This window comes from Streptosporangium sp. NPDC049248 (genome assembly GCF_040678965.1).
Lineage (GTDB): Bacteria > Actinomycetota > Actinomycetes > Streptosporangiales > Streptosporangiaceae > Streptosporangium > Streptosporangium fukuiense.
Genome location: NZ_JBFAQY010000044.1, coordinates 1 through 46077, shown reverse-complemented (window position 1 = coordinate 46077; position 46077 = coordinate 1). Strand labels below are relative to the sequence as shown.

The 46077-nt window shown below is 72.2% G+C and carries 27 protein-coding genes and 1 pseudogene; 15 read left to right on the top strand and 13 right to left on the bottom strand.

All coding sequences use genetic code 11. From position 1 onward, the window contains the following. The 7 genes and pseudogenes from AB0K21_RS41960 to AB0K21_RS41930 all read right to left on the bottom strand — a co-directional run. Nucleotides 1-425, bottom strand: a pseudogene (locus AB0K21_RS41960) (glycosyl transferase); the annotation flags it as partial. Nucleotides 426-461: 36 nt separating this feature from the next. Then, on the bottom strand, nt 462-1457 hold the full coding sequence (locus AB0K21_RS41955; protein WP_364158311.1) for an NAD-dependent epimerase/dehydratase: 996 nt from the start codon (nt 1455-1457) through the stop codon (nt 462-464). A gap of 45 nt (nt 1458-1502) precedes the next feature. Beyond that, the gene (locus tag AB0K21_RS41950; protein WP_364158308.1) at nt 1503-2075 is read right to left on the bottom strand and encodes a GNAT family protein; all 573 of its coding nucleotides are present in this window, start codon (nt 2073-2075) and stop codon (nt 1503-1505) included. 63 nt (nt 2076-2138) lie between these two features. Then, entirely contained in the window at nt 2139-3131 is a 993-nt protein-coding gene (locus tag AB0K21_RS41945) for an aldo/keto reductase (RefSeq protein WP_364158305.1), read from the bottom strand. 35 nt (nt 3132-3166) lie between these two features. After that, nucleotides 3167-4834, bottom strand: a complete 1668-nt coding sequence (locus AB0K21_RS41940; protein ID WP_364158302.1) for a PH domain-containing protein — start codon at nt 4832-4834, stop codon at nt 3167-3169. After that, nucleotides 4831-5361 (bottom strand): PH domain-containing protein, encoded by a 531-nt coding sequence (locus tag AB0K21_RS41935; RefSeq protein WP_364158299.1) that lies wholly within the window; start codon nt 5359-5361, stop codon nt 4831-4833. Before AB0K21_RS41935 ends, AB0K21_RS41940 begins: the two co-directional genes overlap by 4 nt. Nucleotides 5362-5573: 212 nt before the next feature. After that, entirely contained in the window at nt 5574-5906 is a 333-nt protein-coding gene (locus AB0K21_RS41930) for a hypothetical protein (protein ID WP_364158296.1), read from the bottom strand. A 464-nt stretch (nt 5907-6370) separates the two neighbouring features. Here AB0K21_RS41930 and AB0K21_RS41925 point away from each other — a divergent pair, with 464 nt between their 5' ends. From AB0K21_RS41925 to AB0K21_RS41900, 6 genes are all read left to right on the top strand, one after another. Next, a complete protein-coding gene (locus AB0K21_RS41925) occupies nt 6371-6901 on the top strand; it encodes a GNAT family protein (RefSeq protein ID WP_364158293.1) in 531 nt (176 codons plus the stop codon). 53 nt (nt 6902-6954) lie between these two features. Beyond that, nucleotides 6955-8064, top strand: coding sequence for a DegT/DnrJ/EryC1/StrS family aminotransferase (locus AB0K21_RS41920; protein WP_364158290.1), 1110 nt, complete (start codon nt 6955-6957; stop codon nt 8062-8064). Nucleotides 8065-8126: 62 nt separating this feature from the next. Continuing rightward, nucleotides 8127-9530 (top strand): NDP-hexose 2,3-dehydratase family protein, encoded by a 1404-nt coding sequence (locus AB0K21_RS41915; RefSeq protein WP_364158287.1) that lies wholly within the window; start codon nt 8127-8129, stop codon nt 9528-9530. Between the two features lie 42 nt (nt 9531-9572). Further along, nucleotides 9573-10682, top strand: a complete 1110-nt coding sequence (locus AB0K21_RS41910; RefSeq protein ID WP_364158284.1) for a nucleotide disphospho-sugar-binding domain-containing protein — start codon at nt 9573-9575, stop codon at nt 10680-10682. Between the two features lie 31 nt (nt 10683-10713). After that, entirely contained in the window at nt 10714-11340 is a 627-nt protein-coding gene (locus tag AB0K21_RS41905; protein WP_355626149.1) for a dTDP-4-dehydrorhamnose 3,5-epimerase family protein, read from the top strand. Between the two features lie 123 nt (nt 11341-11463). Continuing rightward, nucleotides 11464-12456, top strand: a complete 993-nt coding sequence (locus AB0K21_RS41900) for a Gfo/Idh/MocA family oxidoreductase (protein WP_364158280.1) — start codon at nt 11464-11466, stop codon at nt 12454-12456. A gap of 54 nt (nt 12457-12510) precedes the next feature. Here AB0K21_RS41900 and AB0K21_RS41895 read toward each other — a convergent pair whose 3' ends face one another. Then, complete coding sequence (locus tag AB0K21_RS41895) at nt 12511-14076, bottom strand: glycosyltransferase family 39 protein (protein WP_364158277.1); 1566 nt, start codon at nt 14074-14076, stop codon at nt 12511-12513. Between the two features lie 42 nt (nt 14077-14118). Further along, nucleotides 14119-15624, bottom strand: a complete 1506-nt coding sequence (locus AB0K21_RS41890) for a 4-hydroxyphenylacetate 3-hydroxylase N-terminal domain-containing protein (RefSeq protein WP_364158274.1) — start codon at nt 15622-15624, stop codon at nt 14119-14121. 486 nt (nt 15625-16110) lie between these two features. Here AB0K21_RS41890 and sbnA point away from each other — a divergent pair, with 486 nt between their 5' ends. The 7 genes from sbnA to rfbB are packed head-to-tail and all read left to right on the top strand — an operon-like array spanning nt 16111 to nt 38885. Next, entirely contained in the window at nt 16111-17163 is a 1053-nt protein-coding gene (gene sbnA, locus AB0K21_RS41885; RefSeq protein WP_364158271.1) for a 2,3-diaminopropionate biosynthesis protein SbnA, read from the top strand. Continuing rightward, nucleotides 17157-18185, top strand: a complete 1029-nt coding sequence (sbnB, locus tag AB0K21_RS41880; RefSeq protein ID WP_364158268.1) for a 2,3-diaminopropionate biosynthesis protein SbnB — start codon at nt 17157-17159, stop codon at nt 18183-18185. Before sbnA ends, sbnB begins: the two co-directional genes overlap by 7 nt. A gap of 8 nt (nt 18186-18193) precedes the next feature. Next, nucleotides 18194-18397 (top strand): MbtH family NRPS accessory protein, encoded by a 204-nt coding sequence (locus tag AB0K21_RS41875; protein ID WP_326645853.1) that lies wholly within the window; start codon nt 18194-18196, stop codon nt 18395-18397. Nucleotides 18398-18431: 34 nt separating this feature from the next. Beyond that, complete coding sequence (locus AB0K21_RS41870) at nt 18432-29810, top strand: amino acid adenylation domain-containing protein (protein WP_364158263.1); 11379 nt, start codon at nt 18432-18434, stop codon at nt 29808-29810. Next, nucleotides 29800-36972, top strand: a complete 7173-nt coding sequence (locus AB0K21_RS41865) for an amino acid adenylation domain-containing protein (RefSeq protein WP_364158260.1) — start codon at nt 29800-29802, stop codon at nt 36970-36972. The genes AB0K21_RS41870 and AB0K21_RS41865 overlap by 11 nt, the downstream gene beginning before the upstream one ends. A gap of 3 nt (nt 36973-36975) precedes the next feature. Further along, on the top strand, nt 36976-37899 hold the full coding sequence (locus AB0K21_RS41860) for an ornithine carbamoyltransferase (protein WP_364158257.1): 924 nt from the start codon (nt 36976-36978) through the stop codon (nt 37897-37899). A gap of 47 nt (nt 37900-37946) precedes the next feature. Further along, entirely contained in the window at nt 37947-38885 is a 939-nt protein-coding gene (gene rfbB / locus AB0K21_RS41855) for a dTDP-glucose 4,6-dehydratase (RefSeq protein ID WP_343963192.1), read from the top strand. 1 nt (nt 38886) lies between these two features. On the opposite strand, the gene AB0K21_RS41850 is transcribed toward rfbB, so the two are convergent. The 4 genes from AB0K21_RS41850 to AB0K21_RS41835 form a co-directional block, all read right to left on the bottom strand. Next, entirely contained in the window at nt 38887-39570 is a 684-nt protein-coding gene (locus tag AB0K21_RS41850; protein ID WP_364158248.1) for a response regulator transcription factor, read from the bottom strand. After that, nucleotides 39567-40715, bottom strand: coding sequence for a histidine kinase (locus AB0K21_RS41845; RefSeq protein WP_364158245.1), 1149 nt, complete (start codon nt 40713-40715; stop codon nt 39567-39569). Before AB0K21_RS41845 ends, AB0K21_RS41850 begins: the two co-directional genes overlap by 4 nt. Nucleotides 40716-40795: 80 nt before the next feature. After that, the gene (locus tag AB0K21_RS41840; protein WP_364158242.1) at nt 40796-41761 is read right to left on the bottom strand and encodes a hypothetical protein; all 966 of its coding nucleotides are present in this window, start codon (nt 41759-41761) and stop codon (nt 40796-40798) included. Between the two features lie 13 nt (nt 41762-41774). Continuing rightward, entirely contained in the window at nt 41775-43463 is a 1689-nt protein-coding gene (locus AB0K21_RS41835) for a carbamoyltransferase N-terminal domain-containing protein (RefSeq protein ID WP_364158239.1), read from the bottom strand. A 393-nt stretch (nt 43464-43856) separates the two neighbouring features. Here AB0K21_RS41835 and AB0K21_RS41830 point away from each other — a divergent pair, with 393 nt between their 5' ends. Together AB0K21_RS41830 and AB0K21_RS41825 are read left to right on the top strand one after the other, a co-directional pair. Next, nucleotides 43857-45086: a class I SAM-dependent methyltransferase gene (locus AB0K21_RS41830; RefSeq protein WP_364158236.1), complete on the top strand. Its 1230-nt coding sequence runs from the start codon at nt 43857-43859 to the stop codon at nt 45084-45086. A 101-nt stretch (nt 45087-45187) separates the two neighbouring features. Continuing rightward, nucleotides 45188-46077: class I SAM-dependent methyltransferase (locus AB0K21_RS41825; protein ID WP_364158233.1), on the top strand; the 890-nt coding region annotated here is incomplete at its 3' end.

Here is a 46077-nt window from a genome sequence, read left to right as displayed (position 1 = left end):
GCGATCGGTGCGGCGAAGGTCAGTGGTTCCCAGATGACGAGGTCGGGTTGCCAGGATCGGGCGAACTCCACCAGGCCCCCGATGATCGGGAAGTTGCTCACCCGGTGCCAGCCCCGCACCGCCTTCGCCATTCCCGGCCTGAGGTAGTCCCAGGTGGCCTTGGCCGGATCCTCGAAGGCGTCGTACGGCGCCATGATGCCGACGCGCAGGGCGTCGAGCATGTCCTGCCTGTTCTGGGTGATCCGCCACGAGCTGCGGTCCTCGCCCACCGGGACGGCGGTCAGCCCGGCCTGGGTGATCACCTTGGCGAAGGAGGGCTGACCGGCGACGCGCACCTCGTGGCCGGCGGTGCGCAGTGCCCAGGCCAGTGGCACGAGGTACTGGAAGATGCTCTTCTCCGGGTTCACCGCGAACAGGACGCGCACGGGGCTCTCCCCTCCTTCGGTCAGGTGGTCAGGTGGTCAGGCGGACTCGTGCACGATGGCGGCCGCCGCGCTCTCCAGCCCTTCCAGCAGCGGCACGCGGGCGGTCCAGCCGGTGGCCTCCTGGAACGCCGACGGGTCGGCCACGAAGTCCAGCACGTCCGTGGGCATGGAGTGCTCCGCGGGCGCGACCGAGATGACCGGCACCGGCGGCCGCCCCGAACGGGTCGCGACGACCTTCGAAACCATCGAGAACAGGTCGGCGACGCTGGTCACCTGCCCCGTGCCGACCAGCCAGTGCCGCCCGGACAACGTCTCGGCCTGGTCCAGCGCGGTGACGAACGCGGTGGCCGCGTCGTCGACGCAGAGCAGGTCGCGCTTGGTGGAACCGTCGTGCCACATCGTCAGCGGCTGCTGGGCGAACGCGCGGCGCATCATCACCGAGACCACACCCCGGTCCAGCGCGGTCGGGTCCGTCCCCCGGCTGTAGAGAGTGGACAGCCGCAACGTGCTGCCCCGGATCAGCCCCTCGGCGTCGGCGGCCTCGATCGCGCGCTCCGCGGCCAGCTTGTGCCGGTCGTACGCGGTCAGCGGCTCGTCCGGTTCGCTGCCGTCGAGCCGGGCGGACGAGGAACGCCCCGCCTGCGAGACCGAGCCGGCGAAGACCACCACCGGCGGCCGCTCCGGGCGGTGTGTCCGGACCGCGTCGATGAGGTCGTGGACCAGGCCGAGGTTGACCCGCTCCGCGGCGGGGTCGGCCGCGGCCGCCCGCCATGTGCTCGCCTTTCCCATGTGCGCGACCAGGTGGATCACCGCGTCCGCGCCGCGGACCGCCTCGGTGACGGCGTCGCCTCCGGTCAGGTCGAGGGGGTGGACCTCCACCTCGGCGCGGGACCGCCGGGGGACGGTGGTGGGCCGGCGCCCGACGAGCCTGAGGCGGACCGGCCTGGCCGCCAGTTCGCGGGTGACGGCCGTCCCGAGGAGGCCCGAGGCGCCGAGCACGGTGATCAGTGGTTTCGCGGCTGTCGTCGCCACATCATCTCCTTCGTCGTCGTGGCCGGGGAGCCGTGACCGTCGTCGTCAGGACACGTCGAGTGGCCGGGCCGGGGCGGTCCGCCAGCTCAGCGACGGGTGAAGCATCCTGTCGGTGTTCTTGTCGACGTACTCCTCCCACCCGGCGCGCTCGATCTGGAAGTTGTGCAGATCCCAGTGGCGTCCGCGGAAGTACATGTGGTCGCGCAGCGCGCCGATCTCCTGGTCACCGGCCGTGATTCCGAAGGAGGCGAAGCTGGCCTCGGTGGTCTGCCCGATCACCCGGTCGATGTCCAGCGTGGCGAAGGCGTAGTTGACCAGCAGCAGGATGGCCTCGGAGCCCACACCCAGCCGGGCCCGCCGGGGGTCCAGGTAGACGGCGCACCTGATGTGCCCGGCCGGGTCGAGCGCGTGGAGCCCGCCGAAGCCCAGGCGTTCGCCGGTGTTCCTCGTGGTGACGTGGAAGATGGCGTGGGCCCTCATCGTTCCCCGGGCGGGCCGTACCGCCGGGCGGATGCTCTCCACGCCGGTGCGCACGAAGACCTGGGCGAAGTCCGCCTGGTCGGTGCTGCTCGCCGGATGGAGCACGATGCGGCGTGACGCCGTGTGCGGAAAGAGCAATTTCTCGTGTCCCGTCGTCTGATGTGGTGAGGGTCCGGTGGGCCGTCCGCCGCCGCTGCCCGGTCAGGCCCGGCGCGTCGGCCGGTCGGCGCCCGCGGCACGGATGTGGTCCCAGCTCATCTCGCCCACCGCCGGCGGCAGGTCGTCGATGTCGCGCAGGTCCTCGGGGGTGAGGTGCAGGTCGACCGCGGCCGCGTTGTCCCCGAGCCAGTGGAGCTTTCGCGTCCCGGGGATGGGCACCACGTTGTCCCCTTGGGCCAGCGTCCAGGCGATCGCCACCTGCGCGGGAGTGGCCCCGTGCCGGTCGCCCACCCTGCGCAGCCCTTCGACGATCGCGTGGTTGGCGTTCATCGCCTCGGGACGGAAGCGCGGGTCCCGGTTGCGGGAGTCCTCCGTGCCGATGGCCGAGTGGTCGATCCTGCCGGACAGGTATCCGCGGCCGAGGGGGGCGAAGGCGAGGAACCCCACGTTGTTCTTCTGGCTCCACGGCAGTACGTCCTCGCGGTTGGCCGTGGCCCACACCGACAGTTCGTACTGCACGGCGGTGATCGGGAACACCGAGTGGAGCAGTTCCAGTTCGTCACAGGTGGCGTGCGAGATGCCCAGAGCCCGGACCTTTCCCTCGGTGACCAGCTCGCCCAGGGCTCCCCAGGTCTCGACGAGGGGGACGGCGGGGTCGACGCGGTGCAACTGGTACAGGTCGATGACGTCCACCTGGAGCCGCTGAAGCGATCCCTCGCAGGCGGCTCGCAGGTGGTCGGGCCGGCCGTTGCGGTGGAACTTGCCGTCCGGCATGACCACCAGACCGCACTTGGTGGCGATCGTCACATCGTCCCGATGCGATCTGAGCGCCCGTCCGAGCAGCAGCTCGTTGGTGAACGGCCCGTAGACGTCGGCCGTGTCGAAGATGTCGATGCCGTAGGAGACGGCTCGGTGGATGACCCGGACGGACTCCTCGTCATCCCGTTCGGTCGGCCCGTAGCCGTGGGACATGGAGCTGCAGCCGAGGCCGATCGCGCTCACGGAGAAACCGTCCGTGAGATTGGTCGTGCGCATTTTCTACCCCCTGTCCACCAGGTAGGTGATCTAGGTCAGCTGGACGAGTTCTCGTGGCCCATGTCGGGGGGCGGGTCTCCGGCCGGCCGGTCCGCGAGAAACTCGGCCACCAGCTCCGGGGTTCCGCCATGGATGAACGTCACGGCCTCGTCGGCGGCGACGTCCGGTATCTCGTAGAAGCGAGCCCCGGCCGCGCTCGACACCCGGACGGTCTTCAGGCCCAGGGCGCGTTGGAGAAGCGACTGGCTCAGCGTCCAGCCGATCACTCCCCGGTGCTGGAGCACGACGGTCGCCCGCCGTATCAGTCCGGACCGCGCCACGAGGTACGGCCCCGCCATCGTGTGCCCGAGCGACCGGTAGGCGACGAAGGCGAGTACTCCGCCCACCGGCATCAATGAGACCGGGATCAGCCAGAGCCCGCGGACGAGGGCTCCCGTCGCTCCCAGCCAGGCCAGCAGGCCGGCGACGATCCCCAGCGTGAGGACGGTGCCCGCCAGCCTGCGGTACAGCGCGGCACGCGGGTGCGCGCGGAGTGGCGCCCGCAGCGGCCGGTGCTCGTCCCCGAGCACGAGAACCGCCACCCGGTGGGCCTCGCTGACGTGTGTCCGCGGCAGGATGGCGCTGGAGGCGTCGCTGCCGGGAATCCAGCGCATCCCGGTTGAGATGACCTCCGTCTCGGCGAGCCCCATCCATCGGGAGAGCAGCGGCTCGCTGATGTGGATCCCGCGCAGGCGCCGGTCGTCGCGGTAGACCTCGCGCGTCTGGAAGAGTCCCTGCCTGGTGAGCAGCGCCGTGCCGTCGTCGGTCCTGGTGCGGACCAGCTCGAAGTTCCATCTCTCCTTGACGAAGGAGATCGCGAGGCCGACGGTGCCGAGCAGGAAGCCGCCGCCGGCTCCGACGGCGATCGACCAGCCGACCCCGAGGGCGTCCCACCCGATCGCGTCACGGATGATCTCCATGAGGTCGACGTCGAACATCTGCAGCGTCAGGCTGGTGCTCCACAGGAACAGTGCCGCGGCGAGGAAGGCCCAGACGCTGAGCACGTTGTAGAAGAACCAGGACCACCGGAGCCGGGCGAGGAGGGTCTCCTCCACCGCCCGCTCCGGGACCTCGGGCTGGGCGGCGTCGTTCCGCTGGACGCCCAGGAGATCGTCGCGGATCCTCTCGGCCTGCTCCTTGGCGACCGCGTCGAGCTTGAACGACGTGCGCGCCTCGCCGGAGGCGATGGTCACCACGCGGAGCCCGGTGAGCCGGTGCCGGAGCTTCGCGCCGGTGTCCACCGTACGGATCCGGTCCCTGGGAACCGAGCGGTACTTGCGGACCAGCAGTCCCCTGCGGATCTCGACCCTGTCCTCGGTGATCCGGAACCGGGTGGTCAGCCAGCGTCGCAGGGCCATGACGCTGACGATGACCCCCAGCGCGCTGGCGATGAGGACCGGCCAGGCGTCGAAACCCCGCCCGAAGACGACGGTGACGAGCACGCTGGGAAGGATGGTGAGCACGAACCTGGTCGCGTCGACCAACGCCAACCGGCTGTTCAGGCGTTGCCACGGAACCTCCTCGCCGTCCGGCGCCCGAGCCTCCGTCCGCACCCCCGCCGCGGGCACGCCCGCCGACACCTGTGTCGGTGGAGGCGGTGGCGCGGCGGGCGGAGGTGTCAGAACCTCGGAGAGAGGTTCGTCCACCGACTTCCCGGCGCTCACGTGGCATCTCCCGGCGTGGCCTGAGTGATCTCGGTGAGCCGGTGCGAGTGCTCCTCCGCCACCGTGGCGTTCAGCCCAGCGATGCTGATCGCGCCCTCCCTGGACGCGGTGGTCACCTTGAGCGTGGCCAGCCCCAGCATGGTCTGCAGGGGGCCTCTCCTGGTGTCGATGGACTGGATGCGCGAGATGGGGGTGATCCGCCATTCGCGGGTTATCCAGCCGTTCAGCGCGTAGACGGCCTGGTCGGTGATCTCCCAGCGGTGTACCAGATAACGCCAGGTGGGCATGACCGCGATGTTCACCGCGTAAATCACCGCGAAAATCACCAGTACCGGACCCAGCCACGGCCGGGTGTCGGGCAGCAGCGCGTAGGCGATGCCGAGGCCACTGACAACGAGTATTCCCCAGATCAGTGCGTTGAGCGTCCACATGAGGATCGCCCGGCGTTCGATCCGGTGCCTCGGAGGGCGTAGCACAAGCGGTTCTCGGGTCTGTTCCGGGGAGGCCGCATACGATGTGTCAGGCATGTCGTGATCCTGTGTCAGTGGGGTCTCCGGGCATAATGAACGGCCTGTCGTCTGAAGCGGTTCCGGTAAATGGGACCGATTGTTGGACGCTTGTTTTTTGGGCGTGCGCGGCGCATGACTGCGTTTTCTCCGCCCGTCGGCCGATGCCTCGGATTCCGGTCATGCCACCGCCGCGCTGTCTCGCTGGCGGGACAGCGCACGGGCCGGTGGCGCTATACCGGCGTCGTCTGCTCGCGGAGCTCCTCCGAGGCGTCCTGCCGCTGCTCGTCGTCGTCCTTGGCCGTGAAGCGGACGATGAACTCGGCGAGGTCGCGGAACGTCTCGCCCTCGAAGCCCTCGAACCGCTCCAGGAGTTTCAACTGCGTGGTGTTCTCCAGCTCCAGCAGGACCTGGACCATCGAGAACGAGTCGAGGTCGTGCAGGGACTCCGGCTGGGGCACGTCAGGCTGCTCGGCGCAGATCATTTCCGCCGTGCCCCGTACCATTCGCTCCACATCGTCGATCAGGGTGAGGTCGACGCCGGCGGCAAGGTCCTTATCCGACATGTATTTTTGTCCTTTCGTGCGGTCGCGGTGATATCCACGCGAGTTTCGAATCGACACCGCTTCGAAGTGCTTTCACGGGTCCCGCTCAGAAACGGAGCTTTGTAGGTGGACGCCTAAACGTCGACGACAGTAGCCACGGCGTCGCGGCGGGGGCAATAGCGTAAGACCGGTTCGCGGTACGGACTCATGCTTTTCCATGGCGGCGGAAATGTCAGCGGGATTCCGGTGAACGATCCGGTGTGGTAGACCTGGTAAACACCCGAAGGGTTTCGGCTCCCCGGTCTTCAGAAGGCGTGTTGATTCGATGCGCGCCTGCCCTGTCCCGCTGGCGGGACGGGCGGACGGCCTACGGTATGAGACCGCACACGTTTTCCCGATCGATGTCCGGAAATCTGTGCCGCCTGGCGGGTGAATGCCATTTCATGTCGCCGGAACCCGGACTCCGAAACGAGGATGACCGAGAAATGCTCTTTCCGCACACCGAGTCCAGGCAGATCGAGTTGCGGCCGGCGGGTGTCAAGGACGCCGCCAAGGTCTACGACATCCTGTTCCGGCTGGGACACAGTGGTCTGCCGGTGATCGACAGGTTCGTGGACACCTTCGGGCAGGGGTTGGCCGCCTGTTTCCTGGTGCACCGCAAGGACACCGGGGAGATCGTCGGATTCAGCACGTTGTCCGACCTCTCTCCGGCGGGTCACCTCCGGGCCGATGTCCACCTGGCCGGTCAGCCGGACGAGATCCGGACGGACGCGGTCGCGCTCACGGTCAACTTCGCCTTCGCGATGTGGCGCACCAGAAAGGTGTACTTCCACGCCGTCGAGGCCGGCGTCGAGAGTCTCGGATTCACCGAGCCGCACACGGCGATGGTCGAGGCCGAAGCCGTTCTGCCCAAGCACATGTACTTCCACGGCCGGGTGCGGGACGTTCACGTTTTCGCGATCTATCGCGAGAGCTGGGACGCGCACGGCGTGGATCTTCTCAAGCACATCGTCTGAGTCCCCGGCCACATGCCGAACGGGTCTCCGCCTATTGGAGGTGACGTGCCCCGATGACCCTCTTCGTATGGGGTTATCTGCCGGAGTACGAGAAGGAACGCGACGACATCCTCGATGCGGTCGACACGGTGTTCCGCTCGGGGCAGCTGGTGCTGGGACCGAGTGTCCGGGCATTCGAGCAGGAGTTCGCGGCCTATCACGGTGTCGAGCACTGCGTGGGAGTCGACAACGGGACGAACGCCATCGTGCTCGGACTGCGGGCCCTCGGGGTCGGTGCCGGGGACGAGGTGATCACCGTCTCGAACACGGCGGCGCCCACGGTGCTGGCGATCGACGCGGTGGGCGCCACACCGGTGTTCGTCGACATCGACCCGGAGACCTACCTGATGGACGTCGAGCAGGTGGCGGGAGTCGTCAGCGATCGCACCCGGTGCATCCTCCCGGTCCATCTGTACGGCCAGTGCGTGGACCTGGCGCCCCTGGAGGCGATCGCCGCGAAGCACGGCCTGCCGATCCTGGAGGACTGCGCGCAGGCGCACGGCGCCCGCCGGCACGGCCGTATCGCGGGCTCGACGGGTAAGGCGGCGGCCTTCTCGTTCTACCCGACGAAGGTGCTGGGAGCGTACGGCGACGGCGGCGCGACCATGACCGACGACGCCGAGGTCGCCGCCAACCTGCGCCGGCTGCGCTACTACGGGATGGAGAGCCAGTACTACGTCGTGAGCACGCCCGGCTACAACAGCAGGCTCGACGAGGTGCAGGCCGAGATCCTCCGCCGCAAGCTGACCCGGCTCGACGACTACATCGCCAAGCGGCGCGCGATCGCGGCGCGCTACGAGCAGGCGTTCGCGGACACCGAACTGGTGACCCCCAGGACGGCGCCGGGAAACGACCACGTGTACTACGTCTACGTGGTGCGCCACCCCAGGCGGGACAAGATCATCGAGGCCCTCAAGGCGCGCGACATCTCGCTGAACATCAGCTATCCGTGGCCGGTGCACACCCAGTCGGGTTTCGCCCACCTCGGCTACGAGAAGGGGTCCCTGCCGGTCACCGAGGCGGCGGCCGACGAGATCTTCTCCCTGCCCATGTTCCCCTCGCTCTCCGACACCGATCAGGAGCGGGTCATCGACACGTTGCGTGCCGTACTGGCCGCGGTTTGAGCGCTGCTCGCGCGCACCGACGGCCGACCGAACGAACCGAGGACAGGAAGAGGCCCGCCACCATGACCCGACTCGCCGCGTCGCACGCGGGAACGGACGGCAGAGCAGACGACGGCGCGCTCATGTCCGTCTCCGGTTTCCATGACTGGTGGGCCGAACGGAACGCGGCCGGCCACTTCGCCGTGCGGCGGATCCCCTTCTCCGAGCTGGACGCGTGGGCCTTCGAACCGGACACCGGCAACCTCGGGCACGAGAGCGGCCGGTTCTTCACGATCGAGGGCCTGCGGGTGCGGGACGGCGGTGTGGACACCTGGTCGCAGCCGATCATCAACCAGTCGGAGATCGGCATACTCGGCATCGTCGTCAAGGAGTTCGACGGTGTCCTGCACTGCCTGATGCAGGCGAAGATGGAGCCGGGCAACGTCAACACGCTCCAGCTCTCGCCGACCGTGCAGGCGACACGCAGCAACTACACCCGGGTGCACCGCGGCACCGGCACCCCGTACCTGGAGTGCTTCATCGGGCCGGACCGCGGCGAGGTCCTGGTGGACGTCCTGCAGTCGGAGCAGGGCGCCTGGTTCTGGCGCAAGCGCAACCGCAACATGGTGGTGCTCGTGACCGGGGACGTCCCCGTCCGCGAGGACTTCTGCTGGCTCAGCCTGGCCCAGATCCGCGAACTGACCCGAATCGACAACCTGGTCAACATGGACGCGCGGACGGTGCTGTCGTGCCTGCCGTTCGAGCTGCCGCAGGAGAACGGCGCGCCGGCCGACGACGCCTTCAGGGACGCGCTCGTCCGCTCCTACCAGCACCAGGCGGACGGCACGGAGACGCGGCCGCTGCACGCGATGGGGGAGATCCTCAGCTGGTTCACCGAGGCGAAGACCCGCTACGACTGGACCGCCCGGCTGGTCCCCCTGGAGGGCGTCGCCGGCTGGAAGCGCGGTGACGACGAGATCGCCGACCACGACGGCCGGCGGTTCCGCATCATCGCGGTCGAGGCGGAGGCCGGAACCCGGGAGGTCCAGCGCTGGACGCAGCCCCTGCTGTACCCCCGCGGCCAGGGACGGGCGGTGTTCTTCGCACGGTCCATCCGGGGCGTGCTGCACCTGCTCGTCCAGGCCAGGCCGGAGTACGGTCTGATGGACATGGTGGAGATGGCGCCGACCGTCCACCTCCTGCCGGGCACGGAGCCGACGGACGTCGACGACCCGTTCACCCGGGACCTGCTGATCTCCCAGCCGGGTGTCACGCACTACGACGCCGTGCTGTCCGAGGAGGGTGGGCGCTTCTACAAGGCGCTCACCAGGTACCAGATCATCGAGGCCGATGAGACGATGCCGATCGACGTGCCGCCGAACTTCCGCTGGATGACCGTCCGGCAGCTACTGGACCTGCTCCGGCACGGTCACTACCTCAACATCGAGGCGCGCAGCCTGCTTGCCTGCATGCACAGCCTTTGCTGACCGCCGGCCACGCGCGGGCCGAGGAGACGAAGTGGAGTCACCGTGCGACTGCTGTTCACGACTGCGCCGCTGCGTGGCCATTTCTTCCCCCTGGTGCCGCTGGCCTGGGCCGCCCGTGCCGCCGGTCATGACGTCCTGGTCGCCACCACGGACGGTTTCGCCGCCGTCGTGATGCGGTCCGGACTGCCCGCCGCGTCCTTCGGTTCCGCGACGGACTTCGTCGAGCTGGTCGGCGACGAGCCGGTCGCCTCGGCGACCGACGCCGAACGCCGAAGGCACGCCCACGGGCGCGCCTTCGGCCGCATCTCGGGCCAGTGCCTGCCCGGCGCGCACGAGCTGTTCGAGGCGTGGCGGCCGGACCTCGTGGTGAGCGAGCGCGCGGAGTTCGCCGGACCGCTCGCCGCGGCGGCCACCGGTGTGCCGTACGTGGAGTACCAGTGGGGCGTGGCGCCGCTGGAGGAGTACCGGTCGGCCGTGCGGGAGGAGCTCGGGGTCGAGCCGTCCGTACCGGTCGAGGTGCTCAACCCGTGGCCGCCGGGCATGCGGCTGCCGCACGCGACGGGGCACCAGGGCGTGCGCAACGTGCCCTACACCGGCGACGCCCGGGTGCCCGGCTGGGTCTTCCTGGAGCGTCGGCGGCCACGGGTGTGCGTCACCCTGGGCACGGTGGTGCCGCGGATCGGGGCGCGGCTGCTGGGCGACCTGGTCGTGCCGGTCCTGGAACGCCTGGCCCGGCACGGCGCCGAGCTCGTGGTCGCGGCGGACGAGGAGGTCGTGGCCGCCTGGCCCGCGCTGGCGGCGGTCGCCCACCGGGTCGGCAGGCTTCCGCTCGCGCAGGTGCTGCCGACCTGCGACCTGGTGGTGAACCACGGAGGGCACGGCACCGTCCTGACCGCCCTGTCCGCGGGCCGGCCGCAACTGGTGCTCCCGCAGTTCGACGACCAGTTCGACAACGCGGGGGCGGTGGTCGGCGCGGGGGCGGGAATGCGGCTGTCTCCCGAGGAGGTCACTCCCGAGCTGGTCGCCGAGCGCTGCCTGGCGCTCCTCGCGGACGCCCGATTCACCGTGGCCGCGGCCGAGGTCGCCGCCGAGATCGCCGCGCAGCCGGCCCCGGCGGACGTCGTACACCTGTTGGAGAAGCTGGCGGTCTGATCGCCGGAACGACTCGAGGAGCCTTCCGCACATGTTCCAGTCGCTGTCGATAACCGAGCTGTCGGTGCCCAACGCGTACCGCCTGACCCCGGAGCGGCACCATGACCGCCGCGGGTACTTCATGGAGGCGTTCCGCGCCGAGACGATCTCCGAGGCGATCGGTTACCCCTTCGTGGTCGGGCAGGTGAACTACTCGCTCAGCCGCCGCAACACGTTGCGGGGGATCCACGGCACCGTCCTGCCGCCGGGCCAGGCCAAGCTGGTCACCTGCGTGCGCGGCGCGGTGCTCGACGTCGTGGTGGACCTGCGGGTGGGCTCACCCACGTACGGGAAGTACGAGATGACCCGCCAGGACGAGGACTCGGGCATCGCGGTGTACCTCGCCGACGGCCTGGGGCACGCCTTCCTGGCGCTGACCGACGACGCCTGCATGAACTACGTGTGCTCGGCGGCGTACATCCCGGGAACGATGCTCGAGATCGATCCGCTGGATCCGGAGATCGGCATCCCCTGGGGTCTCACCGAGCCTCCGATCATGTCGGAGAAGGACGCCGGCGCGCTCACCCTGGCCGAAGCGGAGTCGAAGGGGCTCCTCAGCACCTACGAGGAATGCCTCGCCCACTACGCGGAGCTGAAGACGGCCCCGCGACCGTTCTGACGATGCCGCCGCAATGTCCCTGCCCGACCACCTGATGTCCCGTCCTCTGCCGAGTGGAGTTCCCCTGATGTCGACTTCCTCCTCACGGATAAATCCGGGGGCCTGCACGCTGGAAGGATTCCGATGAGTGCCAGCACCCCTGACAGGCTGCGCATGGGGGTCATGGGATGCGCGGACATCGCCTGGCGGCGGACCCTCCCCGCGATGCGCGACGACCCGTCCGTGGAGGTCGTCGCGATCGCGAGCCGGGACATGCGGCGGGCGAAACAGTTCACCGACCGGTTCGGGGGCGAGCCGATCGAGGGATACGGCTCGCTGCTCGACCGCCCGGACGTGGACGCCGTCTACATCCCGCTGCCCGCGCTGCTGCACGCGGAGTGGATCGAGCGATCCATCGAGGCCGGTGTGCACGTCCTGGTCGAGAAACCGATGACGAGCGGCTACGCGGAGACCGGCCGCCTGTTCGCGCTCGCCCGCTCGCGCGGTCTCGTGCTGCTGGAGAACTACATGTTCCTCCACCACTCCCAGCACGCCACCGTGCGCAAGCTGGTCGCCGACGGCGCGATCGGGGAACTGCGCGGGTTCTCCAGCGCCTTCACCTTCCCGCCCAAGCCGGAGGGCGACATCCGCTACCTGCGCGACGTCGGCGGCGGCGCCTTCGTCGACTTCGGGGGCTACCCGGTCCGCGCGGCGCTGCACTTCCTCGGCGGCGACCTCCAGGTGGTCGGCGCCGCCTTCAGGCACGACCACAAGCGGGACGTGGTGATGTCGGGCGACGTGCTGCTGAGCACGCCGCAGGGGGTTTCGGCCCAGCTGACCTTCGGCATGGAGCACTCCTACCGCAACAGCTACCGGCTGGCGGGGAGTACCGGAAGGATCCTGCTGGACCGGGTGTTCACCCCGCCGGAGGCACACCGGCCGGTGCTGCGGATCGAGCGCCAGGACCACCGCGAGGAGCTCGTCCTGCCGGCCGACCACCAGTTCGCGAACGTGATCGGGGCCTTCGTGCGCTCGGTGCTGCACGGCGGCGACGTCCGGCCGCAGCAGGAGGGCAGCCTGCAGCAGGCGGCCCTGATCGAGCGGATCCAGCAGGTGGCGCTGCACTTCGAGATCTGAGACCGCATGGGTGAGGGCGGGCCGATCGCGGCCCGCCCTCACCCATGCGGTCCTTCAGGAGCCCGGCCGGGCCCGCCGGGCGGCGTCCTCCCGCCTCAGCAGCGGCCAGATCCGCGACCAGGCCGCGGTACGGCCCTCGCAGAACCAGATCGGAGTGCCGATCCCGAGGCCGATCCTGCCCTCGACGGTGCCCACCTGCCGGACACCGGAGAACATCGACCGCAGCTCGTCGTTCATCCCGCCGACGACCAGGACCGGGCCCGGCTCCTCGGGTGGGGTCGCCAGGTAGCCGTACCCGCGGTGCCCGCTGTACGGGTGCGGCAGCCCCTGCCTGGTGCCCAGCACCTCCAGGGCGCCCGCCTGCCAGAAGTACCGGGTGAGGACCGTGGTCCGGTCCCTGGTGGCCGGCGGCAGCGCGTGGTAGGCCCGGGTGACCGAGTTCGCGAGCTCGGGCCAGCCGAGCTGGAGGAAGGCCTCCAGCATGTCCGACCGTTCCTGCGGGGTGGTCGGTTGCCTGAGCTCCGCGACCGGGGTGATCGGCAGCTGCACCAGCGGCAGCAGCGCGGCCAGCGCGAAGACCGGCCAGCTGACGGTCCAGCGCCACCAGCGGGCCGGCCGGTGCCGCTCCATCCGTACCGCCGCCGCCGCGAAGACGAGGGGGAACACCCCGCCGACGTAGGTGAAGCGGCCGCCGGCCGCGAGCAGGATGGCGATCACGCCGAGCACGGTCCACCCGAGAAAGCGGTGGTCACGCAGGTCGGGGCAGCGCAGCAGCGCCCACAGGCCGTAACAGAACAGCACCGTACCGACCGGGATGCCGGTGACCAGCAGCAGCAGCGGCAGGAACATCGGCCGGCCGCCCCAGAGCATCGCGTTCTCCCCGGTCAGCGCGGCGGCCACCTGGAGCTGCGGCCATCCGTGCACGGTCTGCCAGACCAGGCCGGGCACCGTGGCCACCACCGCGATCGCGGCCCCCACCCACAGCGCCGGCCGCCGCAGCAGGTCGCGCGGGCCGACCGCGAGCACGCTCACCGCCAGGGCCGCCCAGAAGACCGGGATGAGGAACTTGACCTGCAACGCCACGGCCGTGACGACGCCGGCCCAGAGCAGTGGCAGGTCGGCGCTCCGGCCGGTCCTTCCCTCGCCGCGCAGCCGGACCCAGCGGACCACCAGCAGTCCGGCCGTCATCCACAGCACGACGTCGAACGTCTCGGTGTCGAGCCTGCCCGCCTGGCCGAGGAAGGCGATCGCGTAGGCGGCGGCCGCCATGACCTGCGCCCGCCCCCGGCCGCCCATCTCCCGCGCGATCTGCGCGGTGACCACGACACCGGCCGCGACCACGAGCAGGTCCAGCAGCCGGAGCGCGAGCAGCGAACCGGGGAACAGGGCGTCGGTCAGCGCGGCCAGCAGCGGCACGAGCGGCGGCTGGTCGGCGTATCCCCAGGCCGGCTGCCGGCCGGCCGCGATGAAGTAGAGCTCGTCGATGTTGTAGCCGTAGCCGTCGATGAGCAGCGCCACCGGCACGACGACGGCCGCGACGATCAGCGACAGCGGTTTCCACGCGAGCGGGTGGTACTCCCGGCGGGGCCGGGCCGACGGCTCAAGCGCGATGATGGCCAATGATGGTTCCTCCGTTGCGGGCGATGTCTCCGTGGGGCGGCGTCAACGCGTGTGGCCGGGCAGGCCCTCCGGGCCGATCAGGTCGGGACGGGTCCACCCGTCGAGGTCGTACTCGGCCATGCACTGCTCGGCGAAGCCCTTCAGCGCCTGGGCCTGCCCGCTCGCCGTGTAGGACTGCAGCGTCTGCACCCGGATGCCCTCGTGGTCGCCGGCGTAGGAGCGCTCGTAGAGTTCGTGGCGTCCGGCGAACTCGGTGCCGACGCAGTCCCAGAGCAGCTTGAGCAGCTTCACCCGGTCGATGGCCTCGATGCCCCGCGAGCCGCGCAGGTAGCGGTCCAGGTAGGGGCGCACGTCGGGGTTCTTCCAGTCGGCGGCGTGCGAGTTCAGGTAGATCAGGCCGCTGCCGAGGGTCTGCTGGAGGATCTCCTTGATGCGGGGATAGCCGACGCCCATGAACGTGCGGTACGCCATGGCGTAGTTGAGGTTCGGCTGCACGGCGCCGCCGTGCCACGAGGTCGGTGACTTGGCCATCGCGTCGGACAGCCCCCAGAACAGGTCGCGCCAGTTGAGGATCTCGCCGATCTGGGCCTGCACGCCGCGGAACGTCGAGACGCCGGTCGCCTCCACGCCCTTCATCGCGCAGCCCGCGATGAAGTCCAGCTTGACGGCCAGTCGCGCGCAGCCGTGGAAGGTGAAGCGCTCCTGGACCCCGGATCCGGCGGCGAAGGAGTTGGCCGCGCCGGCGTCGTACATGAAGACGTTCTCCCAGGGCACGTGCACCCGGTCGAACACCATGATGCTGTCGTTCTCGTCCATCCGGCTGGACAGCGGGTAGTCGAAGGGGCTGCCCTGTGCCGCCGCCGCCTGCTCGTAGGAGGTGCGGCAGATGAACTTCAGGCCGGGAGAGTTCGTCGGCACGGTGAAGACCAGGCCGAACCTCTTGTCCCTGAGCGGGAGGCCGAAGTGGGCGATGAAGTTCGCGTTGGTGATCGCGGATCCGGTCGCGACGACCTTCGCACCGGACACGATCAGGCCGGAGTCGGTCTCCTCCTCGACGTGGACGCACACGTCCGCGGTCCGGTCGGCCGGCCGGTCCCGGTCGACGGGGGGATGCGCGATCGCGTGGTTGAAGTAGAGCAGCCGCTCCTGCGCCTCCTTGTACCAGCGCAGCGCGTTGTCCTGGAACGGGCGGTAGAAGTCCGCGTTGGCTTCCAGGGTGCCGAAGAAGCCGGCCTTGTAGTCCGGGGTGCGGCCCATCCAGCCGTAGACGAGCCGTTGCCAGGCGACGATCGCGTCCCGGGAGGCGACCAGATCGGCCGCGGAACGGGCCGTTTTGAAGTACGGATGGGTGAATCCGCCGTTTCCCGTGTCGGTCGGCACACGCAATACATCCGCGGCCTCCGGTTCGTGTAGCGCGTCGTACAGCCGGGCGATGGAACGTGCGCTGTTACGGAAGGCCGGGTGAGTGGTAACGTCCGGCACGCGCTCGCCCCCGATATATACCTCGCGGCCGTCGCGCAACGACTCCAGGTATTCCTCACCGGTCATCGGCCGAACATTATTCAGCGGGCCTGCCGGAGCGGGCAAAATGGTGGTCATCTCGGCATTCTCCTTCGCGTTCGGGGGTCGGAGCGGCCATGGCGTGCTCCCCGGCGGTCCGCGTCGCCCAACTGTCCCGCCGGCGGGACAGCTCCCGTCCATCGTCTGATAACGGCATTAATGCGCCGGGCGGCCCGTTCATTCGGTGAATACGATGCGATAATTCGGCGGTGCCGAGACTTATCATGCACGGCTGGAGTTTTTGCGGCAACGACCATTTCCGTGGACTGCGCTATTGACCCTGTCGAGGCGCCCTGGTTATGGTCGGGCCACGTTTTGGGGCCCGTTGCCGTGGACAGCCATTCGAGGTGGTCCGGTAAATATGTTCGGCGGGTTCCGGCGGGTGCCGCCGGAAACCCATGAGAATGAAGCCGTCCGGAAAGGTGCCAATGTCTCGCGGAGCATATCTTCTGAATTGCCTGACGGAGCGGAACGGTGAGCGCAGGATATGAGGCCATCGACTGTGCGCCCCCCGGCCGGACGACTCCGGCGGTGAGCGCGCGGATCGGTGACGGCGTCCTCTCCGCGGTCGGTGCCACCCCCCTGGTGCGGCTGACGCGCCTCTTCGGGGACTCTCGGGCCCGGTTCCACGCCAAGCTGGAGTCGTTGAACCCGGGCGGCAGCATGAAGGACCGGTCCGCCATGGGCATGGTGCTGGGTGCGATCGAACGCGGCGAGCTCATCCCGAACCAGTCGACGGTCGTCGAGTCGAGCTCGGGCAACCTCGGCATCGGGCTCGCGCAGGTGTGCCGCTGGTTCGGTCTCAGGTTCATCTGCGTGGCGGACCCGAAGATGACCGCCCAGAACCTCGCGATCCTGGCCGCGTACGGGGCGGAGCTGGACATCGTACGCGAGCCCGACAACGAGATGGGCGACTTCCTGTCCGCCAGGATCCGGCGCGTCCGCGAACTCGTCCACGACATTCCCCACGCGTTCTGGCCCAACCAGTACGCCAACCCGCTCAACGCCCGCGCCCAGGAAACGATCATGCAGGAGGTCGTCCGGCAGCTCGACGGGAACGTCGACTACCTCTTCGTGGCCACCGGAACCTGCGGCACCATTCACGGGTGCGCCAGGTTCGTCGCGGACCACGGGCTGGGCACGCACATCGTCGCCGTCGACGCGGAGGGCAGCGCCATCTTCGGCGAGCCGTCCTGCCGGCGGCTCATCCCGGGACACGGCGCGGCGATCCGCTCGGAGCTGTACTACGACGGCATCGCCCACTCCGTGGCCCGGATGACCGACCAGGACTGCGTGGTCGGCTGCCGGCGGCTGGTCGGTGTCGAGGCGATCCTGGGCGGTGGCTCCTCGGGCGCCGTGGTGAGCGCGGTCGCGCAGCGGCTCGCGGAGATCCCGGCCGGCGCCAACTGCGTCCTGCTGCTGCCCGACCGGGGCGAGCGGTACCTGGACACCATCTACTCCGACGTCTGGGTGGAGGAGAGGTTCGGCGACATCGCCCACCTCTGGAAGGAGCAAACGACATGCTGATCCTCCGCAGGAGCGACGTGCTGGCGGTGCTGGACGGCGCCGAGGACGCCGTCTGCCGGACCGTCAGGGACGCCTACCTGGCCCATTCGCGGCGGGAGACCTCGGTACCGCACTCGGTCTTCCTGCGTTTCCCCGGCAACACGCGCGACCGGATCATCGCGCTGCCCGCCTACGTCGGGGGCGAGCGCCCGGTCGCGGCGGTCAAGTGGGTGGCGTCGTTCCCCGGGAACCTGACCCTCGGGCTGGAGCGGGCGTCGGCCGCGATCCTGCTCAACTCCGTCACGGACGGACGGCCGGTGGCGCTGCTGGAGGGGGCGGTCATCTCGGCCAGGCGCACCGCGGCCGGCGCGGCCGTGGCCGCGGCCACGCTCACCGCCGACGCTCCCGGCGAGGTCAGGAGCGGGGTCGCGCTGATCGGCTGCGGGGTCGTCAACTTCGAGATCCTCCGCTTCCTGCGGTCACAGCTCCCCGAGCTGGAGGCGGTCACGGTGTTCGACCTCGACCCCGAGCGCGCCCGGGAGTTCGCGTCCCGGGTGCCCGACCTGAAGGTCGAGATCGCCGGTGACGTCGAGGAGGCGCTGGCCGCGCACCGGATCGTCTCCCTCGCCACCACCGCCGGCGAGCCGCACCTGAGTGCGGACTCCTGCCTGCCGGGCACCGTCGTGCTGCACGTGTCGCTGCGCGACCTGACCCCCGAGTCGATCCTGGCGGCCAGGAACGTGGTCGACGACACCGACCACGTCTGCCGCGAGGCGACCTCGCTCGACCTGGCCGCGCGGCTGACCGGGGACCGGGGATTCGTCACCGCGGAGATCGGCGACCTGCTGGCCGGGGCCGGCGCGCTGCCCTATGACGCCGGGTCCGTGACGGTGTTCTCGCCTTTCGGGCTCGGCGCCCTCGACGCCGCACTCGCCGCCCACGTCATGGACGAGGCCGCGGCGCGGGGGCTCGGGATCCACCTTCCCGACTTCTCCACGGACCCGGAGACGGGTCCGGGAGAAGTGGAACAACGCGACCGCTGAGGAGAGAGATGTCCGCGGACGAGAAGTACCTGGTCGTGGTCAACCACGAGGAGCAGTACTCGGTCTGGTTCGCCGACCGTGCGCTGCCCGCCGGCTGGCGGGCCGAGGGCGCCTCCGGGACCCGGCAGGAGTGCCTGGACCACATCGAGCGGGTCTGGACCGACATGCGCCCGCTCAGCCTGCGGCTGCGCATGGCCGACGAGGCTCGCTGACGATCCGCCGAGCCATCCCGAGGGGACGATGAGCATGCCCGAGCAGACCGGTGTGGATCCCACCCCTCCGGGACGGCACACGCCACCGGAGGACCACTCCCCGGAACGGGGCCGGGAGCCGTACCCCGCGCTTCCGGTGCACGAGCTGATCGCGGCGCAGGCGGCCAGGACGCCGGACGCGGTGGCGGTCGAGTGCCGCGACCGGCGGCTCGGCTACGCGGAGCTCATGGCGCTGGCCGGTGCCCTCGCCGGCCGCCTGCGGCGGCTCGGCGTGCGGTCCGGCGAACCGGTCGGCGTGGCCGTGCCGCGCGGCGTCGAACTCGTCGCGGCGCTGGTCGGCGTGCACCTGGCCGGGGCGGCCTACGTGCCGCTCGATCCCACCCATCCGGCCGACCGGCTCCGCTACGTGCTCGACGACGCCGGGGCGAGGGTACTGGTCACCTCCGGCGCCGGCGGGGTGGCCGCGGCCACCCCGCCGGCCACCCCGCCGGTCACCCTGGTGCGGATCGACGACCTCGCGGAGCCCGAGGTGCCCCCGCCGTCCCCGGTGGCACCTCGGGCGGTGGCGCCGGACGACCCGGCCTATCTCATCTACACCTCGGGGTCGACCGGGCGGCCCAAGGGCGTGCTGGTCTCGCACCGGGCGCTCACCAACTTCCTGTGGTCCATGCGCGCGCGGCCGGGGCTGGCCCCCGGCACCGTCTTCCCGGCCGTGACCACCGTGTCGTTCGACATCGCGGCACTGGAGCTGTTCCTGCCGCTCGTCGTCGGAGGGCGCGTGGTGGTCGCCGAACCCGAGGACGCCCGCGACCCGGAGCGGCTCGCCGCCCTGCTGGACCGCATCGGCGCGACCGTGATGCAGGCGACCCCGACGACCTGGCGGCTGCTGCTCGACGGCGGCTGGAGCCCGCCCGCCGGATTCACCGCGCTCTGCGGCGGCGAGCGGCTGCCCGCCGAGCTCGCGCGCCGCCTGTGCGCGGCCGGCGCGCGGCTGTGGGACCTGTACGGGCCGACCGAGACGACCGTGTGGTCCTCGGTCGCGTTCCTGGAGGACGGCGAGGTGCGCGACTTCGCCCCGGTGGCCAACACGACGCTGCACGTCCTGGACGACGGACTGAACCCGGTGCCCGCCGGGGCGAGCGGAGAGCTGTGCGTCGGTGGCGACGGCGTCGCGGTCGGCTACCACCGCAGGCCGGCGCTGACCGCCGACAGGTTCGTCCCCGACCCCTACGGCACCGTGCCGGGCGGACGGCTGTACCGCACCGGCGACGTCGCCCGGCGGCACCCGGACGGCAGGATCGAGATCCTCGGCCGCACCGACGACCAGATCAAGATCCGCGGACACCGGGTCGAGCCTGGCGAGGTCGAGGGCGTGCTGGCGGCCCACCAGGGGGTGCGGTTCGCGGTGGTCCAGGCGATCGAGACCGGCGCCGGGACGAGCCTCGTCGCCCACGTCCAGCCGGTCGACCCGGCCGCGCCGCCCTCCGCGCCGGAGCTGCGTCTGCACTGCGCGCGGCTGCTCCCGCCGTACCTGATCCCGGCGGACTTCCTCGAGGTGGCGGAGTTCCCCACGACGCCCAACGGAAAGATCGACCGGGCGGCCCTGCGGGCGATGCCCGCCCCCGCGGCCACGGCGGGACGCGAACCGGGGACGCCCGCGGAACGCGCGGTGGCGGCGGCGTTCGCGGAGGTGCTCGAACGCCCGGTGGCCGACGCCGAGGCGGACTTCTTCGCCCTGGGCGGGCACTCGCTCTCGGCCAACCTGGTGGTCGGCCGCCTGCGCGCCGAGCGGGGGATCGAGCTGCCGGTCGCCGCGCTGTTCGAGGCCCGCACCGTCGAGCGCCTCGCCGCACGGCTGGAGAGCGCCGGCCGCGCCCTCCCGCCGGTGCCGGTCGCGCCGCGGACCGGTCCCGCGCCGCTCTCGTTCGCGCAGCGGCGGATGTGGTTCCTGCACCAGCTCGACCCGGAGGGCACCTCCTACCTGGAGCCCCTCGCGGTGAGGGTGCCGGGCCCGCTGGACCCCGACCGGCTGCGTGCCGCGCTGACCGGGCTCTTCGAACGTCACGAGATCCTGCGCACCCGCTACCCGGCCGAGGGCGACGGCGAGCCGGCGCAGGTCGTCGAGCCGGCCGGGCCGGTCCCGGCGCGGATCGAGGACGGCGACCCCCGGCAGGTGCTCGCCGAGGAGATGACCCGCCCCTTCGACCTGTCCGCGGCCCCGCCGGTCCGGGTCCGCGTGGTCCGCGACGCCGGCGGCGAGCACACCGTGCTGTTCACGCTGCACCACATCGCGACCGACGACCGGTCGCACGAGGTGCTCGCCGGAGAGCTGGTCGCGGCGCTGGAGGGCAGGCCGCTGCCGCCGCTCCCGGTCCGGTACGCCGACTACGCGATCTGGCAGCGCGACCGGATGGCGGGGTCCGCCGCCGAGCTCGTCGAGCGGGAGCTGGGGTTCTGGCGGGAGCGGCTGGCCGGGATGGAGCCGACCGAGCTGCCGGCCGACCGGCCGCGCGCCGCGGTCCGCGACCCGAGAGCCGGTACGGTCAGGTTCGCCGTCCCGCCGGAGCTGGCGGCCCGCCTCGACGAACTCGGCGGCGGCCACGGGGCGACGCCGTCCATCACGCTGCTGGCCGGCTTCCTCGCGATCCTGGCCCGCTACACCGGCCAGAGCGACCTGGCCGTCGGCGTGCCGGTCTCCGCGCGGAACCGGCCCGAGCTGGACGGTCTCGTCGGCCTCTTCGTCAACACCATCGTGGTACGGGCGCCGCTCGCCGACCGGGCCACCTTCGCCGACCTGCTGGCGGAGGTCCGCACGAGCGCCACGGCCGGGTACGCGCACGCCGAGGTGCCGTTCGAGCTGGTCGTCGAGGAACTCGCGCCGCAGCGCGACCTGTCCCGCAACCCGCTGTTCTCGATCATGTTCGCCACGCACGAGGCGGCGGCCCGCCCGTCCGGAGTGGAGCTCCCCGACCTGCCGGGTGCCAAGTTCGATCTGGGCTGCCATCTGACACGGCGGCCGGACGGCGGCCTGGACGGCCGGATCGAGTACGCGGCCGCGCTCTTCGACGCCTCGTCGATGGCGGGCTTCGCCGACCACTACGTGCGGCTGCTGCGGGCGGCCGTCGCGGCACCGGACACACCCGTGCGGCGGCTGCCGCTGCTCACCGGCGCGGAGGCCGCGGCGCCCGTCCTGGCGGGCGAGCCGGTGCCGGACGACTCCGGCACCGTGCCGGAGCTGATCGCGGCCCGCGCGGCCGTCACCGAGGGGATCGCCGTCACCGGCGGCGGAACCACCCTCACCTACCCCGAACTGGACCGCGAGGCCAACCGGCTGGCCGGCCGCCTCCGCGCGCTCGGCGCCCGCCGCGGCACGCTCGTCGCGGTCCGGCTGCCGAGAACCGCCGACCTCGTCGTCGCGCTGCTGGCCGTGCTCAAATCCGGGGCGGCCTACATCCCGCTCGACCCGGCCCATCCGGCCGAGCGCCTGGCACAGGCGCTGGCGGACTCCGCCGCGCCGCTGCTGGTCGCGACCGCCGACGCCGCCCCGCTGCTTCCCGCGGGAGTCCGGCTGGTGGCGCTGGACGACCCGGCCGAGCGGGCCGGGATACGGGCCTGCCCGCCGACCGCGCCGGACGCCCGGCCGCACCCGGACGACCTGGCGTACGTGGTCTACACCTCGGGATCCACCGGCCGCCCCAAGGGGGCCATGGTCACCCACGGCGGTCTGGCCGGCTACACCCGCTGGGCCTGTGCGGAACTGCGGCCGGGGGACGGGGCGGGGTCGCCGCTGCACACCTCCATCGCCTACGACCTCGCCCTCACCTCGCTCTACCCGACGCTGGCCGCCGGAGCCCCAGTGCGGCTGGTGGACGAGGAGGCGGCCGGTGTCGAGCAGCTGGCGCGGGCGCTGGCCGACGGCCCCTACGGCGTCGTCAAGCTGACCCCGACCCACCTGGACCTGCTGGCCGGGACGCTCCCCGCCGACGTGCTGGCCGCCGCGGCCAGATGCCTGGTGGTCGGCGGCGAGGAACTGCGCGGCGAACAGCTGGCCACCTGGGCCGCGCACGCCCCGGCGACCCGGATCGTCAACAGCTACGGTCCGAGCGAGACCGCCGTCGCCTGCTGCGTGCACGTCGTGCCCGCGGGCGAGACGGCGCCGGGTCCGGTCCCGATCGGCCGGCCGATCCCCGGCGCCACCGTCCACCTGCTCGACGACGCCATGCGCGCGGTGCCGCCCGGCGTGGCCGGCGAGATCTACGTCGGCGGGCGCGGGGTCGGTCAGGGCTACCTCGGCAGCCCGCGCCTCACCGCGGACCGCTTCGTACCGGATCCGTACGCGACCGAGCCAGGGGCGCGCCTCTACCGGACCGGCGACCTCGCCCGGCGTCGACCCGACGGCACCCTGGTCTTCCTGGGGCGCGCGGACCAGCAGATCAAGATTCGCGGCTTCCGCGTCGAGCCGGGCGAGATCGAGGGCGTCCTGGCCGAGCACCCGGCCGTCCGCGCCGCCGCGGTGGTCGCCGACCGGTCCGACCCGGGCAACCCGAGGCTGGCCGCGCACATCCTCCCGGCGGGCCCCGGCGTACCGCTCTCCGAGCTCAGCACCTACCTGGCCGAGCGGCTCCCCGGTCACCTGGTGCCCACCCTGTGGGGGACCCTCGACGAGCTGCCGCTGCTCGGCAACGGCAAGCTCGACCGCCGGGCGCTGCCCGCCCTGGCCCCGCTGGGCGGCGCGGAGACCTACACCGCGCCCGCCACCCCGGCGGAGCGGACCATCGCCGAGGTGTGGGCCGAGGTGCTCGGCGCCGGCCGGGTCGGCAGGCACGACCGCTTCTTCGACCTCGGCGGGCAGTCGCTGCTCGCCACCCGGGTGGTGGCCCGGCTGCGCGAGCGGTTCCCAGTGCCGGTCTCGGTGCGGGACGTGTTCGCCGCGCCGACCGTGGCCACCCTCGCGGACCTCGTCGCCGCCCGGACGCGCGCCCAGATGGAGGAGATGTTCGGGGCGTCCGCCGGGGCGCGGCGGCCGGAGACGCCGCGGGAGACCGTCCTCTCCTCGCCCGTCACCCCCGCGGACAGGTCCCGCCCGTTGCCGCTCTCCTTCGCGCAGCGCGGCCTGTGGGTGCTGGACCAGCTGCGCCCGAACGGGACGGAGTACCTCGTGGTGACCGCGCTGCGGCTGCGCGGAGAGCTCGACGTCGACGCGCTCGGGCGGGCGCTGACCCGGGTGGCCGAGCGGCACGAGATCCTCCGCACCCGCTACGTCGCGGGCTCCGACGGCGAGCCCGCGCAGGTCGTCGACCCGCCGTCGCGGCTCCGCCCGGTCGCCGAGGACGCGGACCCGGCCGCGGTCCTCGAAGCGGAACTGGCCACGCCGATCGACCTGGCACGCGGCCCGGTGCTGCGGGTCCGGTTGATCAGGGCCGGCGCCGGCGAGCAGGTCGAGCACGTCCTGGTGCTGGTGACCCACCACATCGCCACCGACGGCTGGTCGAGCGGCATCCTGGCGACCGAGCTGGCGGACGCCTACTCGGGCCGGGACCTGCCGGAACCGGCCCTGCAGTACGCCGACTTCGCCGCCTGGCAGCGCGAGCGGTTCGCCGGGCAGGCGCTGGACGGCGCACTGGCGCACTGGCGCGGCAGGCTCACCGGCCTGGAGCCGACCGAACTGCCCACCGACCGGCCCCGTCCCCCGGTCGGCGACCACCGGGGGGCGGTCCTCCGCTTCGACGTGCCGCCCGCGCTGGCCGGGGCGCTGGAGGAGATCGGCAGGCGGGCCGGGGCCACCCCGTTCACGACCTACCTGGCGGGCTTCTACGCGCTGCTCGCCCGTCACACCGGGCGGCGGGACCTGGCGGTCGGCGTGCCGATGTCCGGCCGCGACTCCGCCGAGGCCGAGGGGCTGATCGGCTTCTTCGTGAACACCGTCGTGCTGCGCGCCGACCTCACCGGAGACCCGTCGTTCAGCACGCTGCTCGGCCGGGTCCAGGACGTCGTCGCCGAGGCGTACCAGCACGACGAGCTGCCGTTCGAGCGGCTGGTGGAGGAGCTGGCACCGAGCCGCGACCTGTCCAGGCACCCGCTGTTCCAGCTGCTCTTCGCGTTCCGGGAGGAGGGCGAGGAGCGGTTCCGGCTGCCCGGGCTGGACGTCTCGCCCGAGCCGGTGCCGTGGCGCACCGCCAAGTTCGACCTCACCATGGAGCTGACCCGGCGCGCCGACGGCGGCCTGACCGGCGAGATCGAGTACGCGACCGCGCTCTTCGACCGGGCCACCGCCGACCGGCTCGCCCGCCACTACCTGACCCTGCTGACCTCGGCGGCGGCCCGGCCGGACGGCGCGCTCGGGGAGCTGGAGCTGCTCGACGACGCGGAGCGGCACGCGCTCACCGCCGGTGCCGGCGGCCCCGTCCGGAGCAGGCCCGACCTCGGCCTGCCCGAGCTGGTCGCCCGCCAGGCGGCCCTGGCCCCCGGCCGGGTCGCGGTGGAGTGTGACGGGGCCGCGCTCACCTACGGTGACCTGGACGCCGCCGCCAACCGGCTCGCTCACCACCTGCGGGCCGCCGGCATCCGCCGTGACGACGTGGTGGGCGTCTGCCTGCCCCGGCGACCGGAGCTGGTCGTGGCGCTGCTCGGGGTGCTGCGCGCCGGAGCGGCCTACCTTCCGCTCGACCCCGCCCACCCGGCCGACCGGCTGGCCTGGATGCTCCGGGACTCCCGGGCGCGGCTGGTCGTCGTCGGCGCCGAGCCGTCTCCGGCGAGCGGCCACGGCACGCCGGTGCTGAACCTGGCCGCCGAGCGGGCCGGCATCGACGCCCGCCCCGGCGAATCCGCGCCGGTCGGCACCGACCTGGACGGGCTGGCGTACGTCATGTACACCTCCGGCTCCACCGGCCGGCCCAAGGGGGTGGCCGTACCGCACCGCGGCATCCGCAACCGGGTGCTGTGGACGGTCCACGAGCACGGGCTCGGCGCCTCGGACCGGCTCCTGCAGAAGACGTCGGTCACCTTCGACGCCTCCGTCTGGGAGTTCCTCGGACCGCTGGTGTCCGGTGGCACCGTGGTGCTCCCGCCGGACGGGACCGAGCGCGACCCGGCGAGCATGGTCGAGGCGCTGGTCCAGGGCCGGATCACCGTGCTCCAGGGCGTCCCCTCCTTCCTGCGGACGCTCGCCGACGAGCCGGGCCTGGAACGCTGCGGCACGCTCCGGCTGCTCTTCTCGGCCGGTGAGCCGCTGCCCGGCGAGCTCGCCGCCCGCCTGTCCACCCGGCTGAGGACGGCGCTGGTCAACACCTACGGCCCGACCGAATGCTCGATCGACGTGACCGCGTGGTCGTACGAGCCCGGCGACGGACCCGGCATCGTGCCGATCGGCAGGCCGCTGGACAACACCCGCGTGGTCGTCCACACGCCGGACGGCAGGCTCGCCCCGGTCGGCACGCCGGGTGAGCTGCACGCCGCGGGGGACGGCCTGGCCCGCGGCTACCTCGGAAGGCCGGGACTGACCGCCGACCGGTTCGTACCCGACCCGTACGGGCCGCCGGGCGCCCGCGCCTACCGCACCGGCGACGTGGTGCGCCGCAGGACCGACGGCGCGCTGGAGTTCCTCGGCCGGGCCGACCGCCAGGTCAAGATCCGCGGTGTCCGGATCGAGCTGGACGAGGTCGAGGCCGTGCTGTCCCGGCATCCCGCGCTCGCCGCGGCCGTGGTCGAGGCCAGGCGGGGACCCGACGGCCTGCCCCGGCTGGTCGGCTACCTGGTGGCGCGGGGCGAGGCGCCTGCGCGGCGGGAGATCCGCGAGTTCCTGCTCGCGCGGCTGCCCGAGCCGTACGTGCCCTCGGTGCTGCTCACCGTGGACCGCCTGCCGCGGACCTCCAGCGGCAAGATCGACCGGGCCGCGCTGCCCGACCCGGACGGCGTCCGGCTCCCCGGCCGGGCCGTCCCCGCGGCGCCGCGCACCCCGGCCGAGAAGATCGTGACGGATGTGATGGCCGAGGTGCTCGGGCTCGACGTGGTCGGGACCGGCGACGACTTCTTCGACCTGGGCGGCCACTCGCTGCTGGCGATCCGGATCGCGGCCCGGCTGCGGGCCGCGTTCGGCGTCGCCCTGCCGGTCCGCGCCGTGTTCGAGGACCGCACCGCCGCCGCGCTGGCGGCCAGGGTCGACGGCCTCGGCGTCCAGGCCGCCGGCGAGATCGTCCCGCTGGACGCGGAACGGCGGGCCGGACCGGTCCCGCTCTCCTTCGCCCAGCAGCGACTGTGGTTCCTCGATCTCCTCGACCAGGGCGGCCGGTATCACGTGACCTGGGCGTTCCGGCTGTCCGGGCGGCTGGACGCGGACGCCCTGGCCGGCGCGCTGACCGGGCTGTTCGCCCGGCACGGCGCCCTGCGCACCCGCTACCCGACCGGGCAGGACGGCGGCGCGGTCCAGATCGTGGATCCGGCCGCCCCCGTTCCGCTGCAGGTCGTCGACCTGTCCGGCGCGGACTCCGAACGGGTGGCCACGCTCGTCCGCTCGCTCGCCGAGCGGCCCTTCGACCTGGCCGGGCAGGTGCCCGCGCTGCCCTACCTGATCAGGCTCGGCGCCCGGGAGCATGTGTTCCTGCTGGTCATGCATCACATCGTCGCCGACGCCTGGTCCGAGCAGATCATGGCGCGCGAGCTCTCCGAGCTCTACGAGGCCCGGGTGCAGGGCCGGCCGACGGTGCTCGGGCCACCCCCGCTGCAGTACGCCGACTACGCGTCCTGGCAGCGTTCCCGGCTGACCGGCGAGGTGCTGGACCGTGAGCTGGATCACTGGCGTGATCGGCTGGCCGGACTGCAGCCGCTGGAACTGCCCGCCGACCGGCCCCGGCCGCCGGTACGCCGGGGCCACGGCGCGACCGTCACCTGCGACATCCCCGCCGAGATCGCGCAGCCGCTGCTGGCGCTCGGCCGGCGGCAGGGCGCGACCGCGTTCATGACCTTCCTGAGCGTGTTCGCCGCGATGCTCGGCCGCTACACCGGTGCCACCGACGTGGCGATCGGCACGGTCGTCGCCGGTCGCGGCCAGGCGGAACTGGACGACGTCGTCGGGTTCTTCGTCAACACCGTCGTGGTGCGGGTGGACCTGGCCGGCGATCCGACGGTGACGACCCTGATCGGCCGGGTCAGGGAGAGCGCGCTGGACGCCTTCAGCCACGACGAGCTGCCCTTCGACCGGCTGGTGGAGGGGCTGGCCCCGCAGCGGGACCTGTCCCGCTCACCGCTGTGCGACGTCACGTTCGGGCTGCGCGAGCAGGCGCCGGAACCGCCGCGCCTGACGGGGCTCGACGTGCGGCCGGTCGCCGTCGAGCGGACCACGGCCAAGTTCGATCTCACCTTCGGCCTCGTCGCCGGCGCCGACGGCGGCTACCGGGCCGAGCTGGAGTACGCCACGGACCTGTTCACCGAGGCGACGATCCACCGCCTCGCCGGACATTTCCGGACCCTGGTGGAGTCGGCGGCGACGGCACCGGAGCGGCCCGTCAGCCGCCTCGACATGCTGGACCCCGCCGAGCGCGGACGGCTGCTGCGGGACTGGAACCCGCGGGCCACGCCGGCCGCGCGCGAATCCCTGCACGAGGCGTTCGCCGCCCAGGCCGCCCGCACCCCGGACGCGCCCGCGGTCGAGTACGCCGGTGAGCGCCTGACCTACGCCGAGCTGGACGACCGGGCCGCCGCGCTGGCCGGGCGGCTGCACGCCGCGGGGGTGCGCCCCGAGGACCCGGTGGCCGTCTACCTGGACCGGTCACCGGCGGCGGTGACCGCGCTGCTGGCCGTGCTGCGGGCGGGCGGGGTGTACGTGCCGCTGGACACCGCGCAACCCGCCGAACGCCTGGCGGCGATGCTCGGCGACCTGCGGCCCGCGGCGGTGCTCACCGACCGCCGGACGCTCCCCCTGCCCGTCTCGGTCCCGGTCCTCACCGTCGGAGGGACGGCCGGCGAGGCGGGGGACGCGCCCCCCGGCGACCTCCCACCCGGCGACCCCGGTCGCGCCGCGTACATGATCTACACCTCGGGCTCGACCGGCCGGCCGAAGGCGGTCGTCGTCCCGCACGGCGCGTACACCCACCACTGCCGCGTCCACGCGGACGCGCACGACATCCGTCCCGGGGACAGGGTGCTGCTGCACGCGCCGCTCATCTTCGACCCGGCGATGGCGCAGATGGGCGCCACCCTGCTGGCGGGCGCCACCGTGGTGATCGGCGCCCCGGGCGTCGTCGCCCCCGCCGACCTGCCGGACCTGCTGGCCGAGACCGGGGTGACCCATGTCGCGCTCGCGGCCACCTACTACCGCGACGTGATGACCGGCATCCGGCCCGGCGACCCGAGGCCGGCCGCGCTGCGCGTGCTGGCCGTCGGCGGCGAGGCGGTCGGTTACCAGGACGCCCGGCTCTGGCTGGCCACCGGCCTGCCCGCCAGGTTCCTCTGCGTGTACGGCCCGACCGAGGCCACCATCGGCGGCCTGTGCCATCCCGTGACCCCGGCCGAGGTGGCCGCGGCGGCCCCGGACGCGGGCCTGCCGATCGGCCGCCCGCTGCCGGGCACCCGGGCCTACGTGGTGGACGCGGCGTTCAACCCGGTGCCCGTCGGCGTGGTCGGCGAGCTCTGCCTGGGCGGCCCGAGGGTCAGCCGGGGGTACCTGCGGCAGCCGGGGCCGACCGCCGATCGTTTCGTCCCCGACCCGTTCGGCGAGGAGCCCGGAGAACGGTTGTACCGGACGGGAGACCAGGTCAGGTACCGTCCCGACGGGGTGATCGAGTTCATCGGCCGGATCGACGCCCAGGTGAAGCTGCGCGGGTTCCGGATCGAGCTCGGCGAGATCGAGACCGCGCTGGCCGCGCACCCCGGCGTCCAGGCGGCCGCCGCGGCGGTGCAGGAACTCGCGCCGGGCGACCACCGGCTGGTGGGATACGTGGTGCCGGTGCCCGGGGCCGGGACCGACTCCGGGCCGTCGTCGCCGGAGCTCCGCGCCCACCTGCGCGACCGGGTGCCGGAGTATATGGTGCCCGCGCTGTTCGTGACGCTGGACGGGCTGCCCGCGACCGCGGGCCAGAAGGTGGACCGCCGCGCGCTGCCGGTGCCCGACCCGGGCACCGCCCTCGCGCCGGAGGAGGCGGTCCCGCCGGGCACCGAGGTGGAGGAGGCCATCGCCGGCGCCTGGGCCGACGTGCTGGGCCTGCCCGCCGTCGGCGTGGAACACGACTTCTTCGAACTCGGTGGCCACTCGCTGCTCGCCACCCGCCTGATGGCCCTGCTGCAGGACCTGTTCGGACTGGAGATCCCGCTACGCGTCCTGTTCGAGGCCACCACCGTCCGCGCGCAGGCCACCGCGCTGGAAGGGCTGGCCGAGGCCGCCGCCCCCACATCGTACGAGGGAAGAGACGATGAGCACTGACGTGACCAAGCCGGAGACGAGCGCGGGCGCCGGGCTGCTGAGGGATCGCCTGCGTTCCCGGCGCGCGGCGGGGCGGGAGGGCGTCGTCCCGGTCCTGCCTCCCGGCGTTCCACCGCCGCTCTCCTTCGCGCAGCGGCAGTTCTGGGTGCTGGACCGGCTCCGCCCGGGGGGCACCGACTACCTGGTGCCGCTGGTGATCCGGCTACACGGTGACCTCTCCGGCGTCGACCTGGGCGCGGCCCTCGACGAACTGGTACGTCGCCACGAGATCCTGCGCACCCGCTACACCACCGAGGGGCCCGACGCCGAACCGATCCAGACGATCGACCCGCCGGGACCGGTGGATCTGGTCTTCGACGACCTCACCCCGGCCGAGTTCGACGCCCTGCTGGAGGCCGAGACCGGCACGCCGTTCGACCTCGCCGCGGGCCCGATGCTGCGCGCCAGGCTGGTACGGCTGGCACCCGAGGAACACGTACTGGTCCTCATGCTGCACCACATCGCCGTCGACGGCTGGTCGGGCGGCCTGCTGGTACGCGAGCTGGCCGCGCTGGCCACCGGAGAGGAGTTGCCCGCGCCCGGTCTGCGGTACGCCGACTTCGCGGCCTGGCAGCGCGACCAGCTCTCCGGTGAACGGCTGGAACGCGACCTCGACCACTGGACGGAGACCCTCCGCGACCTGCCGGCGCTGGAACTGCCGACGGACCGGCCGCGCCCGGCGGTGTGGGAACCGGCGGGGGAGACCGTCCGGTTCGACATCCCCGCCGAGATCGGGCACCGGGTCCGGGTCCTGGCCAGGGAGCACCGGGCCACGCCCTTCATGGTCTACCTGGCGGCGTTCTGGTCGCTGCTGCACCGGTACACCGGCCAGGCCGACTTCGCCGTCGGCAGCCCGGTGGCCGGCCGGACCCGCGCGCAGACGCACGACGTGATCGGCCCGTTCGTCAACCTGCTCGTGCTGCGAGCCGACCTGTCCGGCGACCCGACGTTCGCCGAGCTGCTCGATCGCGCCCGCGGTACGGCCCTTGAGGCCTTCGCCCGCCAGGACGTCCCGTTCGAGCGGGTCGTCAACGCGCTGGCGGCCGGCCGGGACCTGTCCACCCACCCGCTGGTCAGCGTCAACCTGACCCTGCAGAACAACGAACCGCTGAGCTTCACGGCCGGGGCGGTCTCCGGCGAGCTGGTCCCGGTCCTGGCGCGCCAGGCCAAGTTCGACCTGAGCTGGACGCTGGAGGAGAGGCCGGACGGTTCGGTCGCGGGCGAGGCCACCATCGCACGCGCGCTGCTCGACCCGGACACCGCGCGGCGGATGGCCGAGCACTACGTCCGCCTGCTCGGCGCGGCCGTCGCCGACCCCGGGACGCGGGTGAGCGAACTGCCGCTGCTGGGCGCCGCGGAACTCGACCGGCTGGTCCGCGGGCCGGTCGTCCCGGCGCTCGGCGAGCCCTGCCTGCACGAGCGCTTCGCCGCCCGGGTGCGGGAGCGGCCCGGCGCGATCGCGGTGACCTTCGACGGCCGGCACCTGACCTACGCCGATCTGGAGGCCAGGGCCAACCGGCTGGCGCACCGGCTGGCGGAGTTCGGCGTGGGCCGCGAGGACCTCGTGGGGATCTGCCTGCCGCGCGGCGTCGACATGCTGGTCGCCGTCCTCGCGGTGCTCAAGGCCGGGGCGGCCTACCTGCCGCTCGATCCGGACCACCCGGCCGAGCGGATCGAATTCCTCATCCGGGACGCCGCCGCCCGTGTCGTGGTCACCGAGACCGCGCTGGCGGAACGGGTGTCCGGGCACCGCCTGTGTCTGGACGACGCCGACGAGATCGGCCGCATCGCGGCGCTGCCCGCCGAGGCGCCCGCGCTCCGGACGCACCCCGGCGATCTCGCCTACGTCATCTACACCTCCGGGTCCGCGGGCCGCCCCAAGGGTGTCCAGGTGACCCACGCCAACGCGGTCCGCCTGTTCACCGTGACCGAGGACGACTACGGCTTCGGCCCGGACGACGTCTGGGCGCTGTTCCACTCCTACGCCTTCGACTTCTCGGTCTGGGAGATGTGGGGCGCGTTCCTGTACGGCGGACGCCTCGTCGTCGTCCCCTACGAGGTGTCGCGCTCGCCCTGGGACCTGGCCGTGCTCCTCGCCGACGAGGGCGTGACCGTGCTCAACCAGACACCGTCGGCGTTCCGCTCGCTGGTCGATCTGGCCAGGCGCGGTGAGGCCGCCCTCGACCGGCTCCGGCTCCGGCTGGTGATCTTCGGCGGGGAGGCGCTCGACGTCGGCATGCTCGAACCCTGGTGGAACAGGTACGGCGCCGAGCGGCCGAGGCTCGTCAACATGTACGGCATCACCGAGACGACCGTGCACGTCACCTACCGGCCCCTCGGCCCGGCCGATCTGGCGGGGGACCGCAGCCCGATCGGGCGGCCCCTCGGCGACCTCACCCTGCACGTGCTCGACGGGCGGATGCGTCCCGTGCCGGTCGGCGTGCCGGGTGAGCTGCACGTGGGCGGCGCCGGTGTCGCCCGCGGCTACCTCGGCCGTCCCGCGCTGACCGCGGACCGCTTCGTGCCCGATCCCTTCGGGCCGCCGGGCTCCCGGCTCTACCGCTCGGGAGACCGGGCGAGGTGGCGGCCGGACGGCGACATCGGCTTCCTCGGCCGCCTCGACGACCAGGTGAAGATCCGCGGGTTCCGGATCGAGCTCGGCGAGGTCGAGGCGTGCCTGTCCGGCCATCCGGACCTGGACGACGCCGTCGTCACCGTGGACGAGAGCGTGCCCGGCGAACACAGGCTCATCGGCTACGCCGTGCCTAGGGACAGCGCGCGGATCGGCGCGGCGGAGCTGCGCGCGTACACGGTCGAGCGGCTGCCCGGCCACATGGTCCCGGCCGCCTTCGTGATCGTCCCGAAGCTGCCGCTGACCGCCAACGGCAAGGTCGACCTGCGGGCGCTGCCCGCCCCCGACGGCTCGCGGCAGGACCGGGGCGACGGCTACGTCCCGCCGCGGACCGAGGCGGAGACGGCGATGGCCAGGATCTGGGCCGAGGTGCTCGGCATCGAGCGGGTCGGCGTGGACGACAACTTCTTCGAGCTCGGCGGCGACTCGATCCGCGCGGTCCGCCTCGTCGGGGCGCTGCGCGCCGGCGGCCTCGACTACTCCGTGCAGAGCCTGTTCCGGCATCAGAACATCGCCGACCTGATCCTGGGGGGCGACGGCGACGCGACCCGCGTCGAGCGGGCCGGCACGCCGCCGTTCGCGCTGATCGGCGCGGAGGACCGGGCGAAGGTGCCGGCCGGAGTGGTGGACGCCTATCCGATGGCGCGGGTCCAGGCCGGCATGGTCTACGAGCTGCTGGCCGATCCGGACGGCAACCCCTACCACAACATCACCAGCTACCTGATCCGTGATCCCGGCGTCTTCGACGCCGCGGCGTTCGCCGCCGCGACCGAAGAGGTCGTGGCCCGGCACGACATCCTGCGCACCTCGTTCGACCTGGCGACCTTCTCCGAACCGCTGCAGCTCGTGCACGACCGGGTGGAGGTCGAGGTCGGGTACGCGGACCTGCGCGGTGAGTCGCCGGACGAGCGGGAGGCGAGCATGACGGCGTTCCGGGCGGCGGAGCGCGCACGGCTCTTCGACCTCGGCGCGGCACCGCTGCTGCGCGTCCACGCGCACCAGGTCGGCGACGACCGGTGGTACTTCTCGATCACCGAGTGCCACGCGATCCTGGACGGCTGGAGCCACAACTCGATCATCACCGAGGTGCTCGACCTCTACCGGGCGATCCGCGACGGCCGGCCGGTGCCCGCCGAGGAGCCGAGCGCCGTCAGGTACGCCGACTTCATCGCGCAGGAGCGGCACAGCCTGACCGGCCGGGCCGACCGGGCGTTCTGGCGGGACCGGCTGGGCGGCGCGAACCGGCTGACCATCCCCGCCGCCTGGGCCGACCCGGACGGGCCGGGGGCGTACTCGACGGTCGTGCCGTTCCACGACATCGAGGCCGAGCTGCGGCGGGTGGCCACGTCGGCGGGGACGTCGCTGAAGAGCGTGCTGCTCGCCGCGCACGTCGCCGTGTGGCGGGCGGTCGCCGGTCCGGGGCCGTTCTACTGCGGCCTGGTGTGCAACGGCCGTACCGAGGTCGAGGGCGGGGACCGGGTCCGCGGCATGTTCCTCAACCCGGTGCCCTTCGTCGCCCCGGCCGGGGCGGCCACCTGGCGCGAGCTGGTCGAGGCGGTGTTCGCCGAGGAGGTCGAACTGTGGCCGCACCGCCGCTTCCCGCTGCCCGAGATGCAGCGCGAGTTCGGCGACGGGCAGCGGGTGCTCGACGTGGCCTTCAACTACCTCGACTTCCACGTACTGGACCGGGAGACGGTCGACACCTCCGGCAGCACCGACGTCAGTCCGAACGAGTTCCCGCTGGCGGTCATGAGGGGCGCCCAGGGGCTGGTGATCGCCACCAAGTCGTCGTGGGTCGGGCGCCCGTACGCCGAGCTGCTCGCCCGGATGTACCGGCGGGCGCTGACCCTGATGATCGCCGATCTCGACGGCGACGCCGGTGTGTCACTGCTCCCGGCGCGCGAGCGGGAACGGCTGCTGACCGGCGGGGTGGACCGGACCCGGGCGCCCCGGCCGCGCCGGGGTGTGCACGAGCTCTTCGCCGAGCAGGCCGCGCGGATCCCCGACGCGGTGGCGGTCGAGGCGGCGGGTGCCACGCTGACCTACCGGGAACTGCGCGACCGCGCCTGGCGTTGGGCGGCCGGCCTGCGCCAGGCGGGCGTGCGCGCCGGGGACCTGGTCGGGGTGTGCCTGCCCAGGGAACCCGACCTGGTGGCGGCCGTGCTCGGCGTCCTCGCGGCGGGCGCGGCGTACGTCCCCATCGACCCCGGGCACCCGGCCGACCGGATCGCCGCGCTGGTGCGCGACGCCGGGCCGCGGGTCGTGGTGAGCGGCACCGAGATCGCCGGGGCCGTCGTGGTCACCCCCGACCGGATAGGTCACGCCGAGCCGGTCGCCGAGCCGCACCGGCCCGATCCGGAGGAACTGGTCTACGTCGTGTACACCTCCGGGTCGACCGGCCGCCCCAAGGGGGTGATGGTCCGGCACGGCGCGCTCGCCGACCGGGTCTGGTCGATGCGGCGGAACCTCGGCCTGGCCGTTCACGACGTGGCGGCCGCGGTCGTGCCGATGGTGACCGACGTCTGCCAGCTCGCCGTCTTCACCACCCTCGCAGGCGGCGGCCACCTGGTGCTGGCCGGTGAGGACCTCGGCCGGGACCCGGTCTCGCTCGCCGGGCTGCTGCGCGGCAGCGGCGCCAGGTTCCTGCAGGCCTCGCCCACCACCTGGCGGATGCTGACCGAGTCGGGCTGGTCCCCGCCCGCCGGATTCCGGCTGCTGTCCGGGGGGGAGGCGATGAGCGCCGACCTGATGACCCGGCTGCGCGCCACCGACGCCCAGGTCTGGGACATGTACGGCCCGAGCGAGGCGACCGTCTTCGCCTTCGGCACCCGGATGACCGATGACGGGCCCGTCTGGGTGCCGGCCGCCGACACCACCGTGTACCTGCTCGACCGGGACTCCGAACCGGTGCTCGACGGGGTGTCCGGAGAGATCTTCGTCGGTGGCGACGGGCTGGCCCGGGGGTATCTCGGCAGGCCCGCCACCACCGCGGACGTGTTCCGGCCCGACCCGTTCGCCGCCGGGCCGGGCGGCAGGATGTACGCCACCGGCGACATCGGCAGGCGCGGCCGCGACGGCCGGATCGAGATCCTCGGCCGGCGCGACCACCAGCTCAAGATCCGCGGGTTCCGGGTCGAGCTCGGCGAGGTGGAGAACACCCTCGCCGGCCACCCGGACGTCCGGGCCGTGGTGGTGCACCCGGTCCCCGGGCCGCAGGGCGAGCAGCGGCTCGCCGCCTACCTGATCCTCCTCGGCGGCGGCGCCGCCGAGGAGGTGCGCCGCCACGCCGACCGGGTGCTGCCCGGGTACATGGTGCCGACCCACTTCGTGGTCCTGGAGTCCTTCCCCCGCCTGGCCAACGGCAAGGTCGACCGGGCCGCGCTGCCGGTGCCCGGTTCCGACCGGCCGAGGGTGACCACGCGGTACGAGCCGCCGGACGGCCCGGTCGAGACGGCGATCGCCGAGGTCTGGGCCGACGCGCTGGGCGTCGAGCGGGTGGGCCGCGACGACGACTACTTCAAGCTGGGCGGCCACTCGCTCCTCATGCTCCGGATCGTCGCCCGGCTGGCCGGGGAGCACCGCGTCGAGGTGACCTTCCGCGACTTCCTGGAACACCGCACGGTACGCGGCCTGGCGGCCGCCGCCGCGACGGAGCGGACGAGGCCGTCGGTGCTGCTCCGGCTCAACGACCAACAGGAGGGCACGCCGCTGTTCTGCGTCCACCCCGGCGGCGGGAGCGCCCACTGGTACCGGCATCTCGCCGAGGTGTACGCGCCGGAACGGCCCCTGGCGGCCTTCGAGTGGCCCGGGCTGCACGGCGACCACGGTCACGCCACGAGCGTGCCGGAGATCGCGGCCGTCTACCTGGCGGAACTGCGGGCGGCGCGGCCGAAGGGCCCGTACCACATCCTCGGCTGGTGCGCCTCCAGCGGTATCGCCTGGGAGATGGCCCGCCAGCTGCACGAGATCGGTGAACGGCCCCGGCTGATCCTGATCGACCCGTTCGAGTACGCCTCGGCCGGCGTCAACCCGCTGCTGGCCAACCTGGAGGTGCTGCGCCGGGCCGAGGGGCTGCTCGCGGACCTGCGGGACGGGGCGGGCGGCGAGCAGGCGCGTGCCGAGGTCATGGCCGTGCTGCGCGAGGTGATCGATGACGGCGACCTGCTGGTCGACGGCGAGGACCTCGACCTCGGCGAGGGCTGGACGCACTGGCTGCGCTCCTGGCGGGAGATGCTGGAGGCCCGCTCCCGCTACCGGTTCGCCGCCTACCCGGGCACGGTCGACCTGATCGTCTGCGAGGAACTCGCCGCGGGCGGCTACCAGACCATTCTCGGCCGGTCGTTCGACGACTACCTGGACCAGTGGCGGCGGCAGGCCGCCGGGGTGCGGGTGCACCGCGTCCCCGGCGACCACCGGACGGCGCTCTTCCCGCCGCAGGTGTCCATCCTGGCGACCGCGCTGACCGCGGTCATCGACAACCACGAGGAGTGAGTCATGGTCGGTTCCCGTGATGTGATCTCGCTGCGCGACCTTGCGGACGTCGACATCGAGTCGATCGTCCGGCGCGGTGTCGACCTCGCCGCGGACCCGGAGGCGCACGACGCCCCGCTGCGCGGCCGGATCGTCGGCGTCTACTTCAGCAAGACCTCCACCCGCACCCGGACCTCCTTCACCGTCGGCGCGCTGCGGCTCGGCGCGCAGGTGATCACCTACGGGCCCGGCGACCTGCAGCTCAACACCGGTGAGACGCTGGAGGACACCGCGAGGGTGCTCGGTGGCATGCTGGACGGCCTGGTCGTCCGCACCGCCGGGCCGCAGCGGGAGATGCGGACGCTCGCCGAGCACTGTCCCGCCGTCGTCAACGCGATGAGCGCCGAGGAGCACCCCACGCAGGCCCTGGCCGATCTCACCACGATGTCGGCCAGGTTCGGCGGTCTCAAGGGGCTGCGCGTGCTCTACGTCGGTGAGGGCAACAACACCGCGGTCGCGCTCGCCTACGCGCTCTCCCGGTTCCCCCGCGTCGAGCTGGAGTTCCGCACCCCTCGCGGGTACGGCCTCACGCCGGACGTGCTCGCGGAGGCGTCCGCGCTGGCCGCGCGATCCGGCGGCGGTGTCCGGGAGAGCCACGACATGCTGTCGCTGCCCGCCCAGGTCGACGTCGTCTACACCACCCGCTGGCAGACCACCGGGACCAGCAAGCCCGACCCGCGATGGCGGGAGGTCTTCGCACCGTTTCAGGTGGATGTGTCTCTCATGTCCCGTTACTCGGACGCCTGCTTCATGCACGACCTGCCGGCGCATCGTGGCGAGGAGGTGACCGCCGAGGTGCTGGACGGCCCGTCAAGTATCGCCTTCGAGCAGGCGCGTAACAAGCTGCACAGCGCCATGGCGGTGCTGGAATGGTGTCTGGCCCGGTAGCGCGTACCGCCTGCCGCCCTACCCAGACAGAAAGGTGTGTCTCGCCCATGAGAATTCTCGTCACCGGCGGTGCCGGCTTCATCGGGTCCCATTTCGTGCGCACCACCCGGGACGCCCGGATCACCGTGCTCGACCGGCTCACGTACGCCGCGGACCTGGCCAACCTGGAGGGAGTGCCGCACGATCTCGTCCAGGGCGACATCTGCGACGCCGAACTGCTCGGCCGGGTGGTCCCGGGCCATGACGTCGTGATCAACTTCGCGGCCGAGTCGCACGTCGACCGGTCGATCGAGGGGGCCGGCGAGTTCGTCCGCACCAACGTGCTCGGCACCCAGACGCTGATGCAGGCCTGCCTGGACGCGGGTACGCCGAGGGTCGTCCAGGTCTCGACGGACGAGGTGTACGGGTCGATCGAGACGGGCTCCTGGGACGAGGACGCCCCGCTCCGCCCGCGCTCGCCGTACGCCGCGGCCAAGGCGGGTGGTGACATGATCGCCCGCGCCTACGCGATCACGCACGGGCTGCCGGTGTCGATCACCAGGTGCGGCAACAACTACGGGCCGTACCAGTTCCCGGAGAAGGTCATCCCGCTCTTCGTCACCAACCTGCTGGAGGGCAGGAAGGTCCCGCTGTACGGCGACGGCGGCAACATCCGCGACTGGATCCACGTCGACGACCACTGCCGGGGCATCCGCCTGGTCGCCGAACAGGGCGAGCCCGGCGAGGTCTACCACATCGCGGGCACCGCCGAGCTGACCAACCTGGAACTCACCCAGCGGCTGCTGGACGCGCTGGAGGCCGACTGGACCATGGTCGAGCGGGTGACCGACCGCAAGGGGCACGACCGTCGCTACTCGCTCGACGACACGAAGCTGCGCGCTCTCGGCTACCGGCCGCTGACCGCGTTCGAGGACGGCCTGGCGGAGACCGTCCGCTGGTACGCCGACAACCCCTCCTGGTGGAAGTCCAAGCGCGCCGCCGGCTGAGTCACCGCGGGTCGTCGAGCAGGCCCGCGTCGTGGACGAGCAGCGCGATCTGGACCCGGTTGTTGAGGTCGAACTTGGTGAGGACGCTGGACACGTGCGTCTTCACCGTGGCCAGGCTGAGGTGGAGCATGGCGCCGATCTCGGCGTTGGATTTGCCCTGCCCGACCGCGATGGCCACCTCGCGTTCCCGGTCGGCCAGCCGGGCCAGCCGCTCCCGCGCCCGGGTGCGGCGCTCGTTCTCGCCGTCGTCGGCGACCCGGGCGATGAGGCGCCGCGTCACGGCGGGGGAGAGCACCGGGTTGCCCAGGGTGACCTGGCGCACCGCGGCCACGATCTCCGCGGGCGGGGTGTCCTTGAGCAGGTAGCCGGCCGCTCCCGCGCGCAGCGCGCGCAGCACGTGGTCGTCGGCGTCGAAGGTGGTCATCACGATGACCTCCGGGGCGCCGGGGCGGGCGCGGAGCTCCCTGGTCGCGGTCAGCCCGTCCATGACGGGCATCCGGATGTCCATCAGGACGACGTCGGGACGGTGCAGGGCGGCCATCGAGAGCGCCTCGCTCCCGTCGCCCGCCTCCGCGACGATGCTGAGGTCGGGCGCGCCGCCCAGCATCATCACCAGCCCGGCGCGTACCAGGGGGTCGTCGTCGACGATGAGCACGCCGACCTGCCGCGGCTGCTGGGAGGTCATACCGGCCAGGGTAGCCAGGCCGACAGGCACCAGCCACCTTCGTCGGTGGGCCCGTGCTCCAGCCGCCCGCCGATCAGGGCGACCCGTTCGGCCAGGCCGACCAGCCCCTGCCCCGAGCCCTCGCCGGGCGCCGGGGGAGAGGTGGCGGGCGCGGAGTTGCGCACCTCGATCGAGAGCCACTGGCCGGGGGTCCCCGTCGTGTGCACCCACACCTGGGCCCCGGGGGCGTGCTTGCGGGCGTTGGTGAGGGCCTCCTGCACGATCCGGTAGGCGGTGCCGCCGCTCCGGCCGGAGACGGTCCCGGGAACCTCCTGGGTGAGGTTCACCCGCATCCCGGCCCGCCGGGACTCGGCGGCGAGCTCCTCGATGTCGGTCAGGGACGGCTGCAGCGACTCGCCGACCGGGGCCCGCAACACGCCGATGGCCTCCCGCAGGTCCTGCAGCGCCTGATGGGCGCTCTGCCTGATCACCTTGGCCGCGCGGGCGATGTCCTCCGCGGGGGCGTCCGGCCGGAACTCCAGCGCGCCCGCGTGCACGCTCAGCAGGGACAGCCGGTGCCCGAGGACATCGTGGATCTCCCTGGCGATCGCCTCGCGGGCGCGCTGCTGGGCCTCGGCCTCGGCCCTGGCGGCGCTCTCCCGCAGCGACAGCAGGAGCCGGCGCCGGTGGTGCACGAAGAGGCCCCAGCCGATGGCGGAGCCCTGGGTCGCGACCCCCAGCAGGAACAGCAGCTCGCGCGGCGCGCCGACCTCCTGCCTGAGCACGGCGTAGACCAGCGCGGCGATCAGGCTCAACGCGAAGACGGCGAACGTGGTCCGCGCCGCCCGGTGCACCGCCACCGTGAACAGTGCCACCAGCATCGGGCCCCCGACCAACTCGGAGAAGGCCGACAGGACGACGAGGGCCAGGGCCAGCTCGACCGGGCGGCGCCGCCGCAGCCACAGCGCGGCACAGCCGAGCACGCCGATCACCTGGTCGAGCTGGAACACCCAGGGCGACACGTCCTGGGTGGGCATCTGGATACGCTCGGCGGCCGTCATGATTCCGAAGGCCGCCGCGAAGAGGAACAGGCCGATGTCCACGAGCCAGTCGCGCACGCTGCGCCGGGACGCGGGCGACACGGGCGACACGGCGAATTCATCCATCCCGGGTAAGTCTAGGACGCGGCACGGGGACCCGGCGGCGGTGCGGCCTCCGGCGCCGCCGCCGGCCGGGGTGGCCCGCCTCATTCGTAGCCGTACTGCTCCAGCAGGTCGCCGAACTGCTCGTTGAACCTGGCCAGGTTGCGCGCGGTGAACCGCTCCTGCCAGCCGCCGCTGCGGCCCTTGTAGAAGCTCCACGAGTCGGGGTTGTAGACCCGGCCCGCGACCTCCTCCGCGTCCCGGTCGGAGCCGAGATGGCGCAGCACCCGGTTCACCGCGTCGAGCTGCCGCTCGCGGGAGCCGCCGCCCTGCGGCCCGACCAGGTCCTCGTAGCGCACCTTGCAGACCTTCGGGTGGTTGAGCAGCCAGAGCGCCTTCTCGAACTGGTCCCGGCCGAGGAACGACCGGTCCCGCAACGCGTAGTCGATCTTCTCTTCCCAGGTGGGCTTGCCGGCCAGGATCGCGCTGAAGATGTCGGCCTCGAAGAAGTTGCCGTACCCCTCCCTGGTCCGCCCCTCCAAAAAGTTGATCATGGAGACGACGGCGTCGCGCGGGTCGCGGTAGTTGAAGATGAGCGGCGGGTTCGCGGTCTCCACCCACTCGCTCAGGAAGGTGCCGTCCACCCGTTCGATGTCCAGCTCGTGGAAGATCCAGCACAGGCCGGGCGGGGTGTCGGCGAACCGGCTGTAGGGCAGGTGCGGGTTGGTGGCGAGCCCCTCGGCGTACTCGTACTTGGTGCGCCCGTACCGGTTGACCACCCGCTGGCCGAGCTGGCGCTGCCAGTGCCAGACCATCGTCCCCCAGAGCTCCTGGGCGCGCTCGGCGAACGCCTCGGTGCCCTGGAGTTCGAGGAACTCGTCGTAGTCGAGCTTGGAGAGAACCTGCGCCGCGATGGCCCTGCTCTGTTCCTCGTCGAACACGGGCACGGTGTGCGGCGCGGGCCGGGGCACGCCGACCATCTTGAAGCCCAGCTCCAGCATGAGTTCCTGCATCAGGTGGGTCCCGCTCTTCTGAAGCGAGATCACCATCGCGCGCGGTTCTCGGGTCATGTGTCCGGCTCCTTCACTCGCTGCCGTTGCGGACGCGGCGGTACAGGACGCCGTCGCTCCAGATGATGTCGATCCGGCCCCAGCGCATCGCGGAGACGACGTCGGGAAAGAACCCGCTCCCGTTCAGACCGGCACTCGTGCCGCACAGCACCGGAATCCCGCTCCACTTGTGGTACTCGCGCAGGATGACGGTCAGCGTCGGATCGTCGTCCACGCTGACCGTCTGCAGCCTGGTCGTGCCGTCCAGGTGCTGGACGGCGGGGATCCGATCCACCCACTCCGGGCGGAGGCGGTGCTCGAACAGCGCGTACGGATCCGGCGTCCCGGGATCGAACACGTCCCGCGCGCGGTCGGCCAGGCAGATCGGGGTGACCGGCCGGTGCCCGTCGCGCTGCTTCACCTCGTTGAGCAGCCGGCGCATGCCCGGGTCGACGGCGGGGGCCAGGATGCTGCGCGACCCCAGCGCCTGCGGGCCGAGCTTGGCCCGCCCGCTGAGCACGATCGCCGGCCTGCCGGTGAGGTGCAGCAGGCGGGCCAGCTCCTCCGGCCGGCACGGCGACACCGACCAGCCCGGAGGCAGGTGCGGGTGGCGGACCGGCGCGGGGCCGGCCCGCAGGTTCCAGTCGAGCGGGCGCAGGCCGCCCGCGCGGCCCAGGTGGGCCGCCGCGGCGCCGATCGCCGATCCCGAGTCGTCGGGGAAGGGCGGCACCCACATCTCGCGGATCGCCGGCTCCGCGCGGAGCGCGGAGTTCCACTTGGTGTTGAGCGCGCAGCCGCCCGCGAAGCACAGGTCGAACGGCCCGTCTCCCCGCCACTCCCGCATCCGCGACACCAGCCGCTCGACGAGGAGCTTCTCCACAAAGTCGTGCAGTCCGGCCAGGACGTCGGCGTCACCGACCCCCAGCCGGTCCATCCGCTCACGGAGTTCGCCCAGGTAGGCGTGTACGTACCGGTGGGACGGCTCGGCGGCACCGCCGCAGCCGACGACCGCCTGCCGGTACTCCCGCGCCCGAGGCGTGTCCGCCTCGAAGTGCTCGTGGAACAGCGTGCGGAGCACCGCCTGGATCTCGTCCTTGACGGTGCCCATCGCGATGTACGCCATGAGGTTCCCCGCCGCGCGGGGGCCGGGTTCGCCCTCCCCGCTCTCCCGGGGAAACGGTCCGAAATGCCGGGTGGCCATGGCGTACACGTCGCCGATGAGCGGGAACAGCGCGCCGCCGGCCTCGATCCGCCCGCCCTCGTCGACGTGGTAGAGCCGGGGGAAGGCGTCGTCGTCCCACACCAGGACCATGGCGGGCTCGCCGCGCCGGGCGAACGGGCTGGTGCAGTAGGCCGCCGCGATGTGGCTCGTCACATGCGGATAGCTGGTATATGGTCTGGGCTTCCCGCCCAGCAGGACGGTGCCCCGGTGGCCGGCCAGGGCGGGGTCGGGGGCCGACTCCGTCTCCAGGTACGGCGCCACCTCGACATCCAGCACCCGACCGCTTTTCGTGCCCGCCCAGCCGTCGACCACCCATTCGTCGACGTCGTCCACGTCGTATCCCCGGTCGGCCAGCAATTTCGGCAGGGTTTCCAGGTCCCGGACGCCGCTATAACGCGGGTTGTTGTCCAGCTGCTGGATCTCGATATTGAACTCGAGTCTGCCATCCCGGATCAGGGCGAGGCCGCCGCTCTTGGTCAGCTTGAGCCCGGCAGTAATCATCGGTCTCCTCCGCATTCGTCGCGCGGTTGCGCCGTGCCTGCCATTGATAGCGAATTAACAGCGCAAAATGCTAGGCGGCCGTTGGCGGACGGCGCCGCGGGGCGATCCTGTCGTACCAGATAAACCCCGATGCGAACCGCCTCTTCGTCCCGCTGGCGGGACAGCGAACCGACCCGACTTCCGAAAATTAAATCAGTTCCCGGCCTGCTCAAGAAAGGCGGAACACCAGCGCCGCAGGGCGCTGTGGGAGCGAAGTGTTTGCCGAAAGAGCATTGCTTGCGGAAACTTGTACGGAGCGATTCCCGTTCCTTGGTCGAGGACACCGCGGATGAGTCCGCCCATTGACGCTCGGCCCACTCAACTCGCCGTCGGTTTGGTCAGTCAGGAGCTCATATGCCGAACACATCCCAATGCCGCGTGTGCGGTGGCACTGTTCATGAGTTTTTCGACTTCGGGCGCCAGCCGTTGTCCGACGCCTTCCTCGCCCCCGGCTCCGACCTCGGCCAGGAGTTCTTCTTCCGCCTCGCCACCGGCCTCTGCGAGGCGTGCACGATGGTGCAGCTCATGGAGGAGGTGCCGCGGGACCGCATGTTCCACGAGGAGTACCCGTACTACTCCTCCGGGTCGGCGTACATGCGCGACCACTTCGAGGGGCTGGCCAAGCGCCTGCTCGCGACCGAGCTCACCGGCGAGGACCCGTTCATCGTCGAGGTGGGGTGCAACGACGGCGTGATGCTCAGGGCGCTCGCGGAGGCCGGCGTCCGGCACCTCGGCGTGGAGCCTTCCGGAGGCGTGGCCGACCTCGCCGCCGAGAAGGGGATCAGGGTCCGCAAGTCGTTCTTCGAGGAGTCGACCGCGAAGGAGATCCTCGCCGCGGAGGGGCACGCCGACGTCATCTACGCGGCCAACACGCTCTGCCACATCCCCTACATCGGATCGGTCCTGTCCGGTGTCGCCGCGCTGCTGGCGCCGACCGGGGTGTTCGTCTTCGAGGACCCCTACCTCTCCGACATCGTGGAACGGACCTCGTTCGACCAGATCTACGACGAGCACTTCTTCTTCTTCACCGTGCGGTCGGTCGGCGCGATGGCCGCCGCGCACGGGCTGGAGCTGGTGGACGTGGAGCGGCTCCCGGTGCACGGCGGGGAGGTTCGCTACACGCTGGCTCCCGCCGGGTCGCGGCGGCCGTCCGCCGCGGTGGCCGAGCTGCTGGCGGAGGAGGACGCGCGCGGGCTCGGCGAGACGGCCACGCTGCGCCGGTTCGGGGAGAACGTGCTGAAGATCCGCGAGGACCTCACCGCACTGCTGCGCCGCCTTCGCGACGAGGGCAGGTCGGTGGTCGGGTACGGCGCCACGGCGAAGAGCGCGACCGTGACGAACCTCTGCGGCATCGGGCCCGACCTGGTCTCCTTCGTCTGCGACAGCACCCCCACCAAGCAGGGGCGGCTCACCCCTGGTACGCACATCCCGGTGCGGACGCCCGAGGACTTCGCGCGGCCCTACCCCGACTACGCCCTGCTGTTCGCCTGGAACCACGCCGAGGAGATCATGGCGAAGGAGCAGGAGTTCCGGGACGCGGGCGGCAAGTGGATCCTGTACGTCCCGGACGTGCGGATCGTGTGACCCCTCCCCGGCCCGCGAGCCGGGACCTTCCCCGCCTGTACCGGCTCGCTGAACGCGACGGTCGTGTCGCCTTCGCCGATGCCCGCTTGAAGGAGAGCTTGATGACCGCACACGCGACCGGATTCGGCCCGTCCTCCGACGGCACGGGGCTGTCCGCCGACATCTTCAACTCCACCGTGGCCGGGTTCGCGATCGCCGCCGCGTGGGAGGTGGGCGCGTTCGACGTGCTGAACGACCACGGTGTGATCGATGTCCCCGCGTTCTGTGAGAAGCACAACCTGCATCTGCCGTCCATGCGGAGCATGTTCGCCGCGCTCGGCTCGGCCGGCGTGGTGGTCCGCGACGCTGCGGACGGCGGTGCGGGCGGCGGCGCGGACACGGTGCGTGCCGGTTCGGCGTTCGCCGAGGTCTACCGGGACAAGGCGTTCTTCCACTGGCTGACCATCGGCTGCGCCGAGCTGTTCGCGAACATGCCGGGCATCGTCCGCAACGAGAACAGGGTCGGTGGTTTCTACCGGCGCAACGCCGTGGCCATCAGCTACGCCTGCAAGGACATCAACCGGCATTCGTTCGACCCGGTCTTCTGGGAGGCGATGGAGGCGCTCGACTTCGACTTCGGCACCGTCGCGGACCTCGGGTGCGGCAGCGGCGGGCGCCTGGCACAGATCGCGGGCCGCTATCCCAACGTCCAGGGCATCGGGATCGACATCGCGCCCGACGCCCTCCGCGACGCCGCGGAGAACGTGGCCGCCGAGGGCTTCGGCGGGCGCTTCGACTTCATCGAGGCGGACGTGCGCGACCTGGCCCCGGACCCCCGCCTGGAGAAGGTGGAAGTGCTCACCTGCTTCATGATGGGCCACGACTTCTGGCCACGAGAGCGGTGCGTGACCTCACTGCGCCGACTGCGCGAGGCGTTCCCCAACGTCCGCAGGTTCCTGCTCGGCGACACCGCGCGGACCACCAACATCCCCGACCGGGACAAACCCGTGTT

Bases quoted from the DNA above. Each gene is read 5' to 3' on its own strand.
- AB0K21_RS41850 (WP_364158248.1), bottom strand. From the start codon at position 39,570: ATGACCTCCCAGCAGCCGCGGCAGGTCGGCGTGCTCATCGTCGACGAC.
- rfbB (WP_343963192.1), top strand. From the start codon at position 37,947: ATGAGAATTCTCGTCACCGGCGGTGCCGGCTTCATCGGGTCCCATTTC.
- AB0K21_RS41935 (WP_364158299.1), bottom strand. From the start codon at position 5,361: ATGCCTGACACATCGTATGCGGCCTCCCCGGAACAGACCCGAGAACCG.
- AB0K21_RS41865 (WP_364158260.1), top strand. From the start codon at position 29,800: ATGAGCACTGACGTGACCAAGCCGGAGACGAGCGCGGGCGCCGGGCTG.
- AB0K21_RS41840 (WP_364158242.1), bottom strand. From the start codon at position 41,761: ATGACCCGAGAACCGCGCGCGATGGTGATCTCGCTTCAGAAGAGCGGG.
- AB0K21_RS41830 (WP_364158236.1), top strand. From the start codon at position 43,857: ATGCCGAACACATCCCAATGCCGCGTGTGCGGTGGCACTGTTCATGAG.
- AB0K21_RS41845 (WP_364158245.1), bottom strand. From the start codon at position 40,715: ATGGATGAATTCGCCGTGTCGCCCGTGTCGCCCGCGTCCCGGCGCAGC.
- AB0K21_RS41870 (WP_364158263.1), top strand. From the start codon at position 18,432: ATGCCCGAGCAGACCGGTGTGGATCCCACCCCTCCGGGACGGCACACG.
- AB0K21_RS41875 (WP_326645853.1), top strand. From the start codon at position 18,194: ATGTCCGCGGACGAGAAGTACCTGGTCGTGGTCAACCACGAGGAGCAG.
- AB0K21_RS41835 (WP_364158239.1), bottom strand. From the start codon at position 43,463: ATGATTACTGCCGGGCTCAAGCTGACCAAGAGCGGCGGCCTCGCCCTG.
- AB0K21_RS41945 (WP_364158305.1), bottom strand. From the start codon at position 3,131: ATGCGCACGACCAATCTCACGGACGGTTTCTCCGTGAGCGCGATCGGC.
- AB0K21_RS41905 (WP_355626149.1), top strand. From the start codon at position 10,714: ATGTTCCAGTCGCTGTCGATAACCGAGCTGTCGGTGCCCAACGCGTAC.
- AB0K21_RS41925 (WP_364158293.1), top strand. From the start codon at position 6,371: ATGCTCTTTCCGCACACCGAGTCCAGGCAGATCGAGTTGCGGCCGGCG.
- AB0K21_RS41930 (WP_364158296.1), bottom strand. From the start codon at position 5,906: ATGTCGGATAAGGACCTTGCCGCCGGCGTCGACCTCACCCTGATCGAC.
- AB0K21_RS41920 (WP_364158290.1), top strand. From the start codon at position 6,955: ATGACCCTCTTCGTATGGGGTTATCTGCCGGAGTACGAGAAGGAACGC.
- AB0K21_RS41915 (WP_364158287.1), top strand. From the start codon at position 8,127: ATGACCCGACTCGCCGCGTCGCACGCGGGAACGGACGGCAGAGCAGAC.
- sbnB (WP_364158268.1), top strand. From the start codon at position 17,157: ATGCTGATCCTCCGCAGGAGCGACGTGCTGGCGGTGCTGGACGGCGCC.
- AB0K21_RS41860 (WP_364158257.1), top strand. From the start codon at position 36,976: ATGGTCGGTTCCCGTGATGTGATCTCGCTGCGCGACCTTGCGGACGTC.
- AB0K21_RS41900 (WP_364158280.1), top strand. From the start codon at position 11,464: ATGAGTGCCAGCACCCCTGACAGGCTGCGCATGGGGGTCATGGGATGC.
- AB0K21_RS41890 (WP_364158274.1), bottom strand. From the start codon at position 15,624: ATGACCGGTGAGGAATACCTGGAGTCGTTGCGCGACGGCCGCGAGGTA.